Annotated in this window: 54 protein-coding genes (1 of these 54 running past the window's edge); 30 read left to right on the top strand and 24 right to left on the bottom strand. The window is 59.4% G+C overall.

Features of this window, described 5'->3' with window-relative positions; genetic code table 11:
• From LC354_RS08905 to LC354_RS08880, 6 genes are all read right to left on the bottom strand, one after another.
• On the bottom strand, positions 1-111 hold the 5' end (the start) of the coding sequence (locus tag LC354_RS08905) for an ABC transporter ATP-binding protein (protein WP_223423040.1). 1,524 nt of this gene lie to the left of the window's left edge; the window shows 111 of its 1,635 coding nt (coding positions 1-111); the start codon lies at positions 109-111; its stop codon lies beyond the left edge, outside the window.
• A 118-nt stretch (positions 112-229) separates the two neighbouring features.
• The gene (locus tag LC354_RS08900) at positions 230-1,045 is read right to left on the bottom strand and encodes an ABC transporter permease (protein ID WP_223423053.1); all 816 of its coding nucleotides are present in this window, start codon (positions 1,043-1,045) and stop codon (positions 230-232) included.
• Positions 1,046-1,163: 118 nt separating this feature from the next.
• The gene (locus tag LC354_RS08895; protein WP_223423038.1) at positions 1,164-2,120 is read right to left on the bottom strand and encodes an ABC transporter permease; all 957 of its coding nucleotides are present in this window, start codon (positions 2,118-2,120) and stop codon (positions 1,164-1,166) included.
• A 9-nt stretch (positions 2,121-2,129) separates the two neighbouring features.
• Complete coding sequence (locus tag LC354_RS08890) at positions 2,130-3,722, bottom strand: ABC transporter substrate-binding protein (protein WP_223423036.1); 1,593 nt, start codon at positions 3,720-3,722, stop codon at positions 2,130-2,132.
• Between the two features lie 141 nt (positions 3,723-3,863).
• Positions 3,864-5,849 (bottom strand): CocE/NonD family hydrolase, encoded by a 1,986-nt coding sequence (locus tag LC354_RS08885; RefSeq protein WP_223423034.1) that lies wholly within the window; start codon positions 5,847-5,849, stop codon positions 3,864-3,866.
• Positions 5,850-6,041: 192 nt separating this feature from the next.
• A complete protein-coding gene (locus tag LC354_RS08880) occupies positions 6,042-7,142 on the bottom strand; it encodes a DUF4147 domain-containing protein (RefSeq protein WP_223423032.1) in 1,101 nt (366 codons plus the stop codon).
• 184 nt (positions 7,143-7,326) lie between these two features.
• Between LC354_RS08880 and LC354_RS08875 the strand changes: the two genes are divergently transcribed.
• The gene (locus LC354_RS08875; protein ID WP_223423031.1) at positions 7,327-7,695 is read left to right on the top strand and encodes a SpoIIAA family protein; all 369 of its coding nucleotides are present in this window, start codon (positions 7,327-7,329) and stop codon (positions 7,693-7,695) included.
• On the opposite strand, the gene dtd is transcribed toward LC354_RS08875, so the two are convergent.
• From dtd to LC354_RS08830, 9 genes are all read right to left on the bottom strand, one after another.
• A complete protein-coding gene (gene dtd, locus LC354_RS08870; RefSeq protein ID WP_223423029.1) occupies positions 7,692-8,138 on the bottom strand; it encodes a D-aminoacyl-tRNA deacylase in 447 nt (148 codons plus the stop codon). The two genes, LC354_RS08875 and dtd, sit on opposite strands and share 4 nt — an antisense overlap.
• Entirely contained in the window at positions 8,135-8,806 is a 672-nt protein-coding gene (locus tag LC354_RS08865) for a nitroreductase (RefSeq protein ID WP_223423027.1), read from the bottom strand. Before LC354_RS08865 ends, dtd begins: the two co-directional genes overlap by 4 nt.
• Complete coding sequence (locus tag LC354_RS08860; RefSeq protein WP_223423025.1) at positions 8,803-9,924, bottom strand: TFIIB-type zinc finger domain-containing protein; 1,122 nt, start codon at positions 9,922-9,924, stop codon at positions 8,803-8,805. The genes LC354_RS08865 and LC354_RS08860 overlap by 4 nt, the downstream gene beginning before the upstream one ends.
• A 1,493-nt stretch (positions 9,925-11,417) precedes the next feature.
• Positions 11,418-13,073, bottom strand: coding sequence for a Hint domain-containing protein (locus LC354_RS08855; protein WP_223423022.1), 1,656 nt, complete (start codon positions 13,071-13,073; stop codon positions 11,418-11,420).
• Positions 13,074-13,525: 452 nt separating this feature from the next.
• Positions 13,526-14,641 (bottom strand): SPFH domain-containing protein, encoded by a 1,116-nt coding sequence (locus LC354_RS08850; RefSeq protein ID WP_223423021.1) that lies wholly within the window; start codon positions 14,639-14,641, stop codon positions 13,526-13,528.
• 21 nt (positions 14,642-14,662) lie between these two features.
• Positions 14,663-15,625, bottom strand: coding sequence for a DUF2927 domain-containing protein (locus LC354_RS08845; RefSeq protein ID WP_223423019.1), 963 nt, complete (start codon positions 15,623-15,625; stop codon positions 14,663-14,665).
• 12 nt (positions 15,626-15,637) lie between these two features.
• Positions 15,638-16,834, bottom strand: a complete 1,197-nt coding sequence (locus tag LC354_RS08840) for a toxic anion resistance protein (RefSeq protein WP_223423017.1) — start codon at positions 16,832-16,834, stop codon at positions 15,638-15,640.
• A 24-nt stretch (positions 16,835-16,858) separates the two neighbouring features.
• Complete coding sequence (locus LC354_RS08835) at positions 16,859-17,761, bottom strand: 5-bromo-4-chloroindolyl phosphate hydrolysis family protein (RefSeq protein ID WP_223423016.1); 903 nt, start codon at positions 17,759-17,761, stop codon at positions 16,859-16,861.
• A gap of 400 nt (positions 17,762-18,161) precedes the next feature.
• Entirely contained in the window at positions 18,162-19,142 is a 981-nt protein-coding gene (locus LC354_RS08830; protein WP_223423014.1) for a pseudouridine synthase, read from the bottom strand.
• Positions 19,143-19,204: 62 nt separating this feature from the next.
• Between LC354_RS08830 and LC354_RS08825 the strand changes: the two genes are divergently transcribed.
• The 3 genes from LC354_RS08825 (at position 19,205) to LC354_RS08815 (ending at position 21,931) form a co-directional block, all read left to right on the top strand.
• Positions 19,205-19,651, top strand: coding sequence for a nucleoside deaminase (locus tag LC354_RS08825; protein WP_223423051.1), 447 nt, complete (start codon positions 19,205-19,207; stop codon positions 19,649-19,651).
• Positions 19,652-19,950: 299 nt separating this feature from the next.
• Positions 19,951-20,394, top strand: a complete 444-nt coding sequence (locus LC354_RS08820) for an NUDIX hydrolase (RefSeq protein ID WP_223423012.1) — start codon at positions 19,951-19,953, stop codon at positions 20,392-20,394.
• Between the two features lie 52 nt (positions 20,395-20,446).
• Positions 20,447-21,931 (top strand): inorganic phosphate transporter, encoded by a 1,485-nt coding sequence (locus tag LC354_RS08815; protein ID WP_223423010.1) that lies wholly within the window; start codon positions 20,447-20,449, stop codon positions 21,929-21,931.
• A 257-nt stretch (positions 21,932-22,188) separates the two neighbouring features.
• Here the strand turns inward: LC354_RS08815 and LC354_RS08810 are convergent, their stop codons facing one another.
• A complete protein-coding gene (locus tag LC354_RS08810) occupies positions 22,189-22,425 on the bottom strand; it encodes a hypothetical protein (protein ID WP_223423008.1) in 237 nt (78 codons plus the stop codon).
• 339 nt (positions 22,426-22,764) lie between these two features.
• Here LC354_RS08810 and LC354_RS08805 point away from each other — a divergent pair, with 339 nt between their 5' ends.
• The 7 genes from LC354_RS08805 to LC354_RS28245 all read left to right on the top strand — a co-directional run bounded on the left by LC354_RS08805 (position 22,765) and on the right by LC354_RS28245 (position 29,886).
• Entirely contained in the window at positions 22,765-23,670 is a 906-nt protein-coding gene (locus LC354_RS08805) for a DMT family transporter (RefSeq protein WP_223423006.1), read from the top strand.
• 68 nt (positions 23,671-23,738) lie between these two features.
• A complete protein-coding gene (betI, locus tag LC354_RS08800) occupies positions 23,739-24,314 on the top strand; it encodes a choline-binding transcriptional repressor BetI (protein ID WP_223423004.1) in 576 nt (191 codons plus the stop codon).
• Complete coding sequence (gene betC / locus LC354_RS08795; RefSeq protein WP_223423002.1) at positions 24,311-25,819, top strand: choline-sulfatase; 1,509 nt, start codon at positions 24,311-24,313, stop codon at positions 25,817-25,819. Before betI ends, betC begins: the two co-directional genes overlap by 4 nt.
• Positions 25,820-25,859: 40 nt before the next feature.
• Positions 25,860-27,317, top strand: coding sequence for a betaine-aldehyde dehydrogenase (gene betB, locus LC354_RS08790; protein WP_223423001.1), 1,458 nt, complete (start codon positions 25,860-25,862; stop codon positions 27,315-27,317).
• Positions 27,318-27,530: 213 nt separating this feature from the next.
• Positions 27,531-29,180: a choline dehydrogenase gene (gene betA, locus LC354_RS08785; RefSeq protein WP_223422999.1), complete on the top strand. Its 1,650-nt coding sequence runs from the start codon at positions 27,531-27,533 to the stop codon at positions 29,178-29,180.
• A gap of 54 nt (positions 29,181-29,234) precedes the next feature.
• Positions 29,235-29,720 carry a thermonuclease family protein gene (locus LC354_RS08780; RefSeq protein ID WP_317849283.1) on the top strand — a complete coding sequence of 162 codons (486 nt, stop codon included), beginning with the start codon at positions 29,235-29,237 and terminating at the stop codon, positions 29,718-29,720.
• Positions 29,665-29,886 (top strand): sunset domain-containing protein, encoded by a 222-nt coding sequence (locus LC354_RS28245; protein ID WP_449649479.1) that lies wholly within the window; start codon positions 29,665-29,667, stop codon positions 29,884-29,886. The genes LC354_RS08780 and LC354_RS28245 overlap by 56 nt, the downstream gene beginning before the upstream one ends.
• A 42-nt stretch (positions 29,887-29,928) precedes the next feature.
• Here LC354_RS28245 and LC354_RS08775 read toward each other — a convergent pair whose 3' ends face one another.
• Positions 29,929-31,329: a helix-turn-helix domain-containing protein gene (locus tag LC354_RS08775; protein ID WP_223422997.1), complete on the bottom strand. Its 1,401-nt coding sequence runs from the start codon at positions 31,327-31,329 to the stop codon at positions 29,929-29,931.
• A gap of 65 nt (positions 31,330-31,394) precedes the next feature.
• Positions 31,395-32,612, bottom strand: coding sequence for a multidrug effflux MFS transporter (locus LC354_RS08770; protein ID WP_223422995.1), 1,218 nt, complete (start codon positions 32,610-32,612; stop codon positions 31,395-31,397).
• 179 nt (positions 32,613-32,791) lie between these two features.
• On the opposite strand from LC354_RS08770, the gene LC354_RS08765 reads away from it, so the two are divergent.
• The 9 genes from LC354_RS08765 (at position 32,792) to LC354_RS08725 (ending at position 39,638) form a co-directional block, all read left to right on the top strand.
• The gene (locus LC354_RS08765; RefSeq protein ID WP_223422994.1) at positions 32,792-34,324 is read left to right on the top strand and encodes an acyl-CoA carboxylase subunit beta; all 1,533 of its coding nucleotides are present in this window, start codon (positions 32,792-32,794) and stop codon (positions 34,322-34,324) included.
• 45 nt (positions 34,325-34,369) lie between these two features.
• Complete coding sequence (locus tag LC354_RS08760) at positions 34,370-34,831, top strand: hypothetical protein (RefSeq protein WP_223422992.1); 462 nt, start codon at positions 34,370-34,372, stop codon at positions 34,829-34,831.
• A gap of 202 nt (positions 34,832-35,033) precedes the next feature.
• Positions 35,034-35,375, top strand: coding sequence for a hypothetical protein (locus LC354_RS08755; protein WP_223422990.1), 342 nt, complete (start codon positions 35,034-35,036; stop codon positions 35,373-35,375).
• Positions 35,372-35,767, top strand: a complete 396-nt coding sequence (locus LC354_RS08750) for a cupin domain-containing protein (protein WP_223422988.1) — start codon at positions 35,372-35,374, stop codon at positions 35,765-35,767. The genes LC354_RS08755 and LC354_RS08750 overlap by 4 nt, the downstream gene beginning before the upstream one ends.
• A 146-nt stretch (positions 35,768-35,913) precedes the next feature.
• Positions 35,914-36,255 (top strand): DUF6497 family protein, encoded by a 342-nt coding sequence (locus LC354_RS08745; protein WP_399203233.1) that lies wholly within the window; start codon positions 35,914-35,916, stop codon positions 36,253-36,255.
• Positions 36,256-36,445: 190 nt separating this feature from the next.
• Positions 36,446-36,586 carry a hypothetical protein gene (locus LC354_RS08740; RefSeq protein ID WP_223422986.1) on the top strand — a complete coding sequence of 47 codons (141 nt, stop codon included), beginning with the start codon at positions 36,446-36,448 and terminating at the stop codon, positions 36,584-36,586.
• A gap of 60 nt (positions 36,587-36,646) precedes the next feature.
• Entirely contained in the window at positions 36,647-37,003 is a 357-nt protein-coding gene (locus LC354_RS08735; RefSeq protein ID WP_223422985.1) for a hypothetical protein, read from the top strand.
• Positions 37,000-37,611 carry a hypothetical protein gene (locus LC354_RS08730; RefSeq protein WP_223422983.1) on the top strand — a complete coding sequence of 204 codons (612 nt, stop codon included), beginning with the start codon at positions 37,000-37,002 and terminating at the stop codon, positions 37,609-37,611. Before LC354_RS08735 ends, LC354_RS08730 begins: the two co-directional genes overlap by 4 nt.
• Positions 37,593-39,638, top strand: a complete 2,046-nt coding sequence (locus tag LC354_RS08725; RefSeq protein WP_223422981.1) for an acetyl-CoA carboxylase biotin carboxylase subunit — start codon at positions 37,593-37,595, stop codon at positions 39,636-39,638. The genes LC354_RS08730 and LC354_RS08725 overlap by 19 nt, the downstream gene beginning before the upstream one ends.
• 94 nt (positions 39,639-39,732) lie before the next feature.
• On the opposite strand, the gene LC354_RS08720 is transcribed toward LC354_RS08725, so the two are convergent.
• Positions 39,733-40,239, bottom strand: a complete 507-nt coding sequence (locus LC354_RS08720; protein WP_317849281.1) for a DUF4174 domain-containing protein — start codon at positions 40,237-40,239, stop codon at positions 39,733-39,735.
• A gap of 94 nt (positions 40,240-40,333) precedes the next feature.
• On the opposite strand from LC354_RS08720, the gene LC354_RS08715 reads away from it, so the two are divergent.
• The 6 genes from LC354_RS08715 (at position 40,334) to LC354_RS08690 (ending at position 46,457) form a co-directional block, all read left to right on the top strand.
• Entirely contained in the window at positions 40,334-41,269 is a 936-nt protein-coding gene (locus LC354_RS08715) for a hypothetical protein (protein WP_223422979.1), read from the top strand.
• Complete coding sequence (gene scpA / locus LC354_RS08710; protein ID WP_223422977.1) at positions 41,232-43,361, top strand: methylmalonyl-CoA mutase; 2,130 nt, start codon at positions 41,232-41,234, stop codon at positions 43,359-43,361. The genes LC354_RS08715 and scpA overlap by 38 nt, the downstream gene beginning before the upstream one ends.
• Positions 43,362-43,599: 238 nt before the next feature.
• Positions 43,600-44,208, top strand: coding sequence for a VOC family protein (locus LC354_RS08705; protein ID WP_223422975.1), 609 nt, complete (start codon positions 43,600-43,602; stop codon positions 44,206-44,208).
• A 178-nt stretch (positions 44,209-44,386) separates the two neighbouring features.
• A complete protein-coding gene (locus tag LC354_RS08700) occupies positions 44,387-45,067 on the top strand; it encodes a molecular chaperone DjiA (RefSeq protein ID WP_223422973.1) in 681 nt (226 codons plus the stop codon).
• Entirely contained in the window at positions 45,067-46,071 is a 1,005-nt protein-coding gene (locus LC354_RS08695; protein WP_223422971.1) for an endonuclease/exonuclease/phosphatase family protein, read from the top strand. Before LC354_RS08700 ends, LC354_RS08695 begins: the two co-directional genes overlap by 1 nt.
• Positions 46,068-46,457 (top strand): hypothetical protein, encoded by a 390-nt coding sequence (locus LC354_RS08690; protein ID WP_223422970.1) that lies wholly within the window; start codon positions 46,068-46,070, stop codon positions 46,455-46,457. The genes LC354_RS08695 and LC354_RS08690 overlap by 4 nt, the downstream gene beginning before the upstream one ends.
• Position 46,458: 1 nt before the next feature.
• Here LC354_RS08690 and LC354_RS08685 read toward each other — a convergent pair whose 3' ends face one another.
• The 4 genes from LC354_RS08685 to LC354_RS08670 form a co-directional block, all read right to left on the bottom strand.
• The gene (locus LC354_RS08685) at positions 46,459-48,009 is read right to left on the bottom strand and encodes a Ppx/GppA family phosphatase (RefSeq protein ID WP_223422968.1); all 1,551 of its coding nucleotides are present in this window, start codon (positions 48,007-48,009) and stop codon (positions 46,459-46,461) included.
• A 135-nt stretch (positions 48,010-48,144) separates the two neighbouring features.
• Positions 48,145-50,313, bottom strand: a complete 2,169-nt coding sequence (locus LC354_RS08680; protein WP_223422966.1) for an RNA degradosome polyphosphate kinase — start codon at positions 50,311-50,313, stop codon at positions 48,145-48,147.
• 40 nt (positions 50,314-50,353) lie between these two features.
• Positions 50,354-51,037, bottom strand: coding sequence for a P-loop NTPase family protein (locus tag LC354_RS08675; RefSeq protein ID WP_223422964.1), 684 nt, complete (start codon positions 51,035-51,037; stop codon positions 50,354-50,356).
• Positions 51,038-51,040: 3 nt separating this feature from the next.
• Entirely contained in the window at positions 51,041-52,132 is a 1,092-nt protein-coding gene (locus tag LC354_RS08670) for an AI-2E family transporter (protein WP_223422963.1), read from the bottom strand.
• Between the two features lie 269 nt (positions 52,133-52,401).
• Here LC354_RS08670 and proS point away from each other — a divergent pair, with 269 nt between their 5' ends.
• Genes proS through LC354_RS08655 form a run of 3 tightly spaced genes read left to right on the top strand, consistent with a single transcriptional unit; the run spans position 52,402 to position 55,215 of the window.
• The gene (gene proS / locus LC354_RS08665; RefSeq protein ID WP_223422961.1) at positions 52,402-53,739 is read left to right on the top strand and encodes a proline--tRNA ligase; all 1,338 of its coding nucleotides are present in this window, start codon (positions 52,402-52,404) and stop codon (positions 53,737-53,739) included.
• 13 nt (positions 53,740-53,752) lie between these two features.
• Positions 53,753-54,715, top strand: coding sequence for a serine hydrolase domain-containing protein (locus LC354_RS08660; RefSeq protein ID WP_223422959.1), 963 nt, complete (start codon positions 53,753-53,755; stop codon positions 54,713-54,715).
• Positions 54,712-55,215, top strand: coding sequence for a DUF2937 family protein (locus tag LC354_RS08655; RefSeq protein ID WP_223422957.1), 504 nt, complete (start codon positions 54,712-54,714; stop codon positions 55,213-55,215). The genes LC354_RS08660 and LC354_RS08655 overlap by 4 nt, the downstream gene beginning before the upstream one ends.
• Positions 55,216-55,220: 5 nt before the next feature.
• Here LC354_RS08655 and LC354_RS08650 read toward each other — a convergent pair whose 3' ends face one another.
• The gene (locus LC354_RS08650; protein WP_223422954.1) at positions 55,221-56,861 is read right to left on the bottom strand and encodes an ABC transporter substrate-binding protein; all 1,641 of its coding nucleotides are present in this window, start codon (positions 56,859-56,861) and stop codon (positions 55,221-55,223) included.
• Between the two features lie 400 nt (positions 56,862-57,261).
• Here LC354_RS08650 and LC354_RS08645 point away from each other — a divergent pair.
• Positions 57,262-57,671 (top strand): transposase (locus LC354_RS08645; protein WP_223421634.1); only part of this gene is annotated, 410 nt, incomplete at its 3' end.

The following is a 57,671-nucleotide window of genomic DNA, read 5'->3' as shown; positions in this document are numbered from 1 at the left end:
GACGTCGAAGTCGACGCCGTGGACGATTTCGATGTCGTGGGGTTTTTCACCTGGAGGATAGACGGTGGCGCCGATCTTGAGGCCGCGGACCTGGAGAAGCGGTGTGCTCATGTGCGTTGCCTTTGAGTTATGCGGTCGGGGGTGGCTCTGTTTGGCCTGTCGGCCAAAGACGCCCACCCGCCGACCCTGAAGCCATTGCGGAATTCTCGAACGTTGCGAGGCTGGTTGTTCATCCTCGCCCCCCTTTTAGGGAGGTTGTTCGCGTCAGGATCCAGTCGGCGATCAGGTTCACGCTGATGGCGAGCGTTGCAATCGCAACGGCGGGATAGAGCGCCGCGCCGATGCCGAAGTTGATCCCTTCCTTGTTCTCTTTCACGATGCCACCCCAGTCCGCGAGTGGGGGTTGGACGCCGATACCAAGGAAGCTGAGCGTGGAGATGAAAAGCACCATGAAGATGAACCGGAGGCCCATTTCTGCAACCAGAGGAGACAGGGCATTGGGCAGGATTTCACGGAAGATGATCCATTGCAGTTTTTCACCACGCAGGCGTGCGGCTTCGACATAGTCCATGACTGTGATGTCCACCGCGACGGCCCGCGCCAGACGGTAGACCCGTGTGCTGTCGAGCAGGCCCATGATGACCACCAATGTGACCACTGTTGCCTCGATCGAGGACAGGATCACCAGCGCGAGGATCAGCGAGGGGATCGACATGAAGAGATCGACGAGGCGGCTCATCAATTGATCAATCCAGCCGCCGGAGACAGCAGCGATAAAGCCGAGGACCGAGCCTGTTACAAAGCTGAGGATGGTGGCCAGCGTGGCAATCAGGATTGTCGTTTGGCCTCCATAGATCATGCGTGTGAGCAGGTCGCGGCCGATTTGGTCGGTGCCAAGCCAGTGTGCCGCAGAAGATGGCTCCCAGACATCGCCAACGGCTTCGGCCATGCCGTAAGGTGCAATCCAGCTGGCGAAGATAGCGGCCAAGAAGTAGGTGGCTGTGATGATCAGTCCGATAGCGGCGGAGAGGGGAATGTTTTTCAGCATTGTTTTCCGCCTTGGTTCTGGCATGTCTGGACGCCCGGACGTGCCACCGGATGCCTGCCTGCGCGCGCTATTGCATGCGCTTGGTCGCACCAAACGAGTTTTTTCAGGGGAAAACTCATTTTGGGTGCCTCAGTCTTGGATTGGCCAAGATCGAGACCACGTCGGCGACGATGTTCAGGATGATGTAGACGGCTGAAAAGATCACACCGCAGGCCAGCACGACCGGCACGTCTCGTTTGACCACGGCGTCCACGAGGTATTGTCCCATGCCGGGATAAGCGAAGACCACTTCGACGACCACCACACCGACCACAAGGTAGGCAAGGTTGATCATGACCACGTTCACGATGGGCGCGATCGCGTTGGGGAAGGCGTGTTTGCGGATGACTTCAAAGGTCCGCAGTCCTTTGAGCTCAGCCGTTTCGATATAGGCTGACTGCATCACGTTGAGGATGGCCGCGCGGGTCATCCGCATCATGTGCGCCAAGACGACAAGGGTCAGCACAGCAACGGGAAGCGATATCGCGTGCAGTTGAGCCAGCAGCGGCATGCCCGGGGAAACGCTTGCAAAGGACGGTGCCCAAGCCAGTTGCACCGCAAATACGAACACCAGAATATAGGCGATCATGAATTCGGGCAGGGAAATAGACGCCAGCGTGATGCCGGAGATCAGTTTGTCGGGCCAGCGGTTTTGATAGCGCACAGCGATCAGGCCCAGCAAAATCGCCAGCGGGACGGAAATAATGGCGGCCCAGAAGGCCAGAAACAGTGTCGCGCCCATCCGGCGGGATACTTGTTCAGCGATCGGCAGCTTGTTTGTCAGCGCATTGCCCATGTCGCCCGTGACGATACCGCCAAGCCACTCAAAATATCGAGTGTATGCAGGGCGGTCCAAGCCCATCTCCGCGCGCAAATTCGCCAGATTTTCGGCCGTGGCGGCTTGACCAAGAATGGCTTGGGCTGCATCGCCGGGCAGCACCTCGGTCAGGCCAAAGATCAGCGCAGATGCGGCGAGGAGCAGAAGGACGCCCAGCGATATCCGCTGGGCGACAAGTGTAAGGACTGGGTGCATAATACCGACTTAAGCCTTCCAGGTGTACTTGACGGTTTGCCAGTACATCTGTGGACCATTCGGGTTGGCTTCCCAGCCGTTGATATTGGTCGAAAGCGCATCCACAAAGTCGTTGAACATGGGCACGATCACGCCCCCCTCTTCGTTCAACATCCGACCCATGTTCGAATAGATTTCTTTGCGTTTGACTTCGTCAATCTCGGCGCGTGCCTCAAGCAGCATGTCATCGAACGCGGGGCGCTTCCATCGGGTATCGTTCCAGTCTGCGGTCGACAGATAGGCAGTCGTATACATCTGATCCTGAACCGGACGTCCGCCCCAATAGGACGCGCAGAATGGTTGCACATTCCAAACTTCGGACCAGTACCCATCGTTTGGTTCACGCTTGATTTCCAGCGGGATACCTGCGGCTTGGGCCGATTGCTGGAACAGGGCTGCGGCATCGACAGCACCGGGAAAGGCGCCGTCGGCGGTCCGAAGAACGATGGGAGAGCCATCATGACCGGATTTCGCGTAATGTTCGCGGGCTTTTTCCAGATCAAATTCCCGTTGTGGAATAGTCTCGTCATACAGCGGATAGGCTGCGTTGATCGGAATATCGTTTCCGACCGAGCCATAGCCTTGCAGGATCTTGTCCACCATCTCCTGACGGTTCAGCGCGTATTTCAAAGCCAGACGCAATTCCAAACTGTCGAAGGGTGCCGTGTCCACATGTGCGATGAAGACATAGTGACCGCGTCCTTTCGTAGACAGAACTTCGATTGTCGGCGCACGGGCCAGCAGTTTGGCGATTTTTGGTTCGACCCGGTTGATTGAGTCCACCTGACCGGACTGCAAGGCCGCGACACGGGCTGTTGCATCGTTCAATACGATGACTTCGACGGTATCGTAATGTGCGACCTCTGTCTGGTCACCGCCCCAGTAATCTGAACGGCGCTGGAACACCATGCGCACACCGGGCTCGTCGCTCTCGAGAACATAGGCACCGGTGCCGATGGCTGCCGTCGGGTCGTCAAAACCGCCATTGGGCTGAATGATAAGGTGATAATCGGCCATCAGATAGGGCAGATCGGCATTGCCGACGCCCAGTGTCACTTCGAAGACATCTCCGTCCGTGCGCATCGATTCGATCCCCTGAACGATACCCAGAGCGCCTGATTTGGAATCTTCGTTGGAATGGCGCGCCATCGTTTGCATCACGTCCTCGGATGTGACTTCCTGACCGTTGGAGAACATGACGCCCGGGCGGATTTTGAAACGCCAGACCGTTGCGTCATCCGAGCCTTCCCAGCTCTCCGCGACCAGCCCCTTCAGGCTACCGTCATGCACCAGTTCAATCAGAGGCTCACCCCAGCAGAATCCGCCAGCGATCGGCACATCGGAGGCCCAGGATGCGGGATCCTGACTGTTGGTCGACTCGCCGCCCTGGATTCCCATTTTGAAGGTGCCGCCCGCAATGGGCGTGGCCTGAGCAGGGCGCGCCAGCATCGATGATGCGACGGCGGCGGTCACACCCAATGCCGCGGCACGGCTCATGAATTCGCGACGTGTCATTGTTCCAGCCGTCACCTTTGACGACAGAAGTTCAAGTTCTTTAGACATTTTGGTCTCCCGGTTGCGTGCTCCGCGTCTCATGCGCGGATGTTTTTGTTTGCTGCCTAAAGCCTACCCATTTGTCCTTGGGTCGCAAGGGGTAATCCATCGGGTTGATATTGTTGTGTAGGTTACTCCTCTGGGGCGCTCCTACATATTGTCCCTCGGAATTTGGTCCGTCAGGCTTCGATCATAGATCCGCGCGTCGTTTTCAAACGCTTCGATGCGCGCGCTCAGATAGAAGCTGTTTGCGTCACTCCACATGGCGCAACGGGCCTCTGTGCGCAGGCGAATTCCGTCACGCTCAAGTTCATCGGTCCAGTGGCAAGTGCCTTTGGCAGAGAGCGGATCGTCGGGGTGAATTTGCCAATGTTCGCGGGCAATTGAGCCGGAAATCAACCCGTGCTCCGTGTCGCGGACCTTGCCGAAGTCGTCCTCAATTATCAGCGACGTGATCCCGGTGACCTGATCTACCTCTTGGCGGCGGACATGGGTTTCGGCGCGCAGCGATTCGGTTTCCCATGGGCGCGCGGCGACTGGCGGTGCAAAACTCGGTTGGCCGACCGCAATATCCGGGTGAGGCAGCGTGAGGGTTCCCTGCCTGATAAAAAGCTGGGTCGGAGAGGGCGACGGCCAAAGCAGTGGCCAGTACGCTGTGCTGATCGCGATCCGAATGCGATGCCCGGCAGGTACGGTATAGCCGACGTGATCCAGCATCAGGGTGATCTCTTCCGCCAGATCAGGGATCATCGGTTCAGGATGCGCGGCCGATTTGCGATGGCTGAGGTTAAGCACGCCATAGGTGATCCGTGTGCTGGCGCCATCCGGATGCACATGGTTCAACCGCACCGCGATTTGCCCCTGTGGCTGGTTGCAGGCGAGGGTCAGGCGCAGCTTTGGCGCGCCAAGAATCTCTGTGTCGGCATCCAGCGGAGCGCTTGTCCAACAGACAGACAGCGCGTCGTCGCTGCGTTGATCGCCCGGCAGCTCGGGGCCCAGCCAGATCGCACAGTATTCGCCGGATTGCGCGCCCGTGTGGGCCGGCGACGCGACGGTCCGATTGGCGCTGGTAAAGGTCGCGGTCAGCACGTCATCGCCTAGCCAAAATGTGCTGTGCGCCCTGCCGTCGTGCAATGCGCCTGCGGCTTGTCCCACCCAATGGCCGGGGCGCTCTGCGTACCAGGTGGCGGGGCGCACGCCGTCCATCACATAGGCCCGTAAATCCGGGTCTTTTTCGACGTTCGTATCGATCCCCTTAAGCCATCGATCCCACCAGCGCAGTGCCTCCTGAAGGAAACCGATGCGGGGCTCGGGCACCGCGAAATGCGGATATTTGTGCACCCAGGGGCCGATGATGCCCTTGGCTCCGGGCAACGCATCAACAAGCTGCGGGACCGCGTTTTTATACGCATCGCCCCAGCCTCCGACGGCAAGCACCTTGGCCTTGATCCTGCCGTATCCCTCGATCACCGAGCCATGGCGCCAATAGTCGTCCCGGCGTTGGTGGCGCAGCCAGACGGAAGGCAGGAACGGCTCTTTCTCAAGGCGATCCAGCCACATTTCGCGCCAGTTGGGGCGCAGGTCCGGATCAGGCGCGCGGGAGGAATAGGACCACATGGTGGCGCCCCATCCGAGGTTTTCATTCAGCAAGCACCCGCCCTTGTAATGGATGTCATCGGCAAAGCGGTCCACGGTCGAACACAGGGTGATTACTGCCTTCAAGGGTGTGGGCGCCAGTGCCGCGACCTGCAAGCCGTTGAATCCGCCCCAGCTGATCCCCATCATGCCGACGGTGCCGCAGCACCAAGGCTGCGCGGCCACCCAGTTGATCACCTCGACCGCGTCATCGAGTTCCTGTTGAGTGTATTCATCTTCCATCACCCCGTCGCTGTCGCCATTGCCGCGCATATCCACACGCAGACAGGCATAGCCCCGCTCCGCGAAATAGGGGTGAGTGAGCGCATCACGGGCACAGGTTCCATCGCGTTTGCGGTAGGGCAGGTAATCCAGAATGACCGGCACCGGATCGGCAAGCGCATCGACCGGGCACCAGATCCGCGCCGACAGGCGGGTGCCGTCGCTGAGGGCGATCCCCAGATCAGGCTGTTCTTCTATCTCGCGGAGCGTGTTTTTCATAAGCGTACGGTTGATGCTGTGTTATAAGCTGTCAAGCGCGCATGGGGGCCGGCGCCCCTGCCTGCGGCCTCCCCCCGGGATATTCCGGAACAGAGAAAGGGGACCCATGCGGTGCGCTTTGATCTGCCCGGTGCTTCATCTTGCTGGATAAACTCCGGGGGTGCGCGTAGCGCGAGGGGGCTGGCCCCCTTCTTAGTCCTTATGCGCGATCAGGATGTCCATGACATTGGTGCCTGTCGGGCCGGTCGTAACCAATGCGTCATGCGCTTTGAGCCAAGGGTAGGCGTCTGCCGAGTCCAGCGCGATCTGCGCGTCCGGCTGCCAGGTTTGCCCGTCTACGATGGCCCCTGCCGCGTCCGTGGGGCCATCGGTGCCGTCGGTGCCCGCCACCAATATGCGCAGATTATGCGTTTCAGCGATTTCGCGTGCCAATGTCAGCGCCAAGGCCATGTTGCGCCCACCGAGCCCCGGGTTTTCCGGCAGGTGAACGACGGGTTCCCCACCCATGATGTGAATGCCGGGGGCTGCGGCCCGGAGGTCGGCAGCAATCTTTGGACCAAGCTCTGCCACATCTGCATACAGGGTTTCGCTGTTTGATTTGACAGGAAGCTCGCTGGCGGCAGCCACAGCGGCACGGGCGATCGCGTTGCTGCCAACGATATGGGCCATAAATGCGAAGTTTGAATTCTTGGGCGCATCCGCGATGCCTGAACCGATTGTCGCAAGCGCATCGCCTTCGACATCCGACAGGGCCAACGTCGTGACCCGCGCCCCGTCAAAGCCTGACAGCAGTTTGCCCCCCTTTATTTGTGAGTTCTGCGTCCGCTGGGCGTTCATCGTGCCGATATCAGCGCCTGTTGCGAGCAATTCGTTGGTTTGATCCCTCAGCCCATCCAGATCAAGGCCATCCACAGGCCGTTCGGCCAGCGCCGACGCACCGCCGGAAACCAGTACAAGCAGGTGATCCCGAGATCCGCAGGCCGCCACCGCCTGTTGCAGCGCCCGACCCGCAGCCAGAGAGGCGGTGTCGGGGACCGGGTGGGCCGCCTCAAGCAGAGTGGCTGCACGCGGCGCGCCTTGCCCATGGCCGTATTTCGTCACGATCAGGCAGGGCACGTCCGGCCATTTGGCACAGGCGGCCTGCGCCATGGCGGCGGCCGCCTTGCCGATGGCAATGATGCGATCAGGACGCGGAACGTCATGCTGTTGCAGCGCTGTGTTTACGGCCTCCGCTCCGCCCACGGCACGCACACCCGCCTGCCACAGATCCAAAAGGTCATCACTGGTCATCATGTTGTTGATCCCGTTTCGACTACCTTCTTGTGGTACTTTGGACATCGTTCCCGCGCAACGGATGAAAACCGTGTAATTCCCATAAGGTCTCTTCGCCACGCCATTATCGACGACTGATCGACATCAAGACGGTAATCGGGGACTTGTGCTATGATGAACAGGTCTGAACACGGAGGACAAAACCATGTTTCATATCACGAAAACTGCGGAAAACCGTCTCGATATCGCATTGAGCGGCAGTGTGGATGCTGACGAGATGGGGCGGGCTCTGGATGATCTGATCGACCAATCCGAAGAGGTTTCACAAGGCTTAATGCTCTATACGATCACGGATTTCGCGATGCCGAGCATGGCTGCGATTGGGGTGGAGATGAGCCGCCTGCCAAAATTGTTCAGCCTTTTGGGCAAGTTCAACCGCTGTGCCGTGGTCTGCGAGACGCAATGGATCAGGACCGTGGCCGAAGTCGAAGGCGCGCTATTGCCGGGGCTGGAGATCAAGGCGTTTGAAACCGCCGAAGCGGCGGAGACATGGCTTTCTGCCGGGGCATCCTAGGTATTTTCAGTGTCTAGCCAAAGCGTTACGGGGCCATCGTTGGTCAGGCTGACCGCCATGTCAGCGCCGAACTCTCCGGTTTCCACTGCGATCCCGAGGGCTCGCAGCGCTTGCGCAAAGTGCAGATACAGCGCCTGTGCCTGATCCGGTTTGGCCGCGCCCGAAAATCCCGGGCGATTGCCGCGCGATGTGTCCGCGGCAAGTGTGAATTGGCTGACGACCAACGCACTTCCGCCGGTCTGCACGATGCTGAGATTCATTTTGCCTGCGTCGTCCTTGAACAGGCGCAGCTTGGAAATCTTGAGCGCCAGCGCATCTGCCGTCTGTTCGGTATCGTCCGGCATCGCGCAGACAAGGATCAACAGGCCCGGCCCGCAAGCTCCGATGACCTTGCCGTCGACCGCGACAGACGCGTCTGTCACCCGTTGCAGCAGCGCCTTCATTCCCGCCACACGATAACGTCGGAGACCGGGGCGCGTTCGGTGCGGAAACTGTTGGCCGGGTGGTCGGCATCTGCATAGCCAAAGGAGATCGCGCACAGGATGAGCCGATCGTCGGGGATGTCGAAATAGGTACGTACGAATGGCGCTTGGGCAGCGATGGCGGCTTGCGGGATGGTTGCCACGCCTTCGGCCTGCGCTGCAAGGCAGAAGGCGGTGACGAACCCGCCCGTGTCCATCGCGCCATATGGTCCGAGGTCGCGGGGGGAGGTTACGATGGCCACATGCGGCGCGCCGAACAGGCGGTAGTTTTCCATCATTTGCGCGGCGCCTGCCGCACGGTCGCCTTTAGTCACGCCCACCGCGTCATAAAGCTGAAATCCGCAGGCGCGGCGGCGGTCGCCGTAGACGCCGGGATAGCCTGTGGGCCAGTCCAGATCGGGGGCCGGTGGGGTTGTGCTGGCGGCTGCAAACAGGGCATCGCGAAAGCGGTTTGTTTCGGCCCCGGCGGTAACCACCAATTGCCAGGGTTGGGCATTGCACCAGCTGGGCACTTTTTGTGCCGTGCGCACAATCGTCTCGACGGTGACCTGAGGCACCGGGCGGGACGTAAAAGCCCGGCACGAGAAGCGGGCGTCAAGCAACAGGTTGAAATTATCGATCTGGGTCATTGCTGCGTCGCCATGACATAGCCGAAAACGGCTGCCACGATCAGGCCCGCAAGCACGGCCAATGCGATCTTGCCCTTGGACCAGGGCCGTTCGCCCTGCACACGGCCCGTGCGGCCGTTCACCACGAAGCGGTAGGTTTCACCACGATATTTATAGGCCGCCAACCAAACCGGCAGCAGAACATGTTTGAAGGTGATATCGCTCAGGCGCGTGTCGACGGTGTGGATGCGTTGGCGATCCCCCCCGATGTCGAACTTGATATCGCGCGCGATGACCCGATCCATATAGCTGCGCGCCTCGACAAAGCCGTCTTCGAGACCGATGGCGTAGCCCTCGGCGCGAAAGCCTGCAAGAAATTCAGGGGCGTAGGGTTCCATTTCGCTCAGGTCCCATGGCTCCAACGCATCGGTGAACCGCTTGGGCAGCGAGGTCGAAGCCAGTACAAGCACATCGTCAAAAAACCGCGCCACAGTGCCACGGGCGCGCCGCCAGCGGACTTTGGGAACTTGCACCGTTTCGCGTTTGCCGTCGCGCATTACAGTCCGGGTTTCGTAATACACCGTGCCGCGTTCGCCGGTATACGCGCTGCGCGTGTCGGCGTCGAACGTCCAGTATGGCACATAGATGCCCTGCATGCTGCGCCCCTTGCGCGCGTAGTCCTGCAAGCCGCCCGGCGCGAACCAAAGACTGCCCAGCCATGAGTTCATCGCGTCCCGCGCATGCGGTTCGGTCAGAGCAAAGGGCAGAACACCGCGCGGTTTAATGTGGCGGTGCGACCCTGTGTCCGTGACCACGGGCGTTGCGCAGAACGGACATTCGGTGGCGTGAATGTCGCCGTCGAACTCGACTTCCGCCGCGCAGTTGGGGCATTTGGAGACGCGGGTTTCCTCGATCTCGATATCGGGAAGATTGGCGTTGAGGGCGGCGTGGTAATCCAATTCGGTGATATGTGTGGCAGCGTTATCGCCTGCGCCCTCAATCGTGCCCGTGTTGCCGCAATGGTCACAGATCAATCTGCCTTTGGCCGGATCGAACCTGAAATCCGCCCCGCAATTGTCGCAAGGAAACCGATGGTCCGATGTCGGCTGGGCGGGGGTCAGGGGGGGCATTCCGCTCATGGCATTCCGTGCATTGCTCTGAGATTAATATTGTGCAGACTACTGTTTTCTCATCCGTCGGCAAGCGCCACGGCGCATCGCAGTGCGCAGGTGGGGGGGGACAGCGCGCCCTTTGCAGAAATTGCACAGCGTTTGTTGGCTTGGCGAACGGCACCGGAGCCCGCCAACAAAAGGTATCAAAAACGTCTGCCGGATCGGCAAGGGCCGTAACAGGCATACATCCAACGCTTTGGTCATCATGATCCACTGCGCATTCTCTGGCACCAGACAATATCGCCAAAAGTGGAAAAAAGAGAATGTCGGCCTGCGATCCCTCGTAGCGCATCGATCTGAATGAGATGGATATGTCCGACAATGACGTGGACGTTTCGCAAGCCGATGCTCCGGGCCGCGGCACGTCTACAAACCTGGACGATGACAGCGACACAAAATCAGCACAAGGATCAACAGCGCTTGACACGTGCATGGACCAAACGTTGTCACGATTTTGGTCCGGACCGGCAGAACCCAGACAAGAAGCGGTGCCAGAATCCAGTGCAACCCGTTTAGCGCGCTGTGTCGCGTGGCCGTTTCCTGCCGTAGAGGGGCATAAGTGCGGTTCATGTCGACAGGGCGCCATCGCCAGATCGAGGCAATAGGCTCCTGAACACGCCCTCCAGAAGTGTCACGTCGGACGTTGCAATTGGCAAGGCGTAACAGCCCGTAGGCCTTCCATGTCAAAGGGTGTGAAAGATTTGTAGATTACGAGCGCGGTTTTTTACTTTCTTATGGTCTCTCACGTCCGCTTGCGATGTCAGGGCTGCGGGCCATCGCTCGCAGAAAAATGGAGAAGTTTTTAGTACAATTGTCCGATCTCGTGGAACCCTTGCCCCGTCGGGGCATGATGATATCCTGATCGATGACGGCATTTAGAACGGTTCAGTGAATCTGGGAGAGATATCAGCGCGGCTTGTTGTTCGTGTTCACGATGGTTCCTTTCCTGCAGGGCACTTACCGATCACACATCTGCGTCGATCCTGCAGGAAAAGAACCGTTGTCAGGATGAGTACTCTGTCCAAAGAGTATCGATTGGCAGGCTTTAGCGGGCAAGGGGGCCATACCGATGATCTTGCGACCCGATAGGGCAGGCGTGGCTGCGGCCAATTCCGAGCGCATCTGCTTGTATGCGCGGAACCGGGCGATGGCGATTACGAAGGAGCGTAGTCGTGATCTCCCGCAAAGCTCGTTGAACGGACTTTGCGACCCGCATTTTCGAATTTTGACCCACCATCTGCATGAATCCCGCAACAAGGATCGTCTTTTGAATGCAGGCCGAAAGGCACTGATGCGTCCGATCAGATGATCGTCAAAGCCCCTCCGTTTTGCGCGGACACGGTGTGGTGTCTCGGCGCTAATATGATTTTATCACAAAGCCGAGGACATTTGATCGTCGTGCATAAAGCATGTTGCGCGCGGGCGACGTCAGTGCGGCGCGCGCGCTTGGCAAAACGAGATCAGTTTCGGTCTGACAAAACCCTAGCCGTGTTTCCACGCAATTCACCGCGCGCAGCAGTGTAGGCGAATTGGGCACCGTCAACCAAATCCGGGAACAGTTCAAGCAACTCTGCACGTTGGTCGGACTTGAGCCCCGCCACTGTACGGGCAGCAGGATGGAAGCTTTCTGCTTCGACCCCATCCGCATAAACAACTTCGTGGTTGTCAAAGACCATATGGATGTAAGTCACATCCTGTGTCGGACGAACTTCGACAATGGTGCTGTCGTTACACAACGCAAATGCCGGGACGAGAACCCCATCAGGCGCACCAAACATCACATCGGCGCGCCAATCCCGTACCAGAAACCGGTGTTGACGCGAGACGCGCATATCGCGCTCGGGTTGATCCGGGCCGAAGGCGTCCTTGCGGATCAGGATGGGGCGCAGACGCTTGTTTGCCGCCGCATATGGTCCGGACATGGTCGTGGCTCCGATCCAGCGGATCGTTTGGATTCCATGGTCACGGGTGATTACCCTATCGCCGGCCGTCAGGTCTTCAATCCGCGTCGCGCCCTGCGGGGTCAGAATGTATGTGCCCGGCGTAAAGCAGACGACAATCGCAAGGTCATGCGATGTTGTAATCACTTGGTTCGGCCCCGGTGACGGAACGGCACCCGGGTCGGGTTCGAATACGGATGTCACGGTGACGGTTACATCTGTCCCGGGGTCAAAAGCCGGATCGATGGGCAGTTGGTTAACGCTGTATCCCGTCGGTGTCAGAATGATCCTCGGATCACCTGCCAAAAGCGTTATTGTCTGGGTCAGCGGATCGCCGTTTGTATCGAGACCTTCGATTTCAAAGTTGATTTCCACCAGTTCGGCATCGGTCAAAGGTGCGACGATTTCTGCCAGCAGTTCGTCTGTGGTGAGAACTTGATTTGCACCGCCCGTGTTGTCCAACTGGTTCAGGGCATTGAGGCTGCTGTTCGCGCCAACTCCGATTCCGTTGATGGACGCACCAAAACTGTTTTCAAGATTGGTCGCTGCGGTTTCGATCGGTGAGGGGTTCCCGCTTGCCTGTGAACTCGGCACCGGAAAACCATCTGACATGAACACAACAAGGTTTCCGGGATAACCGGGGTCACCGGGACTGCCAGTATTGACGCCGCCAAGCACGTTGGCGGTTTCGTTGAGCGCGCCCACATAATTGGTCGTTCCGCCCGGTCCTTCATTTCCGATTGCTGTCAGTGCGTTGGTAAAACCAGTCGGGTCATCAAGTTGAAACGTGCCGCGATCTTGTGCGGAGGAATTGTAGCTTACGACCGAAACTGTGACGGTACTGGGATCGTATCCGGCGGCGACATATCCATCAAAAAGCTGCTGTGCAGCGAAGAGCTCGGCCACCAATATGGAATCGTTGTTTCCGTCGCCGGTAAAATCTGTGCCCGAACTGCCCGAGGTCGAACCGGATTGGTCGATCACAACGACGATGTTCAGGGTTTCAGGAATGTCCTGTTCCGTGATCGTTACCGAAACACAAAACTCGTCTTCGGCGAGGCCGCCATTGTCTGTCGTGAACAGGGTTGATGTCTGGGTGATCGACTCCGGGTTGTTTGAATCCGGATTTATGACCTGCGTGGAGGTGTCGACATCGGTATTTGCGGTATTCGTCATCTTCTAAATCCCGTTACATTCACAGGCTCACATGAAGCCTTGTACAAACCAGTTACTAAGCCGACATAAAATTTGCCGGTAAACACGCGATTATCATTGATCCGGAAACGAACACCCGTGACTCGACGGATTGTCTCCAATTTAAGAGAAAAAAGACTCGTTTTGAGCTCCGAACCATACAAAAATCTCGTCGAATGAGAGTCCACATCCAACACGGTCTGTCAAGGACTGTCTTGCAATGAGGCCTCTACCGGAGATTGAAACTTGACAGCAATCTCAAAGATTTATGCGGCGACTTAGATGCCTTACTGTGACCTGAAACCGTTACTTAAGCGTCAACAAGCGGCAATTTATACTTGGTGTCGAGGGCGCAGGACGAGCGACCGTTTTCGGGACCTGCGAATTCCTGTCTTTTTGTGTCATGTTTCGTTTTTTTGCGAACGCAATATCTCTCAAATGCCCGGTGGTGGCGGCGGCGGCATGATCGTGAAAAGCTGGGCCAGTTCGGTGACGTCTTCGGCTTTCATCCAGCCGTCTTGGCCCGCCGTCCAGACGTAGCTTTCGCGTGACAACTCACCACTGGCGGCCATCCGACCCAGTTGCGCCTTGGAAAAGGGCCCGCTTGTGACGCCATCTTTGGCCACGTGCCAGACATGTTCGACCGGTGGCGGTGGAGGAGCTGCCGCGGCCGTGCGTTGGGCGGGCGCCGCGCCCCAAGGCCCGACGGTGCCTGCCGCCGCATGACCCATTTGCATTCCGAGCCCTGCGCCAAGGCCCGCCTGAATGGCAGCCGCGCCACCGCCGTCACGGCCAAGGGCTTCGGCAGCCTGAAACTGCATATACTGGTTGAGGTTTCCGATCACGCCCATGGAGGAGCGTTTGTCCATCACCGCCTCGACGGCAGGCGGGAGCGAGATGTTCTCGACATAAAGCTCCGGAATCGTGAGTCCGTATTCGGCGACCTGCCCGGAGATTTCCTTGGCGACGAGTTGGCCCAGCTCGCGGGTATTGGCTGCCATATCCATGACTGGAATGCCGGACTTGGCCAGACTGCGCGACATTTCCTGCACGATGATATTGCGGATCTGGAAGCTGATCTCGTCCATTGTGAATTCGCCGTCGGTCCCGACGATTTCCACGAGAAAGCGGGCAGGGTCTGATACTTTGACCGAATAGGTGCCGAACGCTCGGAGACGGACCGGGCCAAATTCGGGGTCACGACAGATGATCGGGTTCTTGGTGCCCCACTTCAGATCGTTGAAGCGCGTGGTGTTGACGAAATAGACCTCGGACTTGAACGGGCTTCTGAAGCCGTGGTCCCAATGCTGCAAGGTCGTCATGATCGGCATATTGTTGGTTTCAAGCATGTACAGACCGGGGTTGAACACGTCCGCCAGCTGGCCTTCGTGCACGAAAACCGCCGCTTGCCCTTCGCGGACGGTCAGCTTGGCACCGTATTTGATTTCATGTCCCTCGCGTTCAAAGCGCCAGACCATGGTGTCGCGGCTGTCATCGACCCAGTGGATGACGTCGATGAATTCACCGGAGAGGAAATCGAAAATACCCATTTGGGTCTCCTTTGGACGGACTTAACTTGGTTGTTGCATGGCTTCGGTGGCCAAGACACGGATCATCGGTTGGGATTCTGCCAGGGACATGCCCGGTGAAAGCCGCCGATCATAGAGCATCCCCAAGAGGACCTCGTCATGGCTGGTCAGCAGCGCGAACTCGTCGTCATCGTTGAATATCGACGGTCGTGCATCAGGGCTGTCATTGGCAAGGCCAAGCCCCTGGGCCAGCTCCTCGTGGATACACGACAGCCGCAAAAGATCCGGGTTTTCGGCCCGTATCACCGCAACGGCAGCAGTGTAGACGCTGCGATCTGCGCCGGCGGCATAGGCGGCTACCGCGCAATAGACATCGTCCGGCAGATTTCGCACCGGGCCCAAATTCACCGCGCTGACTCCGGTCAGGCGCGGTGCGACAGCAGCGATCGTATCGGCGCGTTCGTCCTCGTTCACGAAAAAGACAAGGAAATTGGGGTCATCCCCGACAGTGATCGGATGCCCGGTGGCCTGCGATAACCGTTTGGCGTACTTGGTCACGTCTTCCAGGTCGCGCTGGCGTTGGCTGGGCGGGACAGAGGCGCCGAACACCACGCCCATACGAATGGGCGCTTCCCAGCGGCGCAACTCACCGGGCACACCCGAGCGTTGCCTGCCGCTGTCATACTCATTGAAAAACACGATCTGCTCAAAGTTGCGCGCCAGCATTTCGGCGGAATAGGGCGTATCGGGCCCGCCGCCATCCTGACGCAAAAGGCCCTGGGTCAGTTGACTGGATTGCACCTGGGTCAGATAGCTGCGCAGGGCGGCACTTGTTTCGGACGTCGCCTGCGGCTGGGCGATGGTACCCGTGGCCAAGCCAGAGGGTCGGACGCGTGGCGTCAGCACTGGTTCTACAGGCGTGAAAAGCTCGCAGCCCGCAAGCAGGCACAGGGCTGCTATGCTGCCCAGATGTCCTGCCTTGCGTATGATCTGCGCGCTTTTCATGGTTCTGGTGCCTTAGCTCGGCACGGCGATGGCGGCCGTATCGCCGACGCCGTCCTTGCGGGACTTGGCCGAGGCCAGCGTATCGCGCAGATCGGCTTCCATCTTTTTCAGCTCCTCTTCGGCGGCGGCGCGCTTGGCTTTGCCTTCGTCCGCAATCTTGAGCGAGTCTTCGATGGTGCCGATCAAAGCTGCATTGGCTTTCTTCACGGCTTCGATATCGAAAACGCCGCGCTCCATCTCCTGACGGATCGTCTTGTTGCTGCTGCGCAGGTTTTCAGCGTTGGCCGTCAGCAATTCGTTGGTCAGGTCATTGGCGTCGCGCACGGCGGCGGCGGCTTCGGCGCTGCGCTGGATGGTGACGGCCTGGGCCAGTTGCGTTTCCCAAAGAGGTACGGTGTTGACCAGTGTCGAATTGATCTTGGTCACCAGCGACTTGTCGTTTTCCTGAACCAGACGGATCGACGGCAACGACTGCATCGTCACCTGCCGTGTCAGCTTCAGGTCGTGCACACGGCGTTCCAGATCGTCGCGGGCCGCGCGCAGGTCGCGCAGTTCCTGGGCTGCCATCACCTTGTCGTCTTCCGCTGCTGCCTCGACCGCCGCCTCTTTGGCAGGGATCGCCGTTGCATCCAGCTCCGCAATTTTTTCCGTGCCTGCCGAAATATAAAGCGCCAATTCATCATAGAATTGCAGCGTTTTTTCATACAGCATGTCGAGCGACTTGATGTCCTTCAACAGCGCGTGTTCATGAGTCAACAGATTATCGGTGATCTTGTCAATCTGGCCCTGAACGTCCTCGAATTTGGCGGTAAACTTGGCGAACGGTGCGGCCCGGCCCAGCAGTTTTTCCCACCATGACCTGTCGCGGCGCACATCCAGTTCGGATACCGAAAAGCCCCGGATCGTGGTCACGATATTGCGCAGACTGTCGCCAGCTGGGCCCACATCCTTGTTTCGGACATCAGATAACATCGCCTGGCTGATCTCTTGCAGCTCCGCCTGCGCGGCGGATCCGAAGGACACGATGGACTGCGTGTCGCCCATGTCGATCTCGTCCATGCGGGCACGAATTTCGGCGCTTACCGGCGCATCGGCTTCTGCCAATGGCACAATCGCATTTGCCTCCTTGGGTTCGGCAAGCACAACGGCCGTCACTTCTTCGACTTGAGCGAGGGCGCTTTCGGCCTTTTGGCGGGTCGTCTCAGACATAGTGGGTCACCTTACTGATTGAATTTACGTGTTTTTGTCAGGTGCAAGGCGCACCCCTTCGCGCTGCAAACGATCTCGCAGCACGTCGATTTCGATATTCAGATCGCTGCGGTCTTCCACCAGCAGCTTGCGTGTGCGCGCCGCGAAATTCTGATCCAGATCGTCGAGCAGGGCCGCATAGTCCGCACGCGCCTTTGCGTCGCGGGTCCGGCTGTAGATGTCCGCAAACTTGGACGTCGCATCGCGCGCACCCATCAGATAGACGCCCAGATATTTGCGTGCCGCCGTCAGATCGCGCGGATCTTCCTCGACGGTGCGGATCAGATCGCGGGCCGTGGTCTGAAACTTCTCCAGCCGCAGTTCCATCTTCCGGTCCGAGGCGCGCAACATCGCATCGGACATGTCTTTGAGATAGGCCTCGGCATTGTCGACCACGCGTGCCACGCGATCCTGTTGAAAGGTATCGACGCCTTCCAAGCCTTTGGACTTCAACGGGTCGATGCCAAAAGCCGCGATATGCAGACCTGCGGTCACGGCGCCGTAAAGAACGGGTGCGACCAAGCCGGGCTCGACCCGATATGCGGCCAGAGCGATCCCAAGCCCCGTTGCGGCACTGGAAAACAGTTTGCGTGGAATGGCAGGGCGGCGCGCGACTTTGCGGCTGTTATAGGCGGCTTCCGCCTGGAGGCCGCCGCGCAGCAGCCAGGCCCCCAACGTCAGGCAAGCCGCTGAAACCAGAGCAATCGTCAGCCCGATTGCCCCGTCATTGAGAGCCATGAAGACCATCGGAATGGCGGGGATAAACATGACATTGGCGCGGGCCCCAACGGGATCCACTTGCGCCCGTTCATACACGCCGCGCTGAGGTGTTTCGCCGGGGAGGTCATCACCTTGGGGGCTGAATTTGCCGCCGAACCGTTGCGCCATTGATCAAAGCCCTCCGAGCATGCCGGTGGTGACGCCGAACATCAGCGCAATCAGCAATGCATATGCGATCTTTTGAAAGCCTGTCGGTTGCATGTGTTTCCTCGATTGATTGACGTGACTATAAGCGCTTTGCGGATGCAGCACTAGTGCCGTAGCGGGGCATCGCACTCCGTTGGCAGAACGCTTTCAGGTCTGCGGGTGCCGTTGTCCGGACGGTCGGATTTGTGGCGCAGTTGCGTCGTTTCGTGCCGCAAAGTCGGACTGCCAGACGGGCGTGCCGAGACAGCACCTGTCCAGCGCGTGTGCCGTCTCCGGGATATCTGGTCATCGAGGCCCTTCGGTCTTTTTTGTCGCATTTGACACAATATGGGTCATCGCACCGAAGATTTGAGGGGGCATTTCAGCTTTTGCGTCCGGGCCCGCCGGGTTTGCCCGGTTTGCGCGCGAATGACCCGGCAGGCCGGGATGGTTTGGCGCCAGAGGGGGCGCGTCCCTTCGGCCCGGACGGCGTCGCCGTTTTGGGCCCTGTAGCCTTGGCTTGCCTGCGTTCCTGAGGACCGGGGCGGGGTTTGCCGGGCCTTGAGGCTGGCTTGCGTGGGCCTCGGCTGACCTTGGTGCTTTTGGCGGCGGTGCCTGTATGTTCCTGCTCGGGCTCCAGCCCAAGCTGATCGCGCATGATCCGGCGGCGGATTTCCTCGACGGCGCCCGGTTTCAGATCGCCCAGTTGGAACGGGCCATAGCTGATCCGGATCAACCTGTTCACCACCAGACCGATGCTTTCCATCGCGCGGCGGATTTCGCGGTTCTTGCCTTCGCGCAGTCCGACGGTCAGCCAGGCATTGGCGCCCTGCTGGCGGTCCAGGGTAATCTGCATCGGTTGAAACCGGTCGCCGTCGACGGTGATGCCCTTGCGCAAGGGTTCAAGCATGGCATCCGTCGGCCTGCCGTTGATCCGCACCCGGTAGCGGCGCATCCAGCCGGTTGAGGGCAATTCCAGCTTGCGTTTGATCCCGCCATCATTGGTCAGCAGCAACAACCCTTCCGAATTTATGTCGAGCCGCCCCACGGACATCACGCGGGGCATGTCCTCGGGCAATGTTTCATAGATGGTTTTGCGGTCTTTTTCATCGCGATCAGTTGTCACCAACCCGATCGGCTTGTGATAGAGCCAAAGCCGTTCGGGCTCCGGCTCGGCCAGTGGTTTGCCATCGACGATGATCCTGTCATCGTCCGTTACGTTGAGGGCCGGGCTATCGATGCGCTTGCCGTTCACGAAAACGCGGCCTGCGGCGATGATGTCTTCGGCACCGCGCCTGCTGGCGAGGCCTGCACGGGCGAGAACTTTGGCGATACGATCGCCTTTGGGGGGCTCTTGGGTCATGCACTGGCTCTAGCGGATCATGCGCCCTTGCGGAAGGGGGCGGCTGCATGGCACGTGATGTCATGGAGTTTCGTTCATTCATGCATGAGGCGATGGCCGAAGCCCGCGCTGCGGGCGAACGCGGCGAGGTGCCCGTCGGCGCAGTCATCGTGCGTGAGGGGATCGTCGTGGCCCGCGCAGGCAACCGGACCCGTGAGATGGCCGACCCGACAGCCCACGCGGAAATTCTTGCGATCCGGGCCGCCTGTGCCGCTATGGGGTCTGAACGGCTGGTGGGCCATGACCTCTACGTGACGCTGGAACCTTGCGCGATGTGTGCCGCAGCCATCGCCGCCGCGCGGATCGGACGGCTATATTACGGGGCGGCGGACCCGAAATCCGGCGGCGTGGCGCAAGGGGCGCGGGTCTTCGCGCACAGCCAAAGCCATCATGCGCCGCAAGTTTATGACGGGATCGCGGCAACCGAGGCTGAGACACTGTTGCGTGATTTCTTTGCGGCCAGACGGTGACATTTCGGGCGGTGTGCCCGTGGTGCAGATGGGGTGAGCGACAGATGCCTTGTTTGGCTCGGGTGGGTCCGACCAAAGCGGTTTTTGCGCTGTCGCGTTTGGCGTTAAGCAAAGATTGAGACCTCGCGGGTACACAGCACGAAGCCACACCATTCAGGTCAATTACATTTGCTCCAGTCGGCGAAATTTGAACTTTCCGGCAAGACCCACTATATGAAGCGTCAAAGCAAAAAAATTACTTGAGCGGTTTCCAAATGTTAAGACCAATTCAATTTGCCTGGGAGAGTTGTCTGGCGCCAATGCTTCAGCGTCCGAAAAGGCTGCAAATGGCGGCCCTTTGTCATCGCGGCGAAGGGGACAAGAAAGAATATCTTCTCGTGACTTCCAGAGATACGGCGCGTTGGATCATTCCGAAGGGGTGGCCGATCCGTGGCCTCAAATCCAGCGAGACCGCGTTGCGCGAAGCGTGGGAAGAAGCCGGGGTCAAAAACAGCCCGGTGACGTCGGCGCCGATCGGCACCTACACGTATCAAAAGAAACGCGCGAACGGATTTGAAGTGCCGGTGGAAACGCTGGTTTATTCCGTTGAGGTGAACGATCTTGCACACGATTTTCCGGAGGCGCACGAACGCGAACGCAAATGGGTGAGCGCCGATACTGCGGCTGAATTGGTCAACGAAACGCAACTGAAGTCAATTTTCCGCCAACAGCAAGCTGCCCGCCAACAATGTATGAGCGGTTGATTCCCAACCGTGGACAGCGTTAAGGCTCCCTGACGCACGGGGGAGCAAACGAATGACCGAACAGCAAAGCGATCCACGCCACCTTGAGACGCTTGATCGCGACCTGGCGCGGTTTTCCAATCTTGAGACGGCAACAAGCATCGTGGCCCGTCCAATGGTCGGAATGGGCATATCCTTTCTCTTCGTGGTGCTTGCGGGCATCGTCGCGATGCTCTTCTTCGGGCAGGAAAACAACACCTTGATCGTTGTGGTCGCCGCCTGCCTCGGGGCCTATATGGCGCTGAATATCGGGGCCAATGACGTGGCCAACAATATGGGGCCGGCGGTGGGTGCGAATGCGCTCTCCATGGGCGGGGCCATCGGCATTGCGATCATATTCGAGAGTGCAGGCGCGCTGCTGGCGGGCGGGGATGTTGTGTCGACCATCGCAAAGGGGATCATTGCGCCCGAAAGCATGGGGACCGCATCCGTGTTTGTCTGGGCCATGATGTCGGCGCTTTTGTCTGCTGCACTCTGGGTTAACCTCGCGACGTGGATCGGCGCGCCTGTCTCGACCACGCATTCCGTGGTGGGCGGTGTGATGGGGGCGGGGATCGCTGCTGCCGGATTTGCCGCTGTAAACTGGCCGACGATGGGCACGATCGCGGCCAGTTGGGTGATTTCTCCGGTGCTGGGCGGTGCCATTGCGGCCCTGTTCCTGTGGCTGATCAAGTCCCGGATCATCTACCGGGACGACAAGATCGCCGCCGCCCGGAAGTGGGTGCCGGTTCTTGTGGGGATCATGGCGGGCACTTTCGCGTCCTATCTGGCACTGAAAGGGTTGAAGAAAATCATCAAGATCGACCTTCCCACCGCCTTGATGATCGGAGCCGCAATCGGCCTGCTGGTCTGGTTGGTCATGATACCGCTGATCCGCAAACAATCCGAAGGGCTGGAAAACAGGAACAAATCATTGAAGGTTCTGTTTGGCATTCCTCTTGTTGTGTCCGCAGCTTTGCTCAGTTTTGCCCACGGTGCGAATGACGTCGCCAACGCTGTCGGTCCGCTCGCAGCCATCGTGCAAGCCTCGCAATCCGGTAATTTCACGCATGCCGTGTCGATCCCGTTTTGGGTCATGGTGATCGGCGCGTTCGGGATCTCATTCGGTCTGTTTCTGTTTGGACCCAAGCTGATCCGCATGGTCGGGGGGCAAATCACCAAACTGAACCCGATGCGGGCCTACTGCGTTGCCTTGTCTGCCGCGATCACCGTCATCATCGCGAGCTGGCTCGGCTTGCCGGTGAGTTCGACGCACATCGCTGTCGGGGCCGTCTTTGGCGTGGGGTTCTTTCGCGAATGGGACGCAGAGAGGCGAAGCCGCATGGCGCGGTTGACGATTCCAGAGCGGGCAATCTACGCACCCGAGGAGCGTCGCCGTCGCAAACTGGTGCGGCGCTCGCATTTCATGACAATCATCGCGGCCTGGATCATTACTGTTCCGGCGGCCGCGATTTTGTCAGCCTCAATCTTTTTCCTGATCAACACGTCGATTGGATAGGCTGGCGTCCCAAGGGCCAGCCGTTGGTTCATGGGATCGGCATGAGACGACTTCTTGCAGGTAATTCTGACGTGCGCTTTCCGGCGCTTCGCCCTGAATAGATTGTTTTGCCGGAGCAGCGGTTTGGAAATTGAGTTGCCGCCCGAAACGCTTTGCGAGCGGGCAAATCGATTTTGGAAGATGATTGCGGAAGCCAATCCGGTACATCCGCACTCAGGTTAGGCGCCACGAAGCCAGCGAATTATCCCGGTTCTGGCCTAGAAAAACAGTTGGCGCGCCGCTTGGCTCCAGCTTTGGGAGCCGCCTGAATGTGGCGTCGGAGTCTGGCGCCGAAGCCGCCGCATCAGACCTTTGAGATCGTTTAGTCGCGCGCGCTCCGCGCCACCGCCTGCCCGGCTTTGGACCGACAAGATCTTTTCCTGGGTTTGCAGGGCCGTCTCGATCATTTCGAGATCCTGCTTGGTCAGGTCGACGTTATGTGTGTCGTCGGTCATTCGGAGTCTATCCTTGTTATCATTGACCATCATATGGGTATTAAACTGGTATACGCCAAACTTGGGAAATCAGATCACCGTGATAATCACGACAGATGACATTTCCTGACAGCAGGCGAGCATACTGAGTTTCAAAGAGACAAGGGGCCCGCAAGCGCATAATGCTTCAAATTGCGCAAGGCCGCTGTGCACAAAACGTATAGCTCCGAAGGAGTTGGGCGGGGCATTTATCGCCCGGCCAAGGGCTAGCCCATTCTGGGGCGCCCTGCACGGCAGGCAATTCCAATGTGATGCGCGAGATGGCTTGCACATGCCGGCCGCTTGGTCATTGATGCGCGGATGGACGCTGCTTCTTCTTCAAAACCGATTGTGGGCATTTTCTGGATGCTTGTCACCGGCCTGTGTTTTGTGGCGGTGACAGCCATGGTGAAATATATGGGCCCGCGTATGCCGCCTGCCGAAGCAGCCTTTCTGCGCTATCTGCTCGGGCTGGTGTTTCTGTTGCCGATGCTGCCAGCGGTCCGTGCGGCGCATCTGACCCGTCGGCAGTGGAAGCTGTTTACCCTGCGCGGCGTGTTTCATTCTGCGGGTGTGGTTTTGTGGTTCTATGCCATGACCCGTATCCCAATCGCCGAAGTCACCGCGATGAACTATCTCGCGCCGGTTTATGTCACCATCGGAGCCGCGTTGTTTCTGGGCGAAAAGCTGGCCGCGCGGCGCATTGCGGCGGTGGTGATTGCGTTGATGGGGGCGGCCGTGATCCTGCGGCCGGGCTTTCGCCAGGTCGAACCAGGTCATGTGGCGATGCTGATCGCGGCGGTGGTTTTTGCGGGGTCGTACCTTTTGGCCAAGATCATGGCGGGGGAGGTCAAGGCGACGGTTGTCGTGGCCATGCTGTCGATCTTTGTGACGATCGGGCTGGCGCCCTTTGCGCTTGCTGACTGGGTGACACCATCGCTGGGAGATCTGGGCCTGCTCTTTGCGGTCGCCTGTTTTGCGACGGCGGGGCATTATACGATGACGCTGGCCTTTGCGGCTGCGCCCGTGACGGTCACGCAACCCATCACGTTTTTGCAACTGGTCTGGGCGGTGTTGTTGGGGGCGATCGTTTTTGCCGAACCTGTCGACATCTGGGTCATTATGGGCGGCGCGCTGATCCTTGCATCCGTCACATTTATCACTTGGCGCGAAGCCATGTTGAAGCGCGCGCCGGTGACACCCACAACGCCGGAAACCAAGCTCTGATTTTTTATTGATTGACGAGTCAATAAAAAAAGATCACGTTGCGGCGCGTCTGCAGCGAGGGGTTTGTCGTGCCGAAATTGGGAATGGAGCCTGTGCGCCGTGCCGCATTGGTCGAGGCAACGATTGCCGAGATCGGAGCCGCCGGATCGCTTGACGTGACCGTCGGGCAGATCGCCAAACGGGCGGGCATGTCGACCGCTTTGGCGCATCACTATTTTGGCGGCAAGGATCAGATTTTTCTGGCCGCTATGCGCCAGATTTTACGCCAGTTCGGGGCCGAGGTGATTGCGGGCCTGCGGGCCGCCCATACGCCGCGCGCCCGTGCTGAGGCGCTGATTGCGGCCAGCTTTGCCCCATCCTGTTTTGATCCCGCAACAGTCAGTGCGTGGATGATGCTCTATGCGCAAGCGACCACCCAGACAGAAACGCACCGCCTGCTGCGCCTCTATCAGCGGCGGCTGCACGCCAACCTGACCCACGCCTTGCGCCCGCTCAGCAAGACGCCACGCGCTGATGCTGAACTGCTGGGTGCTTTGATCGACGGTTTGTACCTGCGCGCGGCTCTGGCCGATGACACGGATCCAGCAGCGGCACAGGCCACTGCGCTGCGCACTCTGGACACTTTGATCGGAGCAAAACAATGAGCAAACCCAATATCCTGATCTTCATGGTGGACCAGCTGAATGGAACGCTTTTTCCCGATGGGCCTTCGGACTGGCTGCATGCGCCCAACCTCAAGAAACTGGCGGCGCGGTCCACCCGCTTTGGCAATGCCTATACCGCTTCGCCCCTGTGTGCGCCGGGCCGGGCCGCCTTCATGTCCGGGCAATTGCCAAGCGCGACGGGTGTCTATGACAACGCGGCCGAATTTGCGTCGTCGATCCCGACCTATGCGCATCACCTGCGGCGCGCAGGCTATCAGACCTGCCTGTCGGGCAAGATGCATTTTGTCGGCCCCGATCAGTTGCACGGCTTCGAAGAACGGCTGACCACCGATGTCTATCCCCCCGATTTCGGCTGGACGCCGGATTACCGCAAACCCGGCGAACGGATTGATTGGTGGTACCACAATATGGGCTCCGTCACCGGGGCAGGGGTGGCCGAGATCACCAACCAGCTGGAGTATGACGACGAGGTGGCCTATCACGCCACCCGCAAAATCTATGATCTGGGGCGTGGTCATGATGCACGCCCGTGGTGCCTGACGGTCAGCTTCACGCACCCGCATGATCCTTATGTGGCACGCAAGAAGTATTGGGACCTCTACGCGGACTGCGACCACTTGATGCCAGAGGTCGGGCCGATTGCCTACGCCGATCAGGATGCCCATTCCCAACGCATTCTGGACGCCAACGACCGCGACAATTTCAACATCTCGGATGAAGATATCCGGAGATCCCGCCGCGCTTATTTTGCCAATATTTCCTATCTCGATGACAAGATCGGTGCAGTTCTGGAGGCATTGGAAGGCACGCGCCAGGAGGCAATCATTCTCTTTGTTTCGGATCACGGCGACATGCTGGGCGAGCGGGGACTGTGGTTCAAGATGTCCTTCTTCGAGGGGTCGGCGCGGGTCCCGATGATGATCGCGGCTCCGCAGATGCAACCCGGTCTGGTGACCGACCCGGTCAGCAACATCGACGTTTGTCCGACGCTTTGCGATCTGGCGGGGGTGGACATGTCCGAAGTTGGTCCCTGGACCACCGGCCAAAGCGTCGTGCCACAAGGCCAAGGCGTCAAACGGACCGAACCCGTCGCGATGGAATACGCCGCCGAGGCCTCCTACGCGCCGATGGTGTCGCTGCGCTATGGCAAATGGAAATACAATCGCTGCGTGCTGGATCCCGATCAGCTTTTTGATCTTGAGGCAGACCCACATGAATTGACCAACCTCGCGGAAGCGCCCGCCCATCAGGGCACGCGCGATCAGTTGCGCGCCAAATCCGAAGCCCGCTGGGATCTGGATCGATTCGACGCCGATGTGCGCGCGAGCCAAGCCCGGCGTTGGGTCGTCTACGAAGCATTGCGCGAGGGCGGGTACTATCCGTGGGACTATCAGCCGCTGCAAAAGGCGTCGGAACGCTACATGCGCAATCACATGGACCTCAACATCCTCGAGGAAAGCCAGCGGTTCCCGCGCGGCGAATAGCCCTGTCCCTGTTCTTAAAATACTCTCCCCGGAGGCGATCATGACCTATCCCACCCAGCCCACCGCCAGCCATTTCATCGGTGGGCAATATGTCGAAGACACCAGCGGTCCGCCCATTGACGTCATCTATCCCGCCACGGGCGAGGTGATTGCCCGCGTCCATTCCGCAACCCCTGCCATCGTGGCCCAGGCCGTCGCGGCCGCCCGTGGGGCGCAGGCCGCATGGCAAGCCATGACCGGAACAGAGCGGGGCCGTATCCTGCGCCGCGCAGCAGACATTCTGCGCGCGCGGAACCATGATCTTTCGGTGCTGGAAACCTATGACACCGGCAAACCCTATCAGGAAACCAGCGTGGCCGATGCGACGTCGGGCGCGGACGCCCTGGAGTATTTCGGCGGAATGGCGGCGACGCTCACGGGCGAACATATCCAACTGGGCGAAGACTGGGTCTATACCCGCCGCGAAGCCCTGGGCGTCTGCGTCGGCATCGGGGCCTGGAACTACCCGACGCAGATCGCATGCTGGAAAGGCGCGCCCGCGCTGGCCTGCGGTAACACGATGGTGTTCAAGCCGTCCGAGACGACGCCTTTATGCGCGTTGAAAGTGGCAGAGATTTTGCATGAGGCGGGGGCCCCCGCGGGCGTCTATAACGTCATTCAGGGGTTGGGTGACGTCGGCGCCGCGCTCGTCTCTCACGATGATGTCGACAAGGTTTCGCTGACCGGATCTGTCCCGACAGGGCGCAAAGTCTATGCCGCCGCAGCTGCGGGCGTGAAGCATGTCACGATGGAACTGGGTGGCAAATCTCCCCTGATCATCTTTGACGATGCCGATGTGGAAAACGCGGTGTCCGGCGCGATCCTTGGGAATTTCTATTCCTCCGGTCAGGTCTGTTCAAACGGGACGCGGGTGTATGTGCACAAAGACATCAAGCACGCGTTTCTGACCTGCCTGTCCGAGCGATTGGGAAAGGCTGTGATCGGTGACCCGATGGATCCTGAAACGTCCTTTGGCCCGATGGTCAGCGCAGCGCAGATGGAGATCGTTCAAGGCTATATCGCCAAGGGCAAGGCCGAGGGGGCGCGGCTTGTGTGTGGGGGCGACCGTATCGACCGCGCGGGCTATTATCTGCAACCGACCGTCTTTGCGGATGTGACCGACGACATGACTATCGCGCGCGAGGAGATTTTTGGCCCCGTCATGGCGGTGCTGGATTTCGAGGACGAAGCCGACGTGTTGGCGCGCGCCAACGATACCGAATTTGGTCTGGCGGCGGGCGTGTTCACCCGTGACCTGAGCCGGGCGCATCGCATGGCAGCAGGCTTTGAGGCGGGTACCTGTTACATCAACACCTATAACGACTCCCCGGTTGAGGCGCCCTTTGGTGGGTCCAAACAATCCGGTGTCGGGCGCGAAAATTCCAAGGCAGCCATTGAACATTACAGCCAGTTGAAATCGGTCTATGTGCGCATGGGCAATCTCGAGGCGCCATTTTGAGCGTCGGAACGCCCTTTTTCGCAGAGCGCCCACCCACCCACCCCGCTCTGCGAAAAAGGGCGTGTCGGATCGGATCGGGTCCTTGTTCGAGCCCCATGTGAGCATGATGCGCGGCGTCGTTTATTTCGCGGTACAGACGCACCGCACCTCCAGATGAAACCGCGCACAGGCGCGGGCGGGTCGGTCGGTTTCGACCCGCGTGAAAGGTGAAAGATGGAAGCAGATTATGTGATCGTTGGGGCGGGCAGCGCAGGTTGTGCCGTGGCCTACCGGCTGGCGGAGGCGGGTCAGTCTGTACTGCTCATTGAACATGGCGGTACGGACGCGGGCCCCTTTATCCAGATGCCCGCGGCCCTGAGCTATCCCATGAACATGAAGACCTATGACTGGGGCTACCGTACCGAACCTGAGCCACATTTGAGTGGGCGTCGTCTGGCCTGTCCGCGCGGCAAGGTCATTGGCGGGTCTTCGTCGATCAACGGGATGGTCTATGTACGCGGCCATGCAATGGACTACGATCACTGGGCCGAAGCTGGCGCGGATGGCTGGTCCTTTGCCGATGTGCTGCCCTATTTCAAACGGATGGAGACGTGGGACGCGGCGGGCCATGGCGGGGATCCGGCATGGCGGGGCACGGACGGGCCCCTGCATGTCAAGCGTGGTCCCCGACGGAACCCGTTGTTCTCTGCCTTTGTCGAGGCGGGCAGGCAGGCCGGTTATCAGGTGACTGACGACTATAATGGCGAAAAGCAGGAAGGTTTTGGCCCGATGGAGCAGACCGTGCACAACGGCACCCGCTGGTCTGCGGCCAATGCCTATTTGCGCCCGGCACTCAAGCGCGACAATTGCGACCTGATGCGCGGATTGGTGGAACGGGTGATCATCGAAGATGGCCGCGCTGTTGGAGTTGCATTGGCCGGGGACAAGGTGGTCCGCGCGCGGCGCGAGGTGATCTTGGCCGCCTCATCCATCAACTCGCCCAAGATCCTGATGTTGTCCGGCATCGGCCCGGCGGCGCATCTGGCCGAACACGGGATCAACGTCGTGGCAGACAGGCCGGGCGTCGGGGCGAACCTGCAAGACCATCTTGAGATGTATATCCAGATGGCCTCGAAACAGCCCATCACTCTCTACAAACATTGGAACCTTCTGTCCAAAGGGCTGATTGGCGCGCAATGGCTCTTTACCCGCACCGGGCTTGGAGCGTCGAACCAGTTCGAAAGTGCGGCCTTCATTCGTAGCAAAGCGGGGGTGCCGTATCCCGACATCCAGTACCACTTCCTGCCCATCGCGGTGCGTTATGATGGCCAGGCCTCGGCTGAGGGGCATGGGTTTCAGGCCCATACCGGCCCGATGCGGTCGCCATCGCGCGGGGACGTCACGTTGCGGTCCGCCGATCCCAAGGACGACCCGGTGATCCGCTTCAATTACATGAGTACCGAACAAGATTGGCAGGATTTCCGGACCTGTATCCGGCTCACGCGCGAAATCTTTGCCCAGAAAGCCTTTGCACCCTTCGTCAAACACGAGATTCAGCCCGGTGCCGCGGTTCAGACTGATGACGAACTGGATGATGCGATCCGCGAACATGCCGAAAGCGCGTATCACCCCTGCGGGACGTGCCGGATGGGGCGCGCGGACGATCCGAACGCCGTCGTCGATCCGGAAGGCCGTGTGATCGGGGTAGAGGCGTTGCGGGTCGTGGACAGTTCGGTCTTTCCCCGGATCACCAATGGCAATCTCAACGGTCCGTCCATTATGACGGGGGAAAAGATGAGCGACCATATCCTCGGGCGTGCCCCGCTTGCGCGCAGCAATGATGCACCTTGGGTGCATCCGAATTGGGAAACAGCTCAGCGTTAAGGATACTTCCGAAAACCCTTTGAATTCTTGACGTGCCGACCCCACGTTAAGGAAATGTTAAGAATTTGTTTCGTTTTCGTTCTGAGTTTCTTTCCGATCTGGGCTTCTGCGGAGGTCACGGGCAAAGTCCGCGTGATTGATGCGGATAGGATTGATGTTGCGGGCACGCGCGTACGTCTCCACGCGATTGATGCGCCGGAAATGGATCAAACCTGCGATACCAAAGATGGCGTCTCATTCGCCTGCGGACAGTGGGCGACGGCGCAGGTGCGTGCTCGATTTGAGGGGAAAGTCGCAGACTGCACGCCACGCGATGTGGACAAGTATGGTCGGATCGTTGCGCAATGCCGCGTAGACGGTTTGGACATGGGTGAGGTGATCGTATCCGAAGGCTGGGCCTTTGCCTTTCGCCGCTATGGGATGGAGTACGATCTGACGGAAAAGGCGGCGTTCGTGGCCGCACGGGGGCCTGCACGCTGCGCAAGTGCAATCGCCGGCACAGTTTCGCGCCGCGCAGGTCAAGGCACCCACGAATGCTGACGGGGCTTGTGCGATCAAGGGCAACATCTCCAAGAACGGCCGCATTTTTCACGTCCCGGGACAGAAGTTCTACAAAAACACCCAGATCAACCCAGCACGCGGGGAGCGCTGGTTCTGCTCTGCTGCCGAGGCACGGGCCGCCGGTTGGCGCGCGGCGCGGCGCTAGGGCGCGGATGCGTGCGTGCGTTTTCGAATTTCGGAAGTGCCCCTACCTTACAGAATAGGGCAGCACATCGCGCGTATCGGGGTCGACAGACAGCTGTCGTTCCAGCGGAGGTACCGAACGCTGATGACACGTCTTGCGCTCGCAAATGCGGCACGAAATGCCAATCGGTTCAAACGCACCGGGGCGACTGACATCCAGGCCGTCGGCAAAGACCAGATCGGGCGCGTGTTTCACCTCGCATCCCAAGGCGATGGCATAGCGGCGCACGGGCGCACCGAAACGTCCGCTCGCCTTCGACACATCCCGCGCGAGGCTGACATAACGCACGCCGTCGGGCGTTTCGGCCAACTGGCGCAGAAACTGGCCGGGTTGTTCAAAGGCGCGATGCACGTTCCAGAGCGGACAAGCCCCGCCGAAACGCGCGAATTGCAACCGCGTTGCGGAGTGGCGTTTCGTGATCGTGCCAGCCTGATCGACGCGCACGAAAAAGAACGGAATGCCCTTGGCCCCGGGCCGTTGCAGGGTCGACAAACGGTGGCAGACCTGCTCGATGGAAGCCCCAAATCCAGTGGCCAGTCGTTCCAGATCATGGCGGGTGGTTTTGGCGGCGTTCAGAAACCGGCCATAGGGCATCATCGCAGCACCTGCGAAGTAGTTGGCAAGACCGATCTTTGCGATGGCCCGCGCTTCTTCGGTCTGAAACCGGGCCAGGTCCAGGGTCGCGTCCAGTAGCGCGTTCTGTCGGATCAAAGCGACTTGCAGCAGTAACTGAAAGGTCTGGCTTTCATGCGGGGCGCGGGTCGAGATGTGCAAAACCCGCTCCTTTGCATTATGAAACCGCAGCATGTCCGTATCATCAAACGAGACTGCCACGCCGTCATTCGAGAGTGCCGAAATGGCAGTGGCGCGGATATTTCCCTGTCCTGCGTCGGCTGTGCCGAAATGCTCGGCGGCACGGTCAACCGCATCGATGTAGTTGTCGCAATAATGAAAGAAATCGCGCACTTCTTCCCAGGGACTTGGGCGGGCGCGGGCGTCTTCGCGCCCCAGTGCTTCGTCCAGAGAAGCGAGCCGTTCGTGGGTTTGTCGGTAGCTGCGGTGCAACTCAAGAAAGGCATGCGCAAGGGCCGGGGCGTTGGATGCAGCCAGCCGTAAATCCGCCAGCGGAGGAATGCCGTTCGAAAATACAGGGTCCGCCAAAGCTTCGCGCATGTCCGATACCAGCCGTTCCCCGTCACCGGAACTCAGTTCGGTGACGTCCAGCCCAAATTCCTGCGCAAGGCTCAGCACGACGGTCGTGCTGACCGGACGGTTGTTGTTTTCCATCTGGTTCAAATAGGGCAGGGACACGCCAAGCTTGGCGGCAAAGTCCTTCTGGGTCAGACCGATGCGGGTGCGCACCTCGCGCAGTTTGGCACCGGCATAGAGTTTTGGCGCGGCCATGAGGGTCTCGTTTTGCAAGTTTGCAGTAAGGCAAGGTTAGGTTTGCAAAGCAGGCAGTGCAAGCCTCAAGCAAGGCCCAGACGGCGTTCGCGCCGGAAAACCGAAATGATGGCAATCAATCCACCGGCTGCGGTTGCAACCTGTATCCACATCAGAGGGAGCGCCCCGCTCTCGAGTGTCAACAAGCTGCCTGCCAGTGCTGCTAGCGCTGCACCGCCGCCGATCATGATCGCGCCCCCGAGGCCGGAGGCTGTTCCGGCCAGATGCGGACGGACTGACAAAAGGCCAGCGGTCGCGTTCGGCATCACGAGGCCGTTGCCCAGACCCACAAAGGTCATGAACCCGAAGAAAGACAGGGGCGTGCCGGCGCCCAAAAGGAAAATTACCAAGGATACGGTCAGGCCACCGGCGTTGATGATGCTGCCTGCCATGATCATCCGGTTGATCCCGACCCGTTGGGCCAGGCGCCCGGTGACGCCGTTTCCGATCGCGTATCCAATGGCCGGGGCGCCAAGGCAGATGCCGACCCAGAAAGGAGTCAGGCCAAACAACTCCGACCCGACGAAGGGTGCGCCGCCCAGAAAGGAAAAGAACGCCCCGGCGCAAAACGCCGCGGACAGCGTATAGCCCCAAAACCGCGGCGCGCGGAGCAGCTCCGGATATTCCTTGAACTGTTCGACGAGGGTCTTGCCGCTGGACTGTGCCGTCTCGCCCAGATCGCGCCAGGTCATCAAGAAGGTCAGCAAACCGATGATCGCAAAGGCCCAGAACACCGACTTCCAGCCGAAAAGCTGGTCGAGAGCGCCACCGGCAATGGGCGCGATCATCGGTACCAGCGCCATGCCCATCGTCACAAAGCCGATCATCGACGCGGCCTGATCCTGCTCGTAAATATCCCTGATCGCCGCGCGGCTCAGCACCATACCTGTCGCAATCGCTGCCTGGCCCATGCGGCTGAACACAAAAACCTCGGCGTTGGGCGCGTACACGCAAATCAATGAAAAGAGTACGAACAGCGCGATGCCCCACAGAAGGACCGGCCTCCGCCCAAATTTATCGGACACCGGACCGATGATCACCTGGATCACGGCGCTTACGCCAAGATATAGCGGCACGGTCAACTGCATGAACGCATATGTCACGTCAAAATGCTCGGCCATCTGAGGCAGGCTCGGCAGAAACATGTTCATCGCCAATGCCGATACGCCGGCCAGGACGATCAGTGTGGATATGTGAGGTGGTGTGCTACGATCCAGAAAGAGGACCTGAGGCTTGTTTTGCATTATGTTCAGGTATTCCTGTCGATTTGAACTGTCCAGTGCGCAGATGCACAGACCGTCGTGCTTTGCATATTTGCACTTTGCAAAAATGTGTATGTATAAGATTTGCAAATATTCTGATTGATCGTTCCCGTATGGACCAAGAATATGTACTGTGCGGACAAACCACCAGCGGGGGCATCATGAAAGACATCTTGGTAGAGCTTGAAGCGCGGCGCGACGGCGCGCGTTTGGGCGGCGGGCAAAAACGGATCGACGCACAGCACGGACGCGGCAAACTGACCGCCCGCGAGCGTGTTGACTTGCTGCTAGATGAAGGCTCGTTCGAAGAGTTCGACATGTTTGTTACGCACCGCTGCACGGACTTCGGTATGGAAGAGCAAAAACCGGCGGGTGATGGCGTTGTCACCGGCTGGGGCACCATCAATGGGCGCATGGTCTATGTGTTCTCTCAGGACTTTACCGTATTGGGCGGCTCGGTCTCGGCGACACATGCGGCCAAGATCTGCAAGATTATGGACATGGCCGTGGAAAATGGCGCCCCGGTGATCGGCATCAATGATTCCGGCGGCGCGCGCATCCAGGAAGGTGTCGATAGCCTTGCGGGATATGGTGAGGTCTTCCAGCGCAATATTCAGGCATCGGGCGTGGTGCCGCAGATCAGCGTGATCATGGGCCCCTGCGCCGGCGGCGCTGTCTATAGCCCGGCGATGACCGACTTCATCTTCATGGTCAAAGACAGTTCTTACATGTTCGTGACCGGCCCCGATGTGGTCAAGACGGTCACCAACGAGCAGGTGACTGCCGAAGAATTGGGTGGGGCCACGACCCACACGCGCAAGTCATCTGTGGCCGACGCGGCCTTTGAAAACGACGTGGAGGCCTTGGCCGAAGTGCGCCGTCTGGTGGATTTCCTGCCCCTTAACAACCGTGAAAAGCCCCCGACGCGTCCGTTCTTCGACGATCCGGCACGGGTCGAAAGCAGCCTCGACACGTTGGTCCCCGACAATGCCAACACGCCATACGACATGAAAGAGCTGATCGAAAAGCTGGCCGACGAGGGCGACTTTTACGAGATGCAGGCCGAGTTCGCCAAAAACATCATCACGGGGTTCATCCGCCTCGAAGGGCGGACCGTCGGTGTCGTGGCCAATCAGCCGATGGTGCTGGCCGGTGTTCTGGATATCGACAGCGCCCGCAAGGCCGCGCGTTTTGTGCGGTTCTGCGACTGCTTTGACATCCCGATCCTGACCTTGATCGACGTGCCCGGTTTCTTGCCCGGCACCACACAGGAATATGGTGGCGTGATCAAGCACGGGGCGAAACTGCTCTTTGCCTATGGCGAAGCGACGGTGCCCAAAGTGACCGTGATCACCCGCAAAGCCTATGGCGGGGCCTATGTGGTGATGGCGTCCAAACATCTGCGGGCCGATTTCAACTATGCCTGGCCCACCGCCGAGATTGCCGTAATGGGCGCCAAAGGTGCGACAGAGATTATCCATCGCGGCGACCTTGGCGACCCGGAGAAGCTTGCCCAGCACACGGCGGATTACGAAGACCGCTTTGCCAACCCTTTCGTCGCCGCCGAGCGCGGGTTCATCGACGAGGTGATCCAGCCCCGCTCCACGCGCAAACGGGTCAGCCGGGCGTTTGCGTCGCTTCGGAACAAGTCGGTGAAAATGCCGTGGAAGAAGCACGATAACATCCCGCTGTAAGTCGGCTCGGGTCGGCTTTAACCAACCAAAAGTCAAGGTTTCTGAATGCGTTCTCTCTTAGCTGTTTTTCTCTTGGTGTTTGCACTGCCCGCTTTTGCCCAGCAGGAACCCGAATGTCGTGGGAAACAACCTTTTGATCTTGGCGGCGGTGTCACCGGCTGTCTTCTGGATGTCGGCACGACCGAGATCACGAAGACGCGCACACGCGATGACGGCGCAAGCTCTTCGACGCGCGACAACACCGCAGGTCAGATCCGGGTACTCTTGTTCGGGGCGTATGACGGGTCCAAAAGGGTCATCAGTCGCCGAATAACAGCCGTCTGCAAAGCGTTTCTTCCAAATCTCAAGGCCGAGATGGCCGGTACAAGATTTCATCAGGTCGTGGTTGTCCTGGTGTGGCCCCGTGTCGCCAATCCGGGGGATTTTGTGCCTGTGGCGAATTCCAAAGTTGCGATACAACCTGCGTTCAGCAGCGCGGCCTGTCGTGGAGTGAAATTCTTCTCATGAAGACCCTGCCGCTCGTACAACCTTGCAAAGCTATGTCGGTCGTCGCGCGCCTTGTATGCTGTGTCGTCTGGGATGGTGTGTGACCGATGCTTTTGACCCGTCTCCCTTCCAACAACTCTCGCCCTTGGTGGACGATCACTGCGGTCAAGACGCAGGCCGTGGGGGCCTTGGTTCTGCCCGTTTTTATTGCAAGGGGGCGGCGATGACGGCGCGTTGGCATTTTGTAAAAGACGGCGATTCCGTCACGCTGTGCCGTCAATGTCCGCCGCGCTTTGATTTCGTCGTGCACACGGTGTTGCCCAAGGGTCAGCCGAAGCGACTGGCTCATCAAATCAGGCAGGACCTGTGGCGCGCCTTGCAACATCTGCGTGGGTTTTCTCCCGTCGTCCGGCTTGAGCCTGTGTCCGCTGGGTGGGCTGTGTCCGCAGGTGGGCGGGCGATGGGCCATGTCGCGTCGGCTACTCTTGACCGCGCCTCTGCCGTTCTGGACGATACGGACAACCGGACACGCTGGATGCGCCATGCAAGAGGAGACCACACATGACCGTATGGAAAAACCAGGCCTTTACCATCGCCCATGCAGACGCCGGGCAGTTCGAAGGTGCGGGCTTGCGCCCATTCTTTGAGTACCGCCAACTTGGGATTTCCGAGGCGACCCAAGGGGCCTTTGGCGCACATGTCATACGGGCTGTGCCCGGTATGGAAAGCCCTGCCACCTGGCATTCGCATGATCTCGATTTTCAAATGGTCTATGTCACCAAGGGATGGGTCGTTTTTGAATATGAGGCGCAGGGTGAACATCTTTTGCGTGAAGGCTCCTGTGTTTTGCAGCCCCCCGGCATCAAGCACCGCGAAGTGCGCCACTCTGATGACTTGGAGCTGATCGAAATTACGGCACCGGCGGTGTTCGCAACGCAAGAAGAAGTTGAACCATGACCGTTAGCTGTGCTATGCGCTCTCAACTTCAAACAGTGCGCCGGGTTACCGCGCGCGCGGCAGTCCCAGAGGGAGGAGCTTGCAGCCTGAAATGGCAGTGGGTCTGGGGCTGCCTTTTTATCTTTTTGCTCCTCGCTGTGCCTGTCATGGCCCAATCCCAAACGGTTCCGTCTGGTCAATCGGTGGCACTTTCGGAAGTGCTGGAAGATGTCGTCGGTGGCGAGGATTGGCTGCGATTTCGTTTTGTAGCACCTCAAATTGCGCGGGATGGCGGTACGGTCACCTCGGAAATGGCCGAGGCAGATTTTGTTCATCTATGCGACAGCTTCGCACGCCCCTATCTGCTGCAATATGGCCTCGCCCCGGATGTCGTCGTGATCTCCTTCATGGATCGCCAGGTTGCCTTTGGCGCTTCCGATCCGGATGTGACGCAATTCTTCGAAGCTTTTCGCATCATCGAAGATGCTTGTTTACTGGATGTGTTTTAATGTCTCGCACGACAAATGTTTCATTCCTGAACCGGACGATGTTGCGGCCACAAACCGCTCAGGACAGTGCGCGCCCGTATCAATTGCTGCGTGACTCCTGTACAGATGTGGCAAGAAGTTCCCAAGACTTCTTGACCTCGAACAGGGCGCGCGCCTTTGTGCGCGCGACACTTCAATGCAGGAGAAGCAGATGTCGAAGAGCATCAAACTGTTGGGCATATTTGGCGTTATGGTTCTGGTCGCAGCCTGCGACAGCAACCAAGAGGAATTCGTGGTTGTCGAGCCTGAACCCATCAGCGTCGAACCCGTCAGTACGGGCAAATACAAATAATCTCGCCGGGCAGGCGCCGCAGCCTGCCCGACACGCTCGCTCTGCCGCGAGGGCGCTGCCATGTTGAAACATCGCGGGTTTCCGGGCCGTTTGTCCGGAACAGATTTCCAATTCATCATTCGCCGACCAAACCCCAAAGGTGTCACACCGCTCACGCGGCGCGAACGGTTTTCTGATCGCAGACCTGCCGACCGCCGCGCCGATGCCGCGTTTTTCGAGGCACTTTGGACTCATTTCGGCGATCAGCCGTTTGAGCGGGGCAATCTGGATGCCGGCCGATTGTCCTGGCTCTTCGGTCGCGAAGTCGTGCCTGCAACCGATCCGTTCGATGTGGCTGATTACGAAGCGTTGCTGGTCATCAACGAACCGCTCGCCCGTGCATCCTTTCCCGAAGCTTTCGGGGAGTCGCAGGGGTGAGTGGTACCGCAAATATAGGCAAGAATTTGCCGGAAGATGCTCGTTTATGGCGAAATTTGGCTCATTTTTCACGGCGCAAATCGCGCCATCTTTCGCACTCCCAATGGGTGTGGAACAAGGAAAACACAGGTTCTGTTCCCCAAGAACACTCTGGACCTGTGTACCATTTCCGTACCCCTTCCCCTGGCGGGCAGTGGCTTCAATTTAGAAGTCTGCTGCTCGCCAACTTTTTCGTCCCTCAGTTCCTTTCGTCGGCCTGCAAACGTCAGACCAGTGCGCATCAGCAGCGCATCGGCGCAAGTTTGCGTGCAAATTTGCCCGACTGTTTGGCGCGATTGATAATCCGACCCACGCCGTTGGCATCGCGCAAAGGCACTGGAGCCCGAAGGATACAGCCGGGGCCGTACGTGGCCGCATCGCTGGCAGCGCTGCAATCGACTTCGTCGGCCATCTCTTACCGTGCCAAACATCCGGACGCTGCACCTGACACACCGCGCGCCGCGCATTTCAATCTCAATGACACGCTGTGCCGTTCTGCCAAATGGCAGTCCGGCGTTTTGCGTTTTCAGGACCAAACAAGAGAGGCCCCATGTTCAAAAAGCTCTTAATCGCCAACAGGGGTGAAATCGCCTGCCGCGTTATCAAAACCGCCCGTAAGATGGGTATTTCGACAGTTGCAATCTATTCGGACGCGGATGCCAATGCCCTGCATGTGCAGATGGCCGATGAGGCGATACACATTGGCCCGCCCCCCGCCAACCAGTCTTATATCGTGATCGACAAGGTGATGGAGGCGGTCACGGCTTCGGGCGCGCAAGCCGTGCATCCGGGCTATGGCTTCCTCAGCGAAAACAGCAAGTTTGCCGAGGCACTGGATGCCGTCGGTGTGGCTTTTGTCGGCCCGCCCGTCGGGGCCATCGAAAAGATGGGCGACAAGATCACGTCCAAGAAAATCGCCCAAGAGGCCGGTGTCAGCACCGTTCCGGGGTATATGGGCCTGATCGCGGATGCGGATGAAGCGGTCAAGATATCCAACGAGGTTGGCTATCCTGTCATGCTCAAGGCCTCTGCTGGCGGTGGTGGCAAAGGCATGCGAATCGCCTGGAATGACGAAGAGGCCCGCGAAGGATTTCAATCCTCCAAGAACGAGGCCGCGAACAGTTTTGGCGATGACCGGATTTTCATTGAAAAGTTCGTGACACAGCCCCGCCATATCGAAATTCAGGTGCTGTGCGACGCTCACGGCAACGGCATTTATCTGGGTGAGCGGGAATGCTCGATCCAGCGCCGCAACCAAAAGGTGGTGGAGGAGGCACCCAGCCCATTTCTGGACGAGGCCACGCGCCGCGCCATGGGCGAACAGGCCGTGGCCCTTGCCCAAGCCGTGGATTATGCCAGTGCGGGCACGGTCGAATTCATCGTCGATGGGGACAAGAATTTCTATTTCCTCGAAATGAACACCCGCCTGCAAGTGGAACACCCGGTCACCGAACTGATCACGGGTGTCGATCTGGTCGAACAAATGATCCGTGTCGCCGCTGGTGAGCCGCTCAACATCACCCAAGACGATGTGAAGCTGACGGGCTGGGCGATTGAGAACCGGCTTTATGCCGAAGATCCCTATCGTGGCTTTTTGCCCTCCATCGGACGGCTCACACGGTACCGGCCGCCCGCCGAAGTCGCGGCAGGCCCATTGCTGGACAGCGGGAAATGGCAAGGGGATGCTGCCTCCGGCGAAACGGCTGTGCGCAATGATACCGGTGTCTACGAAGGCGGCGAGATCAGCATGTATTACGACCCGATGATCGCCAAGCTCTGCACATGGGGCCCCGACCGGGCCACCGCCATCGAGGCGATGCGCGTGGCACTGGACAGTTTTGAGGTCGAGGGGATCGGTCACAACCTGCCTTTCCTCAGCGCGGTCATGGATCACCCGATCTTTATCAAGGGGGACATGACGACCGCCTTTATCGCCGAAGAATACCCCGATGGGTTCGAAGGCGTGATCCTGCCGGAGGCCGAAGTGCGGCGCGTTGCGGCGGCCTGCGCCGCGATGCACCGGGTCAGCGAAATACGCCGCACCCGTGTCTCAGGCCGGATGGACAACCACGAACGCAAAGTCCGCGGCGATTTCAACGTCACTTTGCAAGGGGCGTCCTATGACGTGATGATCAATGCGGATCATGACGGGTCGACGGTCACTTTCGATGGCGGAGACAGCCTGCGCGTCACAGGCGATTGGACCCCGGGCGATCAGCTTGCCGTGATGTCCGTGAACGATGCGCCATTGATCCTGAAGGTCGGCAAGGTGTCCGGCGGGTTCCGCATTCGGACCCGCGGCGCGGACCTCAAGGTCCATGTACGAACACCGCGCCAGGCGGAACTGGCCCGTCTGATGCCGGAAAAGACACCGCCGGATACATCCAAGATGCTGCTGTGCCCAATGCCGGGTCTGGTGGTCAAGCTGGACGTGGCCGAAGGAGACGAAGTGCAGGAAGGTCAGGCGCTGTGCACCATCGAGGCGATGAAGATGGAAAATATTCTGCGCGCCGAAAAGCGCGGCATCGTGTCCAAGATCAATGCCGGGGCTGGCGACAGTCTGGCGGTAGATGATGTGATCATGGAATTCGAGTGATCATCCGCACGATCATAGGTGAGGGGCTTTCGGGCTCTGGTGAGGCGGGCTTAACCCCGCCTTACGGGGATGGCCTGGATGGTCCTCCCCTTGATCAGCGGTTTCTGAGTTCACGCCGTCGCAACGGCGTTCTGTCGATCGCTCGCGAGAGTTCGCGTATCGTCCAGGGAAAGGGTTTGCGCAGTTTGACTTCGCCTTCCTTGCCAACCAAGACGAGCATGAATCCCCGGGGCCGAAAGCGTTCCCGCAGCGGGCTCATTTCGGTTGGGTTCGTGTCGACCAGAACGACGACATCGCGATCACTCAACGCGCCGGGATTCTCTTGCAAAAATTCCAACTGCCGCCGGAAATTGGGATCGTTGCGACTGTCTGCAAAAACGATGACGGGCCGCTTTTCCCATATAAATTGGTTTAAATCCGTCAGATCTGTGTCCATGTACACGAACGGGTCCGTGTTCAGAGGCTCGTCTGCAGCCTGCGCTGCCACCCCGAAAAAACCTGCCAGAACAATAGGTAAAAGCTGTTTCATACGTCCTCCTGCTCCGTGCAATGTAGACGGTTTTTCAGCAATTGCGACGGCCAGTGTGATCAATTTTAGCATTAATGGCTCCGCAATGCGGCCCCTGCCACATGTCTTTGGTACTCTGCGCGCGGCACACCGCCCGCCGGAGCCACGGCAAAGGGACAGGGCTGGCATGAAAATCATTCTCCATATCGGTGCGCATCGCACGGGCACCACAAGTTTTCAATCATATATGCGCCGGCATGCACAGGCGCTGGCGGCGGACGGGATCGGGTTTTGGGGCCCTGTGCGTACGCGTAAAGGATTGTTCACGGGCATCCAACCGACGCCGGGGCTCGGGCGGCAAGCCGCATGCCGCGCGCGTGGCCGTATCCTTTTGCAACTGGACAAGGCGCAGAAACGAGGGCTGCACACCCTTGTTGTGAGTGACGAAAATATCATGGGCTCGTCCTGGAAGAACCTGCGCACGCAACGTCTTTATCCTGACGTGGGGGAGCGTTTGTCGCGCTATGTCATGGCCTTTGACAACCGTATTGACGTGATTTCCATGTCGGTGCGCGCGCTCGATCACTTCTGGATGTCGACGGCAAGTTACGGCGTGCATCGCGGACACGACGTCCCCACCGGGGATCAGTTTGCGCGTATCGCAGAAAACCCGCGCACCTGGCAGGACGTGGTGGCGGACGTATCTTGTGCGGCACCTCAGGCCTTGATCAAAGTGCTGCCCTTTGAGCGGTTCGCCGGGCGCGCTGACCGCGCTTTGGCCGTCGCCGCGGAATATGACGCGCCGGTGGATGCCGATCCGCGCTGGAAAAACCGCAGCCCGTCGTCGAACGATTTGCGCGCCTGCCTGATCGACCGGGGGTCGGACCCATCGGCCGTGCCCGCAGGTGAGGGGCGATGGGCCCCTTTCAATTCTGGCCAAGGCGCAGCTTTGCGAGAGGCTTACGCCGATGACATGCACTGGCTGATCGCCGGTGCCAATGGCTTGGCATCACTGACAGAGGATAGGGATCACAAACGCGCAGGGCACACCCTGCCATTCGGATCCTGGAACAGAGGATATTCAAATGACATCACGGAAAGACGCCTGGCGCAGCCTGGCTGAAGGCGAATTGCGCGGTCGTTCGCTGGACGACCTGACATGGAAAACCCTCGAAGGGATCGAGGTGCAACCGATCTATACCGAGGACGATCTCGAAGGGGTCGACCATCTGGGCACAATCCCGGGCGAGGCGCCGTTCACGCGCGGCGTCAAGGCGACCATGTATGCCGGCCGCCCCTGGACGATCCGTCAATATGCGGGCTTTTCCACCGCCGAGGAATCCAACGCTTTTTACCGTCGCGGTCTGGCCGCGGGCCAGCAGGGTGTTTCCGTCGCCTTCGATCTGGCGACCCACCGCGGTTATGACAGTGATCATGAACGTGTTGTAGGAGATGTCGGCAAGGCGGGTGTTGCCATCGACAGTGTCGAGGACATGAAGATCCTCTTTGACGGCATCCCGCTGGACAAGGTGTCCGTGTCGATGACGATGAATGGGGCCGTCATCCCGATCCTCGCCAGCTTCATCGTCGCCGGAGAAGAGCAAGGCGTGGATCGCTCTGCCCTGTCCGGCACCATTCAGAATGACATTCTGAAAGAGTTCATGGTTCGCAACACCTACATCTATCCGCCCGAGCCTTCGATGCGGATCGTCGCTGATATCATTGAATTTACGTCTGAAAAAATGCCCAAGTTCAACTCGATCTCGATTTCGGGCTACCACATGCAAGAGGCGGGCGCGAACCTTGTGCAGGAACTTGCCTTTACCCTGGCGGATGGGCGCGAATACGTGCGCACGGCCATTGCGCGGGGCATGGATGTGGACGCGTTTGCCGGGCGCTTGTCGTTCTTTTTTGCCATCGGCATGAATTTTTTCATGGAGGCTGCCAAGTTGCGCGCCGCCCGGTTGTTGTGGCACCGGATCATGTCGGAATTTGAGCCCAAGAACCCGAAGTCTTCGATGTTGCGCACCCATTGCCAGACGTCCGGTGTAAGCTTGGCGGAGCAAGACCCCTATAACAACGTGGTGCGCACCGCTTATGAGGCGATGTCGGCGGTTCTGGGCGGCACGCAAAGCCTGCACACCAATTCGCTCGATGAGGCCATCGGCTTGCCGACGGATCATTCGTCGCGCATTGCTCGCAACACCCAGTTGATCCTTCAGGAAGAAACCGGCGTGACCAACGTCGTCGATCCGCTCGCGGGCAGTTACTATGTCGAAAAGCTGACCAGCGATCTGGCCGAGGCGGCTTGGAAACTGATCGAAGAGGTCGAAGAGATGGGCGGAATGACCAAGGCCGTGGCCTCCGGCATGCCCAAGCTGCGGATCGAAGAAGCGGCAGCCACCCGACAGGCCCAGATTGATCGCGGCCAGGAAGTCATCGTGGGCGTCAACAAATACCGTCGCGAAAAGGAGGATGCGCTCGACATCCTCGACATCGACAACGCGGCGGTCCGCACCAGCCAGATCGCGCGGCTGGAAAAGATCCGCGCCAAACGCGACGAAGCGGCCTGCACTGCCGCGCTGAAAGCGCTGGGGGACGCGGCGGCTGCGCATGGCAATCTATTGGAAATGGCAGTGGAAGCCGCACGGGCCCGCGCCACAGTCGGAGAGATCAGCATGGCGATGGAAAATGTATTTGGACGGCACCGGGCAGAGGTCAAAACCCTCGCGGGCGTCTATGGCGCAGCTTATGAAGGCGATGCAGGCTTTGCCGCGATCCAGAAGTCGGTCGAAGAATTCGCGGAGACCGAAGGACGCCGCCCCCGGATGCTTGTGGTCAAGATGGGACAGGACGGACACGACCGGGGCGCCAAGGTGATCGCGACCGCCTTTGCTGATATCGGCTTTGATGTCGATGTGGGGCCGCTGTTCCAGACACCCGCCGAGGCTGCGCAGGATGCCATCGACAATGATGTGCATGTGATCGGAATCTCCAGCCAGGCAGCGGGGCACAAGACGCTCGCGCCGCAACTGGTGCAGGCCCTGAAAGACGCGGGCGCAGACGATATCATCGTGATCTGTGGTGGCGTCATTCCGCAGCAGGATTACCAGTTCCTGTATGACGCCGGGGTCAAGGCGATCTTTGGACCGGGGACCAATATTCCGGATGCGGCCCAGGATATCCTGACCATCATTCGCGACACGCGTGCCTGACGGAAACTTTGCTGATGAAAGCTCGTGGCAGCGACGCAGGTGCCATTGCTGAACATGCCGACAGGCCGACCGTGTCAACCAGGAGGAAGCCATCCCTTGCAAAGCTGTTTGTCAGTTCCAGCCCGGGATGGCGCGTTTCATGTGGCAGGTTCTCCACCTGTATTCAAAATCATCTATATTCTGTGACGGACCTGGCGCAGTATTATGCATCTCAGGTTAAAACGGGCGGGGCAGAATCTTGAAACTTGATCATTTGGTCGTCGCAGCCGAGTCGCTCGACGCCGCGCGGGCGCATATCGAGGACAGGTTGGGCGTGTCGATGCAGCCGGGCGGGGCGCATGCCGTATTCCAGACGCACAACGCGCTTCTAGGTTTGGAAGATGGGCTTTACCTTGAGGCGATCGCACCCAACCCCGCCGTGCCTGAACCGACGCGGTCCCGGTGGTACGATCTGGATCGTTTTGAGGGACCTGCGCGGCTTTCGAACTGGGCCTGCGCGGTGGAGGACATGGACGCAGCTCTTGAGGATATGCCCGACGGCACGGGAGCGCCTGTCATGGTCAATCGGGGCACCTTATCCTGGCGCATGGCCGTTTCGGAAGACGGCACGACCCCCTTCGACAATTTCTGGCCCGCCCTGATCGAATGGCCCAAGGGGGTGCACCCCGCCAGCCAGCTGGCCCCGACGGGATTGACGCTGCGTCGTTTCACTCTGGTCCATCCGGAAGGAGACATGCTGTCCGAAACCTTGTTTCGGATGCTGCGGGATGATCGCGTCACTGTGGAGACGGGGCCAAAGGCAATACATGCGGATTTTGAGACGCCGCACGGAGATCGCAGCCTTTAATACGCAGGGCTGCCACGCGCGATGCGCTATCGATCACCAAGGCAATCGCGTGCTGCCGGGGTGGCGCAACTGGCCTCGAATGCACGGGGATAAGGCCGGGCGGCAGCTTGACTTGATCTTGATGCAAAAACTGCTGAACCGGCCTGACACTGGGGTTTAGGCGGGTTATGATAGGGGCATGTCACTTTGGACTCGCATATCAGACGCTTTGGCGGCCCTCTCTGCCGGAGAAGGTCTGACGGCCGTTTTTGACAAGCTGCGGGCACCACCGGAGCGCAGCGTTGCCTTTGCCATTGCCGTGATCGCGCTGGGCGCAAAGATGGCCAAAGCGGACGGGCAGGTGACGCGCGATGAGGTCACGGCCTTTCGCGAAGTGTTTCACATCACAGCCAAGGACGAGGCAGGTGCGGCTCGCGTTTTTAACCTTGCCCGCACGGATGTGGCGGGTTTTGAGGACTACGCCACCCGGATCAGCGCAATGTTTGCAGGCGCGCCGGAGACGTTGACTGACCTGCTTGAAGGGCTGTTTCACATCGCGATGGCCGACGGCTTCTACCATCCGAACGAGGATGCCTATCTGGAACGCGTCGCACAGATATTTTCGGTGCCGGACCGGGATTTCAAAGCGCTCCGCGCACGATTCGTGCCCGATGCCGTACCGGACCCCTACAGCGTTCTGGGGGTCACCCCGGACATGTCACATGAAGAGATTCGTATGGCGTGGCGCAAGCTGGTGCGGGCGAACCATCCCGACGCGATGATGGCGCGCGGCGTGCCAGAAGAGGCGGTACGCCTCGCCGAAAGGCGGATGATCGACATAAACCGCGCGTGGGAAGATATTCAAAGCAGCCCCGACTGATGCGCATCGTGACCTACAACGTCGAATGGATGAATTCGCTGTTCAACGATGATGGGGCTTTGCTGACGCATGGGGGGTGGTCCGGGCGGCAAAACGTGACGCTGGCCGATCAATCATCGGCGCTGCGCACTGTTTTTACGGCGCTTGATGCGGATGCGGTGATGATCGTTGAAGCTCCGGATGACAGCAAGGATCGCAATTGCGTCCGCGCGCTGGAAAGCTTTGCACGATGGGCCGGGCTGCGCGCCCGCAAGGCGATCATCGGGTTTGGCAACACCACCCAGCAAGAGATCGCGCTGTTGTACGATCCGGACGTGCTCAGCGTGTCGCATGATCCCAAGGCCGCCCAGGATGCGCCGCGCTTTGATGACAGCTTTGCGATCGACCTCGATATCGATGCCACCAAAGACACCGTCACGTTTTCCAAGCCACCACTGGAGTTGGCCGTGGAAACGCGGGGCGGTTTCGGGTTTCGCATGATCGGTGCCCATCTCAAATCGAAGGCGCCCCACGGGGCCAAATCCCGCGATGGAGTGATGCGCCTGTCGATAGCCAACCGGCGCAAGCAACTGGCCCAGGCGATTTGGTTACGCGCGCGCATTGCCGCTCACCTGGCCGAAGAGACGCCGTTGATGGTCATGGGCGACCTCAATGACGGTCCGGGGCTGGACGAGTACGAACATCTTTTTGGCCGCTCATCAGTCGAGATCATCCTCGGAAATGCGCCCGAGCCAGTGCTGTTCGATCCCCATGCGGCCCGCGCCCTGCAACGCAAACTGGGCGCCGTGCCAACGACCGCACGGTTCTGGATAGAGCCCGACAAGAGATTCCTTCAGGCCTTGCTGGATTACATCATGATTTCACCGGATCTGGCGGCCCGCGACCCACGCTGGCGGATATGGCATCCTTTGGATGATCCGGTGTGCTGGGCCCGACCGGAGTTGCGCGATGCGTTGGTCGCCGCGTCCGATCATTTCCCTGTCAGCTTGGATATTGCGCTATGAGACCCCATATCGGCCCCATGAAACGGATTTTGTTGATCATATCGCTTGGTTTGTCTGCCCCGGCCTATGCCGAGGACAGCACCGACGGGTTGTCGTTGATGGAGCGCGGCGCGCAGTTGTTGATGGAAGGCCTGATGCAGGAAATGGAGCCTGCGCTGGACAACCTCAAGGAGTTGGCGGACGAGTTTGGCCCGGCACTGGAAAGCTTTTCGACGCAGATGGGGCCAGCCTTGCGCGGGCTTCTGGCGGAGGTGGAGGATTGGAGCGTGTATCACCCGCCCGAGATGCTGGACAATGGTGACATCATCATTCGGCGCAAGGTGCCGACCGAAGATGAAATGACGCCGGAGGTCCAGGCGGAGCCGGAAGAACAGATCGACATCTAGCTTATCCGCGACGGGTCTTGACCGTCACTTCTGCCTCAAGAGAAGAGGCCAGAGAGTTCAGCCGCGCCTCTGCGACCTCGCCAAAGAGGGGCATCGCATCCGGTGACAAGCGCAACTCAAGCTGCTTTTTCTTGGGAAACCAGCGCAACTCACCCCGTTCCGCATCTTTTTCCATCCACAGCATCGCCCCGAATCGCATTGCCTTGCCCAGGATGAGGGCGTCGTGTTGGGACTTTTCGTCAATAAGATCGTAAAGATCTTCGAAATGCGTGCCTTCGCGCTTGTTGGAATAGCGATGCAACAGTGCGAGCCCCAGGAAGACACGTTCGGAGTGTTTGAGACCGCCCAGGTTGGCGCGGGTGGCGTTGTCAAAACAGACCTCGGCCCGGTAATCGGGATGCGCGCGCCAACTTACGTCATGCAGCAGACAGGCGGCCTTGATCAGGCGTTTGCGGCCTATGGGAGCGGATTTGAACAGCGGGTGGACGAATTCGAAGAGCAATTTGCCAAAGCCGGGGGTGCGGGCATCCTTGGCTTCGGCAAAGCGGCAGGCCTCGATCAGCGGGTCCCGGTCGCGCAGGCGTTGCGGCATCTGTTCATACAGCATGCCTTCGCGAATGCCGTAGCTGGAAATGGCGATGTCCTTGGGCCGGAAGGTTTTGACAAGGCGGTGAAGCACTTCTGCGGCCAGCGGCACCAGTGCCATCCGCGTTGAGGATATGCCGCAATCGGCCCGCAGTTGGTCATGATCGGGGTGATCGGCGATGAATTTGGCGGTGCGGGTCACGGAGGTGGAAGTCATGCGGTATTCATGCAGCACATGCAAAGGGTATCCGCGCCGGAACATGTCCACGCGCGCAATGGCCCGCCAAGATCCACCGACCAGAAACAAACGGTCGCGCTGGCTGCCCATGACGTCGTGCAGTTCGCCCATGATTGACTTGATATGGTTGCGGCGCCCCTTCTTGCCGCCCTTGACCGCTTGCAGTTTCAGCGGGCCCAGATCCGAGGTGACGCGTTTTCCCACATGCCCGCCGGAGATTTCCGCCAGTTCCATGGACGAGCCGCCGATGTCGCAGACAAGGCCGTATGAGCCGGGCCAGCCCAGCAACACGCCCTGCGCGGACAGTCGCGCCTCTTCCTGTCCGTCGATAATGCGCACCTTCAATCCTGTCTCGCGGGCGACATCATTGCAGAATTCCGGCCCGTCCTCGGCGTCGCGCACGGCAGCGGTCGCCACCACCGACAGGCTGGACAAGGCCATGCCCTGGGCGAGCCGTTGAAACCGCCGAAGCGCGCTGAGAGCGCGCACGCGCCCCTGCGGGTTCAAGCGTCCGGTTTCGGACATGCCCGCGCCCAGGGCGCACATTATCTTTTCGTTGTAGAAATAGGCAGGTGACCGCGCCGCGCCGTCGAACACGACCAGCCGGACAGAGTTGGAGCCAACATCAACGACGCCGACGCGTGCAAGCGCCCGTGCGGACGGATCCTGAAACAACGGTTGACCAAACAGGCCCCCATCCGAACTTTGCGGTTCGACCAGAACATTCATGGGCGCCCCCGCGCACTTTTCTTTTGCCAGTGATGGACCACCGATGGCTATGGGTCAATGCGTCGATGGCCGGGGACGGGTCTGTTTCGGGTGCGCTGCACCCGAAAGACGCCCGCCCGCCGACCCTTTCAGCGCTCAGTCTTCGGTATGGGTGAGTTTCGGTACGTCAGATGCCCCGGCAGACCCCCGCCCCGAAAGCGAGGGGTTTTCCATGAAGAACCGATGGCAGTTGAATGCAAATTCACCTTCGGGAATGATGGGCCGTGTAAAGCTGCCCTCGGGCCCCATGACCCAGCTTTGTGCGACGTCGGCCAGATTGGCGGCCATGACCTGGCTGACGATCTGCGCCTTGACCGTCGCGTTTTCAATCTCGATCAGCGTTTCGACCCGGCGGTTCAGGTTGCGTCCCATCCAGTCCGCCGACGAGATAAAGACGCGCGCTTTCTTGGACTGCAGCCCAAAGCCGTTGCCAAAGCAGACGATGCGCGAATGTTCCAGAAACCGACCGATGATGGATTTGACCCGGATGTTTTCGGACAGCCCCGCAATACCAGGCCGCAATCCACAAATGCCGCGCACAACCAGGCTGATTTTGACTCCCGCCTGACTGGCGGTATAGAGCGCATCGATCACTTCGCTGTCGATGATCGAATTCATCTTGGCCCAGATTTCGGCAGGTTTGCCCGCGCGTGCATATTCGGCTTCCGCCGCAATCATTTCCAACAGTCGTGGTTTGAGCGTAGTGGGGGAAATGGCCAGATTGTCCAAGCCTTCGGGAGGCGCATAGCCTGACAGGTAATTAAAAACCTTGGTCGCATCGCGCCCCAGCTTGGCGTCGCAGGTGAAAAGCGACAGATCGGTGTAGATCCGCGCCGTGATGGGGTGGTAATTGCCGGTGCCGTAATGGGTGTAGGTCACCAGATCCTTGCCCTCGCGCCGCACCACGGTGCTGATCTTGGCATGTGTTTTCAGGTCGATAAACCCATAGACCACATGTGCACCGGCCCGCTCCAGACGCCGAGACTGGCGAATGTTGGCGGCCTCGTCGAAGCGGGCTTTCAGCTCCACCAGGGCGGTCACCGACTTTCCGTCTTCGGCCGCTTCGCACAGCGCCTCGACGATGGGGGAATCCTTGGACGTCCGATACAAGGTCTGTTTGATCGCGACCACATTCGGATCAAGGGCAGCCTGATGCAGAAAGCGGACGACCATGTCGAAGGTCTCATAGGGGTGGTGCAGCAGCATGTCCTTTTGGCGGATCGCCGCAAACATGTCGCCGTCGAAATCGGTGACGCGTTCAGGCACGCGGGGGGTGAAACTCGGCCACAGCAGATCTGAGCGGGCGTCCGTGACCAACTCGCTCAGGTCTGACATACCGATCATGCCGTCAAGTTCGATCACCTCGGCATCACTGACGCCCAATTCGGCCATGATCACGGCCATGAGTTTGGGAGGCGCGCCTGCCGAATGCGTCAGGCGGACGACCTCGCCGCGGCGGCGTCGTTTCAGGGCAACCTCGAATTCACGCACCAGGTCTTCGGCTTCATCCTCGACTTCCAGATCGCTGTCACGCAACACCCGAAACCCGAAATGCGCCTTCAGTTTGTAACCTGGAAACAGCGTGGGGATCTTCAACAGCAACAGGTCTTCAAGCGGCAGGAACCGCATGGTGTCACCCGGCAATGCGACAAAGCGGTCGATCTGGGCCGGGATCGGCAGCAATGCCTGCAACGTGCGCTTGTCGGACCTGCGTTCCATCTGAAGCGCGAGCGCATAGCCGTTGTTGGGAATGAAGGGGAAGGGGTGTGCGGGGTCAATCGCGAGTGGCGACAGAACGGGGAAGACACGGGCCAGGAACACATCGTCGAGGTGTTTGACTTCCTCTTCGCTCAGGTCTTCGCGCCGCAGGATCGAAATGCCGTTGTCTTGCATTTCTTTCTGGAGTGCCGTCAGGACCCGTTGCTGGGTTTTCATCAGACTGCGTGCATCCTCGTCGATCAGAACAAGTTGTTCTGTCGGGCTCAGCCCGTCCGCTGCGGGGGATGTGTTGCCGGCATGGGCCAGTTCGCGCAATCCGGCGACACGGACTGTATAGAATTCGTCAAGGTTCGTCGCTGAAATCGACAGGAACCGCAGCCGTTCCAAAAGGGGAACGCGTGGGTTTTCGGCCTCTTCGAGAACGCGCCAGTTGAAGCCCAGCCAACTGAGTTCACGGTTAAAGAAACGACCGGGCCCGGTTGGGTCAAGGTCGGGCAGTTCCACAGGTTCAGGGAACGAGGATTCCAGAAAATCAGCGTTTGTCATTCGGGCCTTATAGCGGCAAAGCATAACAGTAAGATGACTGTTATCCCTCAGGTCGGGTGCTTTTGTCCAGCAACTCGGATGCAAGCTTGCGTGTGATCGGCTTTTGCCGCGCAAGACTGAGGTTGTCCAATGCGACGACGATCTGCCGGGCGGCGGCAAAGCTGCGTTCCATGCGGGTCACCAGATACGGAATGACATCTGCCTTGGGCGTCAGTTGACGATCGGCAAACAGCTTGGCCATCACAGCGCCCAGCAAGATATCATCCGGAGGATCAAGGGCCGCGTGCCCTGCGGCGTCGACCCGGCTTTGAAGATCAGGAAGGCTCAGGCCCCACAGGTTCGGGGCTTTCACACCGGTCATAAGCAACGGCAGACCGGCACTTTGCAGCAGGTTATGCAGATGGAACAGGGCGGTTTGATTGCTCAGGTTTTCGCGAATATCTTCGATGCTTTCCACCGCGATGGGCTGGTGCGCGAGGGAATCGAGGTCATATGAGTCCAAGTCTACGGCGGATATAATCCGCGCGCCGGAGTCGCTGGCCCACACATGGGTCAGATGCGATTTCCCGGACCCGGCCGGACCGGTCAGCGCCAGTTTTGCCAGTGGCCAGTTTTGCCAGTTGTCGATCATGGCAAGCGCCACGGCATTGGAGGGCGCCACCATGAAATCGTCACGCCCAAGGGCCGCGCGCGCGGGCAGCTCGAACCCCAATTGAACAGCCATTCTTCAGTCCTCGGCCCGATCGTTGGCCGGTGTTGAGCTGCTGCCTTCAACGCCCTTATACAGCAGGCCGCTGCGATATTGCGCGATCGCAAACCGAACAAAGACACCGATGGCCGCCGCCATTGGCACCGCGACAAGCATTCCGACAAAACCGAAAAGCGCCCCGAAGACGGACAAGGACAGGATAAGCCAGACGGGGTGAAGTCCGACACTGTTGCCGACCAGCTTCGGCGTCAGCACATTGCCTTCGGCCATCTGCCCGACCATGAAAATGACCGCGACGGCACCGATCCAGAACCACTCGCCCCAGAACTGGAAGAGCGCCAACCCGATGGCCAACGCGCCACCGACAAGCGCACCGACATAGGGAATAAAGGTCAACAGACCGGCGACAAAGCCCACGACAAGACCGAATTGCAGGCCGACCGACATCAGCGCAATCGCATAATACGTGCCCAGTATCAGACAGACGGTTCCCATCCCGCGGATGAAACCCGACAGCGTTTTGTCGATCTCGGAGGCGAGGCGGCGAATGACAGGAGCATGATCGCGCGGCAACAGATCGTCGATGCGGGCAATCATGTTATCCCAGTCGAGCAACAGATAGACCGAAACCACCGGGACGATCACGAACAGAACCACCACGTTCAGAAGGCTTGCCGCCGAGGTGAGCGCCGTATTCAATACCTTTGCGCCTTGCTCGGAGACCATTTTGCCGACCGAGTCCAAGCTCTGGCGCAAGGTGGACTGTTCATCCAGCAAGCTTGGAAACTGCTCTGTCAGAAAAACACCAAGATTTCGTGAAAGGTTGGGGGCCATGTTGAACAGCTGGACCGACTGTTGGATCAGCGTCGGAACGACCAGCAAGGTGACGACGACGAAGGTGATCAAGCCGCCAATCGTAATCAGCCCGGTGGCCAAAGCCCGACTGCATCCGTGATCTTCCAGCCAATCTGCGATCGGATCTAGAAAATAGGCTATGGCGGCGCCGAGGAAAAAGGGCAGCAATTGATCGCCCAACGCATAGAGCAACACAAAAAGGGCCGCCGCAGCGATACCCCAATACTTTAGTTGTTCACTGACAGGCAGGCTCATGTGGGCTCCGAGGACGACTGTATCAGACATCGCGGTTTTAGCGCTTGGTTTCAAGGGCCGATCCCCTTTGCCGACGTGTTCTCTTCGTGCGCATTAAACAAATCTGGTGAGGCGCGTGGCGATGTGGGGCCCTTCGGACCACTCGCATGCGGGCGGCGATTGTATCTGGCGCCCCGCGAAGTGCGGCGCCGGACGTCGGCACCGGTTGGCGATTGCGGGTGCGGTTGCTTTGGCCTAATCAGGGCAAAACAGTTTTAAGGAGCCGCGCAATGCGTCTGAGCCGCTATTTTCTGCCCGTTCTCAAGGAAAACCCCAGTGAGGCGCAGATTGTCAGCCACCGTCTGATGCTGCGGGCCGGTATGATCAAACAAGCCAGCGCCGGGATTTACTCGTGGCTGCCGCTTGGCTTCAAGGTTCTGCGCAAGATCGAGAACATCGTTCATGAAGAGCAACAGCGCGCGGGTCACATGCCGATGTTGATGCCGACCATTCAGTCGGCAGATCTGTGGCGCGAAAGCGGGCGCTATGACGCATACGGGGCCGAGATGCTGCGCATCAAGGATCGCCATGACCGTGATATGCTGTTTACTCCAACCGCCGAGGAACTGATCACAGATATTTTCCGCGCCCATGTCGGCAGCTACAAAGACCTGCCCATGACGATGTATCAGATCCAGTGGAAATTCCGCGACGAGATCCGGCCACGGTTCGGTGTGATGCGGGGTCGTGAATTTCTGATGAAGGACGGCTATAACTTCGATCTGACAAAGGAAGATGCGCTGCACTCCTATAACCGTCACCTCGTCAGCTATCTGCGCACCTACGAGCGGATGGGGCTACAGGCCATTCCGATGCGGGCCGACAGTGGTCCGATTGGCGGCGACAACACGCATGAGTTCCTCGTGCTGGCGGACACCGGCGAGAGCGAAGTGTTCTATGACAGTGCGGTGACCGATCTGACCTTCGGCGACCGCGAGATTGATTATGACAGTGTCGAACAGTGCGCCGGGGTGATGGATGAGTTCACCAACCTCTATGCGCGCACCGACGAAACCCACGACGCCGCCCTGTTTGACGCCATCCCCGAAGAGCGCCGTCGCGTGGCGCGCGGGATTGAAGTGGGACAGATTTTCTACTTCGGCACCAAGTATTCCGAAGCTTTGAGCGCTGTTGTTCAGGGGCCGGATGGCAAACAATCTCCCGTCCATATGGGCAGCCACGGCATCGGTGTCAGCCGCCTACTGGGTGCGATCATCGAGGCCAGCCATGACGACAAGGGCATCATCTGGCCCGAAGGAGTTACGCCGTTCCATTGCGGTATCGTCAACCTAAAGCAAGGCGACGACGAGGCCGACGCGGCCTGCGATGCGCTCTACAAGAGCCTGACGGCGCTGGGCCTCGAGCCGCTTTATGACGACCGCAACGAGCGGGCAGGCGGCAAGTTTGCCACCATGGATCTGATTGGCTTGCCATGGCGCATCACCGTCGGGCCGCGCGGTCTGAAAAACGGTGTGGTCGAGTTGACCTCGCGGCGCACGGGCGAAAGCGAGGAACTGCCACCGGAGGCAGCGGTGCAAAAGATCGCGGAGATCTACGCCGCTTTGTGATAGGCTATGCGCGATGCAGGCATTCGTTCGAACCGTTGTCATCCTGATGTGGCTGCCGATGGTGGCCACGGCTCAGGACTCCGATCGGATGTCCGCCATGCGGGCCGCCTATGCCGAGTGGCTGGTGCGCAATGAGATAACGGGCACTGGGGCATTGGCCTATCAAGAGACCCCCGTGACCGCGATCGGGGATGCAACGGCACCCATCGAACTGGCCAGCGTCAGCAAGTCGATCACTGCGCTCTGTGCCGCGGCACTGTCGGATGCCGGGCAACTGGATTTTTCACATGCCGTGCGCGATCTGTTGGGCAAGGGCCCGGATGTCAGCGTTGGGTCGCTTGTCACCCATACGAGCGGCATCGTGGCGGATATCACCCAGCCTCTGATGGTGCTGTGGCTCAACAGCGACGACCACCGCGCCGACATCGTTCTGAACCTGATGAAAGATCCCGTCGGAGTGCCCGGCGCATATGCCTACAACAATGTGAATTACGCACTGCTGGCGCTGGTGATCGAAGCCAGTACCGGGGCCGACTACGAAAGCACATGCCGCCGCCTCGTTCTGGACCCGGCCGGGGCGCGCGGGCAAGCGTCTGAGCGCAGCGGTGGATTTCTCAGTTGGGGTGGATGGGCCATGTCGCCATTCGATTACGCCCGTGTGCATGGGTACTGGTACGGGCCCGGCACGAACACGGGCCGCAACCCGTTCGATTATCCCCATGTGGCGCTTGACGATGCAGGGGTGTTTTACGGCCTCGGCACAGCCTTTCGCGCAAGTCACATAGGCGATGGTATCTATGACTTCTGGCACTTTGGCGCGTTGTGTTTTTCCGGCCTGTTCAACGTGGGGGCCTATGCAGTCACATGGGCGGGCGGCTGGACCGTGGTTTTGGGCTATGACGGCTGCGTAGACCGGGCGGCGCGCCGGGATCTGGATGAGATGATGCGCCGGGCCGCCCAAGGCCCCTTCGAATGATCGCGCGGGTTCTTCTGCTCGCGGGCGGTATTCTGGGCGGGGCGTCTGCCTCGCAATTTCCCGAGTTCTCGCAACAATACACTCAACGTCTGGGCGGAGCTGTCGATGCCCTGGCCGAGGTCGTGGCAGATTTCGATCTTTCTGCGGCCGCCGTAGGGCTGACGCGAGATCAGGCTCTGGCGGAAATGAACGGCACCGATTTTTTGGAGCGACGTCGTGCGGATATGGCCCGGACCTTTGTTCGGTACGACCGGTTGCGGGAGGATCTTGCGGTATTGGACAGCGCGGGCCCATTCATGCGCGCCTATCACGTGACGCGTCTGACCGATGATGACGTTGCAAAAGCCGCCCTTCAAAGCTTTGAGCCGGCCGTACCGATCAATTTTGCCGGGATGGTGTTCGCTGGCAGCGGCTTTGTGGCCGGTATGCTCGCGATCTGGGCCATTTTGCAACTGGTGCTGTGGCCGTTCCGGCGCAGCCCGCGCCGCGCCGGAACGTAGATCATCTAGGCCGCAAAGCCCAATTTGGAGACGTGGATCTCGAACGTGGGATGCATGTCGGCTCCGACGATCCCGGGGCGGAAATGCCTGTAGATCGAACGCCAATACGGCTGGATCACGACGCCTTCGTCCTGCATCAACTGTTGCAGTTTGGCCATGACCACGCGGCGCTGATCTGCATCCGCGATCGAAACCGCTTCGGTCAGCAGGGCATCGAACTCCTCATTCGCAAAGGCAGTTTCGTTCCAGGGCTCGCCAGACCGGTAGGCCAGCGCCAGAACCTGCACACCAAGCGGACGTTGCGCCCAATCCGTTGTCGAAAACGGGTACTTGGCCCAATCGTTCCAGAAGGTCGATCCGGGCAGGATCGTGCGCTTGATCGGGATACCGGCATCGCGCAGCTGGCCCGCGACGGCGTCAGAGGTATCCTTGCGCCAGGTGTCGTCGATGGAAATCAGGTCATGTTCGAAATCGGCCATGCCCGCTTCGGCCATCAGGGCGGCGGCCGCTTCGGGATCGTAAACAGGGGGCGGCAGTTCCGCGTATTCCGGATGGATCGGAGACACATGGTGGTTTTCCCCGACGCGCCCGTTGCCATTGAACCCCAGCTCAAGCACCACGTCGTTGTTCGCGGCCATCGCGAGGGCACGGCGCACGCGCACGTCTGCATAGGGTGTCTGACCGTCCACCACTGCGGCTTGGTTCGGGCGGATGACGACGGTATTTGCCGTGACCGCTTCGGTCTTTTCCCAATCCAGCGTGTCAAAGATGTCGATGAACTCACCGACAGATTCGTAGATCATGTCGACGTCATCCGCCTCGACGGCAGTAAAGATCGAGGCCTGATCCGTGCCCAGATCGATATAGACGATCCGGTCGAGATACGCGCCTTCGCCCCACCATGTGTGATCTTCGTTCTTGATCAATTCCGCGCGCACGCCAACTTCGTACTCACCGGGCATGTAGGGACCCGTCCCGATGGGATTATCAAGCGGGTCGCCGTTGAATGACTGGTGGACAATCGCGGCAGGATAGTCGGAAAAACCGGCGATCAGCGTGATGTCGGCATTGTTCAGCACCAGTTTGACCGTGCTTTCGTCGACTACGGTGATGGCACCCTCACGGGCCTCACCTGTCGCCTCATCGATCAGTGAGGTCATGCGTGACGCCATCGAATTGCCTTCGACCGACTTTTCGCACCAGCGCGAGATGTTGAACGCGACGTCTTCGGCGGTAAACGGATCGCCATTCGACCATGTCACGCCTTGCCGCACAGTCAGGGTATACTCTGTTGCGTCCTCGTTGATTTCCCATGCCGTGAGCAAGGATGGGGCCATGCTGCCGTCAATCTGATATTCGACCAGATATTCGAGGTAGCCACGCGTGTAATTGGACATTTGCGGCCAGTCATAGGTGCGCGGATCCTTCAGCGCCTTGACTGTGCTTTCGATGCGAAGGTCCCCGCCGGGTTGGATATGGGCCGCGGCACGCGCAGGCTGCGCAAGGCCGAGCAAACCGTAAGCGGCCGCAGCAGAGACGCCGAGTGACGTGGCTCGGGTCAGGAATTCGCGCCGACTGAGAGTGCCGCGGGAAACTTCTGTCGCATATGCGTGGGCCGCGGGATGAAGAGAATTCAAATCTGTCATGGGAAAAGCCTGTCGTTGGGCAAGAATTGCAAAAGCAGGGCGCTTTCGGGCGGTACGCTCATCGTACCACGACAGGGACTAACTTAATGCTTGCCCACCCGAATCCAAGCACGAATACACGTCCTCGACGCCAATGCCATAATGAGACGCCGGTTTGCGTGTATCTTGTCGCCTTGTTGTACAGGAGCACAAGCGCCACGCCTTTTGGCTGCCGATAAGTCATATTTCTTGCGATTGCATGGCTCAGCAACAAGGTTTTGGTATTGAGGGGCAGGAATTCGCGATGAAACAAATGCCTCATTTACGCCCGCATTCCCCAAGTAGATCTCTGATTTCGCTGTCTTGAACGTGATATTTTCTATATATATCATGGCGTTGGTTGCTGCGGAGGATGTGTTTCATGGATCACCCAGAGGGTGCGGGCTTGCAGCGGGCAGATCGTGTGGATTTTGACCCTCGCGTGCGGCTGGAATTCCGGGGCGCTCAGCTCAGTTCGGATGGCGGCCTTCTGGTGATGCGCGAGCTTGATGACGCGCTCGGTCTGTCCAATCTGGCGTCTGCTGCCCTGTGCGATAATCGCCGTGGCAAGAACACGATCCACCGGCTCGACGGGCTGTTTCGGCAATCGGTCTACGGCCGGTTGGCAGGATACGGGGACGTCAATGACGCCGACCGTCTCGCGCTCGATCCCGTGATGCGCCAGGTTGTCGGTGGCCGTGCCGTCGATGCGCATGCCGCATCCACGTCGCAGATGGGCCGGTTCGAGACCGAGGGACTGGCGACCGCAGAGAACCGGGCGGCTCTGTCTGA

Source organism: Tateyamaria pelophila, assembly GCF_019966495.1.
Classification (GTDB): Bacteria; Pseudomonadota; Alphaproteobacteria; order Rhodobacterales; family Rhodobacteraceae; genus Tateyamaria; species Tateyamaria pelophila.
This window is presented reverse-complemented; position numbering and strand designations above follow the sequence as displayed.

What these genes read in the sequence shown, in the direction of transcription:
- LC354_RS08895 (WP_223423038.1), bottom strand. Translation starts at nt 2,120, where the DNA reads ATGCACCCAGTCCTTACACTTGTCGCCCAGCGGATATCGCTGGGCGTC.
- LC354_RS08890 (WP_223423036.1), bottom strand. Translation starts at nt 3,722, where the DNA reads ATGTCTAAAGAACTTGAACTTCTGTCGTCAAAGGTGACGGCTGGAACA.
- LC354_RS08885 (WP_223423034.1), bottom strand. Translation starts at nt 5,849, where the DNA reads ATGAAAAACACGCTCCGCGAGATAGAAGAACAGCCTGATCTGGGGATC.
- LC354_RS08880 (WP_223423032.1), bottom strand. Translation starts at nt 7,142, where the DNA reads ATGATGACCAGTGATGACCTTTTGGATCTGTGGCAGGCGGGTGTGCGT.
- LC354_RS08875 (WP_223423031.1), top strand. Translation starts at nt 7,327, where the DNA reads ATGTTTCATATCACGAAAACTGCGGAAAACCGTCTCGATATCGCATTG.
- dtd (WP_223423029.1), bottom strand. Translation starts at nt 8,138, where the DNA reads ATGAAGGCGCTGCTGCAACGGGTGACAGACGCGTCTGTCGCGGTCGAC.
- LC354_RS08865 (WP_223423027.1), bottom strand. Translation starts at nt 8,806, where the DNA reads ATGACCCAGATCGATAATTTCAACCTGTTGCTTGACGCCCGCTTCTCG.
- LC354_RS08860 (WP_223423025.1), bottom strand. Translation starts at nt 9,924, where the DNA reads ATGAGCGGAATGCCCCCCCTGACCCCCGCCCAGCCGACATCGGACCAT.
- LC354_RS08855 (WP_223423022.1), bottom strand. Translation starts at nt 13,073, where the DNA reads ATGACGAATACCGCAAATACCGATGTCGACACCTCCACGCAGGTCATA.
- LC354_RS08850 (WP_223423021.1), bottom strand. Translation starts at nt 14,641, where the DNA reads ATGGGTATTTTCGATTTCCTCTCCGGTGAATTCATCGACGTCATCCAC.
- LC354_RS08845 (WP_223423019.1), bottom strand. Translation starts at nt 15,625, where the DNA reads ATGAAAAGCGCGCAGATCATACGCAAGGCAGGACATCTGGGCAGCATA.
- LC354_RS08840 (WP_223423017.1), bottom strand. Translation starts at nt 16,834, where the DNA reads ATGTCTGAGACGACCCGCCAAAAGGCCGAAAGCGCCCTCGCTCAAGTC.
- LC354_RS08835 (WP_223423016.1), bottom strand. Translation starts at nt 17,761, where the DNA reads ATGGCGCAACGGTTCGGCGGCAAATTCAGCCCCCAAGGTGATGACCTC.
- LC354_RS08830 (WP_223423014.1), bottom strand. Translation starts at nt 19,142, where the DNA reads ATGACCCAAGAGCCCCCCAAAGGCGATCGTATCGCCAAAGTTCTCGCC.
- LC354_RS08825 (WP_223423051.1), top strand. Translation starts at nt 19,205, where the DNA reads ATGGAGTTTCGTTCATTCATGCATGAGGCGATGGCCGAAGCCCGCGCT.
- LC354_RS08820 (WP_223423012.1), top strand. Translation starts at nt 19,951, where the DNA reads ATGCTTCAGCGTCCGAAAAGGCTGCAAATGGCGGCCCTTTGTCATCGC.
- LC354_RS08815 (WP_223423010.1), top strand. Translation starts at nt 20,447, where the DNA reads ATGACCGAACAGCAAAGCGATCCACGCCACCTTGAGACGCTTGATCGC.
- LC354_RS08810 (WP_223423008.1), bottom strand. Translation starts at nt 22,425, where the DNA reads ATGACCGACGACACACATAACGTCGACCTGACCAAGCAGGATCTCGAA.
- LC354_RS08805 (WP_223423006.1), top strand. Translation starts at nt 22,765, where the DNA reads ATGGACGCTGCTTCTTCTTCAAAACCGATTGTGGGCATTTTCTGGATG.
- betC (WP_223423002.1), top strand. Translation starts at nt 24,311, where the DNA reads ATGAGCAAACCCAATATCCTGATCTTCATGGTGGACCAGCTGAATGGA.
- betB (WP_223423001.1), top strand. Translation starts at nt 25,860, where the DNA reads ATGACCTATCCCACCCAGCCCACCGCCAGCCATTTCATCGGTGGGCAA.
- betA (WP_223422999.1), top strand. Translation starts at nt 27,531, where the DNA reads ATGGAAGCAGATTATGTGATCGTTGGGGCGGGCAGCGCAGGTTGTGCC.
- LC354_RS08780 (WP_317849283.1), top strand. Translation starts at nt 29,235, where the DNA reads ATGTTAAGAATTTGTTTCGTTTTCGTTCTGAGTTTCTTTCCGATCTGG.
- LC354_RS08775 (WP_223422997.1), bottom strand. Translation starts at nt 31,329, where the DNA reads ATGGCCGCGCCAAAACTCTATGCCGGTGCCAAACTGCGCGAGGTGCGC.
- LC354_RS08770 (WP_223422995.1), bottom strand. Translation starts at nt 32,612, where the DNA reads ATGCAAAACAAGCCTCAGGTCCTCTTTCTGGATCGTAGCACACCACCT.
- LC354_RS08765 (WP_223422994.1), top strand. Translation starts at nt 32,792, where the DNA reads ATGAAAGACATCTTGGTAGAGCTTGAAGCGCGGCGCGACGGCGCGCGT.
- LC354_RS08760 (WP_223422992.1), top strand. Translation starts at nt 34,370, where the DNA reads ATGCGTTCTCTCTTAGCTGTTTTTCTCTTGGTGTTTGCACTGCCCGCT.
- LC354_RS08755 (WP_223422990.1), top strand. Translation starts at nt 35,034, where the DNA reads ATGACGGCGCGTTGGCATTTTGTAAAAGACGGCGATTCCGTCACGCTG.
- LC354_RS08750 (WP_223422988.1), top strand. Translation starts at nt 35,372, where the DNA reads ATGACCGTATGGAAAAACCAGGCCTTTACCATCGCCCATGCAGACGCC.
- LC354_RS08745 (WP_399203233.1), top strand. Translation starts at nt 35,914, where the DNA reads ATGGCCCAATCCCAAACGGTTCCGTCTGGTCAATCGGTGGCACTTTCG.
- LC354_RS08740 (WP_223422986.1), top strand. Translation starts at nt 36,446, where the DNA reads ATGTCGAAGAGCATCAAACTGTTGGGCATATTTGGCGTTATGGTTCTG.
- LC354_RS08735 (WP_223422985.1), top strand. Translation starts at nt 36,647, where the DNA reads ATGTTGAAACATCGCGGGTTTCCGGGCCGTTTGTCCGGAACAGATTTC.
- LC354_RS08725 (WP_223422981.1), top strand. Translation starts at nt 37,593, where the DNA reads ATGTTCAAAAAGCTCTTAATCGCCAACAGGGGTGAAATCGCCTGCCGC.
- LC354_RS08720 (WP_317849281.1), bottom strand. Translation starts at nt 40,239, where the DNA reads ATGCTAAAATTGATCACACTGGCCGTCGCAATTGCTGAAAAACCGTCT.
- LC354_RS08715 (WP_223422979.1), top strand. Translation starts at nt 40,334, where the DNA reads ATGAAAATCATTCTCCATATCGGTGCGCATCGCACGGGCACCACAAGT.
- scpA (WP_223422977.1), top strand. Translation starts at nt 41,232, where the DNA reads ATGACATCACGGAAAGACGCCTGGCGCAGCCTGGCTGAAGGCGAATTG.
- LC354_RS08700 (WP_223422973.1), top strand. Translation starts at nt 44,387, where the DNA reads ATGTCACTTTGGACTCGCATATCAGACGCTTTGGCGGCCCTCTCTGCC.
- LC354_RS08695 (WP_223422971.1), top strand. Translation starts at nt 45,067, where the DNA reads ATGCGCATCGTGACCTACAACGTCGAATGGATGAATTCGCTGTTCAAC.
- LC354_RS08690 (WP_223422970.1), top strand. Translation starts at nt 46,068, where the DNA reads ATGAGACCCCATATCGGCCCCATGAAACGGATTTTGTTGATCATATCG.
- LC354_RS08685 (WP_223422968.1), bottom strand. Translation starts at nt 48,009, where the DNA reads ATGAATGTTCTGGTCGAACCGCAAAGTTCGGATGGGGGCCTGTTTGGT.
- LC354_RS08680 (WP_223422966.1), bottom strand. Translation starts at nt 50,313, where the DNA reads ATGACAAACGCTGATTTTCTGGAATCCTCGTTCCCTGAACCTGTGGAA.
- LC354_RS08675 (WP_223422964.1), bottom strand. Translation starts at nt 51,037, where the DNA reads ATGGCTGTTCAATTGGGGTTCGAGCTGCCCGCGCGCGCGGCCCTTGGG.
- LC354_RS08670 (WP_223422963.1), bottom strand. Translation starts at nt 52,132, where the DNA reads ATGAGCCTGCCTGTCAGTGAACAACTAAAGTATTGGGGTATCGCTGCG.
- proS (WP_223422961.1), top strand. Translation starts at nt 52,402, where the DNA reads ATGCGTCTGAGCCGCTATTTTCTGCCCGTTCTCAAGGAAAACCCCAGT.
- LC354_RS08660 (WP_223422959.1), top strand. Translation starts at nt 53,753, where the DNA reads ATGCAGGCATTCGTTCGAACCGTTGTCATCCTGATGTGGCTGCCGATG.
- LC354_RS08655 (WP_223422957.1), top strand. Translation starts at nt 54,712, where the DNA reads ATGATCGCGCGGGTTCTTCTGCTCGCGGGCGGTATTCTGGGCGGGGCG.
- LC354_RS08650 (WP_223422954.1), bottom strand. Translation starts at nt 56,861, where the DNA reads ATGACAGATTTGAATTCTCTTCATCCCGCGGCCCACGCATATGCGACA.